The 55,910-nt window shown below is 71.9% G+C and carries 55 protein-coding genes and 1 pseudogene (2 of these 56 cut by a window edge); 23 read left to right on the top strand and 33 right to left on the bottom strand.

Annotated features, from left to right (window positions below; translation table 11 throughout):
• Positions 1-376: the 3' portion of a CARDB domain-containing protein gene (locus ACIBST_RS46905; RefSeq protein WP_397179940.1), read on the top strand. It extends 1,295 nt beyond the left edge of the window; the window shows 376 of its 1,671 coding nt (coding positions 1,296-1,671); its start codon lies beyond the left edge, outside the window; its stop codon occupies positions 374-376.
• Here ACIBST_RS46905 and ACIBST_RS46900 read toward each other — a convergent pair.
• Positions 373-495 carry a hypothetical protein gene (locus ACIBST_RS46900; protein WP_397179939.1) on the bottom strand — a complete coding sequence of 41 codons (123 nt, stop codon included), beginning with the start codon at positions 493-495 and terminating at the stop codon, positions 373-375. The two genes, ACIBST_RS46905 and ACIBST_RS46900, sit on opposite strands and share 4 nt — an antisense overlap.
• Before the next feature lie 192 nt (positions 496-687).
• Here ACIBST_RS46900 and ACIBST_RS46895 point away from each other — a divergent pair, with 192 nt between their 5' ends.
• The gene (locus ACIBST_RS46895) at positions 688-912 is read left to right on the top strand and encodes a hypothetical protein (RefSeq protein ID WP_397179944.1); all 225 of its coding nucleotides are present in this window, start codon (positions 688-690) and stop codon (positions 910-912) included.
• Here the strand turns inward: ACIBST_RS46895 and ACIBST_RS46890 are convergent.
• The 5 genes from ACIBST_RS46890 to ACIBST_RS46870 all read right to left on the bottom strand — a co-directional run bounded on the left by ACIBST_RS46890 (position 863) and on the right by ACIBST_RS46870 (position 4,822).
• Entirely contained in the window at positions 863-994 is a 132-nt protein-coding gene (locus ACIBST_RS46890; RefSeq protein WP_397179938.1) for a hypothetical protein, read from the bottom strand. The genes ACIBST_RS46895 and ACIBST_RS46890 overlap by 50 nt on opposite strands.
• Positions 995-1,235: 241 nt before the next feature.
• A complete protein-coding gene (locus ACIBST_RS46885; RefSeq protein WP_397179937.1) occupies positions 1,236-2,138 on the bottom strand; it encodes an aminoglycoside phosphotransferase family protein in 903 nt (300 codons plus the stop codon).
• A gap of 91 nt (positions 2,139-2,229) precedes the next feature.
• The gene (locus ACIBST_RS46880) at positions 2,230-2,676 is read right to left on the bottom strand and encodes a hypothetical protein (RefSeq protein ID WP_397179936.1); all 447 of its coding nucleotides are present in this window, start codon (positions 2,674-2,676) and stop codon (positions 2,230-2,232) included.
• A gap of 161 nt (positions 2,677-2,837) precedes the next feature.
• A complete protein-coding gene (locus tag ACIBST_RS46875; RefSeq protein WP_397179935.1) occupies positions 2,838-3,332 on the bottom strand; it encodes an NUDIX hydrolase in 495 nt (164 codons plus the stop codon).
• 86 nt (positions 3,333-3,418) lie between these two features.
• Entirely contained in the window at positions 3,419-4,822 is a 1,404-nt protein-coding gene (locus ACIBST_RS46870) for an MFS transporter (protein ID WP_397179934.1), read from the bottom strand.
• A gap of 89 nt (positions 4,823-4,911) precedes the next feature.
• Here ACIBST_RS46870 and ACIBST_RS46865 point away from each other — a divergent pair, with 89 nt between their 5' ends.
• From ACIBST_RS46865 to ACIBST_RS46855, 3 genes are all read left to right on the top strand, one after another.
• Entirely contained in the window at positions 4,912-5,529 is a 618-nt protein-coding gene (locus ACIBST_RS46865; protein WP_397179933.1) for a TetR/AcrR family transcriptional regulator, read from the top strand.
• A 138-nt stretch (positions 5,530-5,667) separates the two neighbouring features.
• Complete coding sequence (locus ACIBST_RS46860) at positions 5,668-5,802, top strand: hypothetical protein (protein WP_397179932.1); 135 nt, start codon at positions 5,668-5,670, stop codon at positions 5,800-5,802.
• Positions 5,803-5,910: 108 nt separating this feature from the next.
• Entirely contained in the window at positions 5,911-6,852 is a 942-nt protein-coding gene (locus ACIBST_RS46855) for a zinc-binding alcohol dehydrogenase family protein (RefSeq protein ID WP_397179931.1), read from the top strand.
• Between the two features lie 28 nt (positions 6,853-6,880).
• Here ACIBST_RS46855 and ACIBST_RS46850 read toward each other — a convergent pair whose 3' ends face one another.
• Entirely contained in the window at positions 6,881-7,447 is a 567-nt protein-coding gene (locus ACIBST_RS46850; protein WP_397179930.1) for a TetR/AcrR family transcriptional regulator, read from the bottom strand.
• Between the two features lie 26 nt (positions 7,448-7,473).
• Positions 7,474-9,000: an MFS transporter gene (locus ACIBST_RS46845; RefSeq protein ID WP_397179929.1), complete on the bottom strand. Its 1,527-nt coding sequence runs from the start codon at positions 8,998-9,000 to the stop codon at positions 7,474-7,476.
• A 154-nt stretch (positions 9,001-9,154) separates the two neighbouring features.
• On the opposite strand from ACIBST_RS46845, the gene ACIBST_RS46840 reads away from it, so the two are divergent.
• Positions 9,155-10,588: an alpha/beta hydrolase gene (locus ACIBST_RS46840; protein ID WP_397179928.1), complete on the top strand. Its 1,434-nt coding sequence runs from the start codon at positions 9,155-9,157 to the stop codon at positions 10,586-10,588.
• Positions 10,589-10,687: 99 nt separating this feature from the next.
• Here ACIBST_RS46840 and ACIBST_RS46835 read toward each other — a convergent pair whose 3' ends face one another.
• Positions 10,688-11,515: an alpha/beta fold hydrolase gene (locus tag ACIBST_RS46835; protein ID WP_397179927.1), complete on the bottom strand. Its 828-nt coding sequence runs from the start codon at positions 11,513-11,515 to the stop codon at positions 10,688-10,690.
• 85 nt (positions 11,516-11,600) lie between these two features.
• Between ACIBST_RS46835 and ACIBST_RS46830 the strand changes: the two genes are divergently transcribed.
• A complete protein-coding gene (locus ACIBST_RS46830; protein ID WP_397179926.1) occupies positions 11,601-12,323 on the top strand; it encodes a TetR/AcrR family transcriptional regulator C-terminal domain-containing protein in 723 nt (240 codons plus the stop codon).
• A gap of 14 nt (positions 12,324-12,337) precedes the next feature.
• On the opposite strand, the gene ACIBST_RS46825 is transcribed toward ACIBST_RS46830, so the two are convergent.
• A complete protein-coding gene (locus ACIBST_RS46825; protein ID WP_397179925.1) occupies positions 12,338-12,820 on the bottom strand; it encodes a MarR family winged helix-turn-helix transcriptional regulator in 483 nt (160 codons plus the stop codon).
• 57 nt (positions 12,821-12,877) lie between these two features.
• On the opposite strand from ACIBST_RS46825, the gene ACIBST_RS46820 reads away from it, so the two are divergent.
• Positions 12,878-13,705: an SDR family oxidoreductase gene (locus ACIBST_RS46820; protein WP_397179924.1), complete on the top strand. Its 828-nt coding sequence runs from the start codon at positions 12,878-12,880 to the stop codon at positions 13,703-13,705.
• Positions 13,706-13,751: 46 nt separating this feature from the next.
• Here the strand turns inward: ACIBST_RS46820 and ACIBST_RS46815 are convergent, their stop codons facing one another.
• On the bottom strand, positions 13,752-14,477 hold the full coding sequence (locus tag ACIBST_RS46815) for an SDR family oxidoreductase (protein ID WP_397179923.1): 726 nt from the start codon (positions 14,475-14,477) through the stop codon (positions 13,752-13,754).
• 105 nt (positions 14,478-14,582) lie between these two features.
• Between ACIBST_RS46815 and ACIBST_RS46810 the strand changes: the two genes are divergently transcribed.
• On the top strand, positions 14,583-15,434 hold the full coding sequence (locus ACIBST_RS46810) for a LysR family transcriptional regulator (RefSeq protein ID WP_397179922.1): 852 nt from the start codon (positions 14,583-14,585) through the stop codon (positions 15,432-15,434).
• 69 nt (positions 15,435-15,503) lie between these two features.
• The gene (locus ACIBST_RS46805; protein ID WP_397179921.1) at positions 15,504-15,914 is read left to right on the top strand and encodes a RidA family protein; all 411 of its coding nucleotides are present in this window, start codon (positions 15,504-15,506) and stop codon (positions 15,912-15,914) included.
• Between the two features lie 61 nt (positions 15,915-15,975).
• Here ACIBST_RS46805 and ACIBST_RS46800 read toward each other — a convergent pair whose 3' ends face one another.
• A complete protein-coding gene (locus ACIBST_RS46800; RefSeq protein WP_397179920.1) occupies positions 15,976-17,148 on the bottom strand; it encodes a pyridoxal phosphate-dependent aminotransferase in 1,173 nt (390 codons plus the stop codon).
• A gap of 107 nt (positions 17,149-17,255) precedes the next feature.
• Here ACIBST_RS46800 and ACIBST_RS46795 point away from each other — a divergent pair, with 107 nt between their 5' ends.
• Positions 17,256-18,026 carry a GntR family transcriptional regulator gene (locus ACIBST_RS46795; RefSeq protein ID WP_397179919.1) on the top strand — a complete coding sequence of 257 codons (771 nt, stop codon included), beginning with the start codon at positions 17,256-17,258 and terminating at the stop codon, positions 18,024-18,026.
• A 61-nt stretch (positions 18,027-18,087) separates the two neighbouring features.
• Here the strand turns inward: ACIBST_RS46795 and ACIBST_RS46790 are convergent, their stop codons facing one another.
• The 9 genes from ACIBST_RS46790 to ACIBST_RS46750 all read right to left on the bottom strand — a co-directional run bounded on the left by ACIBST_RS46790 (position 18,088) and on the right by ACIBST_RS46750 (position 30,049).
• On the bottom strand, positions 18,088-19,581 hold the full coding sequence (locus tag ACIBST_RS46790) for a CoA-acylating methylmalonate-semialdehyde dehydrogenase (protein ID WP_397179943.1): 1,494 nt from the start codon (positions 19,579-19,581) through the stop codon (positions 18,088-18,090).
• Between the two features lie 65 nt (positions 19,582-19,646).
• Positions 19,647-20,438: an SDR family NAD(P)-dependent oxidoreductase gene (locus ACIBST_RS46785; protein ID WP_397179918.1), complete on the bottom strand. Its 792-nt coding sequence runs from the start codon at positions 20,436-20,438 to the stop codon at positions 19,647-19,649.
• Entirely contained in the window at positions 20,435-21,619 is a 1,185-nt protein-coding gene (locus ACIBST_RS46780; protein ID WP_397179917.1) for a glycine C-acetyltransferase, read from the bottom strand. Before ACIBST_RS46780 ends, ACIBST_RS46785 begins: the two co-directional genes overlap by 4 nt.
• A 28-nt stretch (positions 21,620-21,647) precedes the next feature.
• Positions 21,648-22,976: an MFS transporter gene (locus ACIBST_RS46775; RefSeq protein ID WP_397179916.1), complete on the bottom strand. Its 1,329-nt coding sequence runs from the start codon at positions 22,974-22,976 to the stop codon at positions 21,648-21,650.
• Between the two features lie 97 nt (positions 22,977-23,073).
• Entirely contained in the window at positions 23,074-24,789 is a 1,716-nt protein-coding gene (locus tag ACIBST_RS46770; protein ID WP_397179915.1) for a hydantoinase B/oxoprolinase family protein, read from the bottom strand.
• Positions 24,786-26,864, bottom strand: a complete 2,079-nt coding sequence (locus tag ACIBST_RS46765; protein WP_397179914.1) for a hydantoinase/oxoprolinase family protein — start codon at positions 26,862-26,864, stop codon at positions 24,786-24,788. Before ACIBST_RS46765 ends, ACIBST_RS46770 begins: the two co-directional genes overlap by 4 nt.
• Before the next feature lie 287 nt (positions 26,865-27,151).
• Positions 27,152-28,312 carry a hypothetical protein gene (locus ACIBST_RS46760; RefSeq protein ID WP_397179913.1) on the bottom strand — a complete coding sequence of 387 codons (1,161 nt, stop codon included), beginning with the start codon at positions 28,310-28,312 and terminating at the stop codon, positions 27,152-27,154.
• Positions 28,313-28,647: 335 nt separating this feature from the next.
• On the bottom strand, positions 28,648-29,397 hold the full coding sequence (locus ACIBST_RS46755; protein ID WP_397179912.1) for a carbon-nitrogen hydrolase family protein: 750 nt from the start codon (positions 29,395-29,397) through the stop codon (positions 28,648-28,650).
• 412 nt (positions 29,398-29,809) lie between these two features.
• Positions 29,810-30,049 (bottom strand): hypothetical protein, encoded by a 240-nt coding sequence (locus tag ACIBST_RS46750; protein ID WP_397179911.1) that lies wholly within the window; start codon positions 30,047-30,049, stop codon positions 29,810-29,812.
• A 244-nt stretch (positions 30,050-30,293) separates the two neighbouring features.
• On the opposite strand from ACIBST_RS46750, the pseudogene ACIBST_RS46745 reads away from it, so the two are divergent.
• Positions 30,294-30,485: pseudogene (locus tag ACIBST_RS46745) on the top strand (aldehyde dehydrogenase family protein); the annotation flags it as partial.
• A 270-nt stretch (positions 30,486-30,755) separates the two neighbouring features.
• Here ACIBST_RS46745 and ACIBST_RS46740 read toward each other — a convergent pair.
• On the bottom strand, positions 30,756-31,841 hold the full coding sequence (locus ACIBST_RS46740) for a tyrosine-type recombinase/integrase (protein WP_397179910.1): 1,086 nt from the start codon (positions 31,839-31,841) through the stop codon (positions 30,756-30,758).
• 122 nt (positions 31,842-31,963) lie between these two features.
• Here ACIBST_RS46740 and ACIBST_RS46735 point away from each other — a divergent pair, with 122 nt between their 5' ends.
• Positions 31,964-33,391 carry a hypothetical protein gene (locus ACIBST_RS46735; RefSeq protein ID WP_397179909.1) on the top strand — a complete coding sequence of 476 codons (1,428 nt, stop codon included), beginning with the start codon at positions 31,964-31,966 and terminating at the stop codon, positions 33,389-33,391.
• 493 nt (positions 33,392-33,884) lie between these two features.
• On the opposite strand, the gene ACIBST_RS46730 is transcribed toward ACIBST_RS46735, so the two are convergent.
• The 3 genes from ACIBST_RS46730 to ACIBST_RS46720 all read right to left on the bottom strand — a co-directional run bounded on the left by ACIBST_RS46730 (position 33,885) and on the right by ACIBST_RS46720 (position 35,183).
• Positions 33,885-34,178 carry a YybH family protein gene (locus tag ACIBST_RS46730; protein WP_397179908.1) on the bottom strand — a complete coding sequence of 98 codons (294 nt, stop codon included), beginning with the start codon at positions 34,176-34,178 and terminating at the stop codon, positions 33,885-33,887.
• Entirely contained in the window at positions 34,175-34,759 is a 585-nt protein-coding gene (wrbA, locus tag ACIBST_RS46725; protein WP_397179942.1) for an NAD(P)H:quinone oxidoreductase, read from the bottom strand. Before wrbA ends, ACIBST_RS46730 begins: the two co-directional genes overlap by 4 nt.
• A gap of 91 nt (positions 34,760-34,850) precedes the next feature.
• Positions 34,851-35,183, bottom strand: a complete 333-nt coding sequence (locus ACIBST_RS46720) for a LuxR C-terminal-related transcriptional regulator (protein ID WP_397179907.1) — start codon at positions 35,181-35,183, stop codon at positions 34,851-34,853.
• A 364-nt stretch (positions 35,184-35,547) separates the two neighbouring features.
• Here ACIBST_RS46720 and ACIBST_RS46715 point away from each other — a divergent pair, with 364 nt between their 5' ends.
• The 3 genes from ACIBST_RS46715 (at position 35,548) to ACIBST_RS46705 (ending at position 36,745) form a co-directional block, all read left to right on the top strand.
• Positions 35,548-35,976: a hypothetical protein gene (locus ACIBST_RS46715; protein WP_397179906.1), complete on the top strand. Its 429-nt coding sequence runs from the start codon at positions 35,548-35,550 to the stop codon at positions 35,974-35,976.
• Positions 35,977-36,016: 40 nt separating this feature from the next.
• Positions 36,017-36,295: a hypothetical protein gene (locus tag ACIBST_RS46710; protein ID WP_397179905.1), complete on the top strand. Its 279-nt coding sequence runs from the start codon at positions 36,017-36,019 to the stop codon at positions 36,293-36,295.
• Positions 36,296-36,493: 198 nt separating this feature from the next.
• Entirely contained in the window at positions 36,494-36,745 is a 252-nt protein-coding gene (locus ACIBST_RS46705) for a hypothetical protein (protein ID WP_397179904.1), read from the top strand.
• Here ACIBST_RS46705 and ACIBST_RS46700 read toward each other — a convergent pair.
• Both ACIBST_RS46700 and ACIBST_RS46695 read right to left on the bottom strand, forming a co-directional pair.
• Entirely contained in the window at positions 36,742-37,281 is a 540-nt protein-coding gene (locus ACIBST_RS46700; protein ID WP_397179903.1) for a hypothetical protein, read from the bottom strand. The genes ACIBST_RS46705 and ACIBST_RS46700 overlap by 4 nt on opposite strands.
• Positions 37,282-37,317: 36 nt before the next feature.
• Positions 37,318-37,590 (bottom strand): hypothetical protein, encoded by a 273-nt coding sequence (locus ACIBST_RS46695; protein WP_397179902.1) that lies wholly within the window; start codon positions 37,588-37,590, stop codon positions 37,318-37,320.
• 15 nt (positions 37,591-37,605) lie between these two features.
• Between ACIBST_RS46695 and ACIBST_RS46690 the strand changes: the two genes are divergently transcribed.
• Together ACIBST_RS46690 and ACIBST_RS46685 are read left to right on the top strand one after the other, a co-directional pair.
• Positions 37,606-37,752: a hypothetical protein gene (locus ACIBST_RS46690; protein ID WP_397179901.1), complete on the top strand. Its 147-nt coding sequence runs from the start codon at positions 37,606-37,608 to the stop codon at positions 37,750-37,752.
• Positions 37,753-38,721: 969 nt separating this feature from the next.
• Positions 38,722-39,036 (top strand): DUF6355 family natural product biosynthesis protein, encoded by a 315-nt coding sequence (locus tag ACIBST_RS46685; RefSeq protein ID WP_397179900.1) that lies wholly within the window; start codon positions 38,722-38,724, stop codon positions 39,034-39,036.
• 2,005 nt (positions 39,037-41,041) lie between these two features.
• Here the strand turns inward: ACIBST_RS46685 and ACIBST_RS46680 are convergent.
• On the bottom strand, positions 41,042-41,344 hold the full coding sequence (locus tag ACIBST_RS46680) for a hypothetical protein (protein WP_397179899.1): 303 nt from the start codon (positions 41,342-41,344) through the stop codon (positions 41,042-41,044).
• A 175-nt stretch (positions 41,345-41,519) separates the two neighbouring features.
• Here ACIBST_RS46680 and ACIBST_RS46675 point away from each other — a divergent pair, with 175 nt between their 5' ends.
• Both ACIBST_RS46675 and ACIBST_RS46670 read left to right on the top strand, forming a co-directional pair.
• Entirely contained in the window at positions 41,520-41,885 is a 366-nt protein-coding gene (locus tag ACIBST_RS46675) for a hypothetical protein (RefSeq protein ID WP_397179898.1), read from the top strand.
• 62 nt (positions 41,886-41,947) lie between these two features.
• Positions 41,948-42,262, top strand: a complete 315-nt coding sequence (locus ACIBST_RS46670) for a hypothetical protein (protein ID WP_397179897.1) — start codon at positions 41,948-41,950, stop codon at positions 42,260-42,262.
• Between the two features lie 308 nt (positions 42,263-42,570).
• Here ACIBST_RS46670 and ACIBST_RS46665 read toward each other — a convergent pair whose 3' ends face one another.
• The 3 genes from ACIBST_RS46665 to lanL form a co-directional block, all read right to left on the bottom strand.
• Positions 42,571-42,894, bottom strand: coding sequence for a hypothetical protein (locus ACIBST_RS46665; RefSeq protein ID WP_397179896.1), 324 nt, complete (start codon positions 42,892-42,894; stop codon positions 42,571-42,573).
• A gap of 615 nt (positions 42,895-43,509) precedes the next feature.
• The gene (locus ACIBST_RS46660; RefSeq protein ID WP_397179895.1) at positions 43,510-45,291 is read right to left on the bottom strand and encodes an ABC transporter ATP-binding protein; all 1,782 of its coding nucleotides are present in this window, start codon (positions 45,289-45,291) and stop codon (positions 43,510-43,512) included.
• Between the two features lie 249 nt (positions 45,292-45,540).
• Positions 45,541-48,165, bottom strand: a complete 2,625-nt coding sequence (lanL, locus tag ACIBST_RS46655; protein WP_397179894.1) for a class IV lanthionine synthetase LanL — start codon at positions 48,163-48,165, stop codon at positions 45,541-45,543.
• A 410-nt stretch (positions 48,166-48,575) separates the two neighbouring features.
• On the opposite strand from lanL, the gene ACIBST_RS46650 reads away from it, so the two are divergent.
• From ACIBST_RS46650 to ACIBST_RS46640, 3 genes are all read left to right on the top strand, one after another.
• Complete coding sequence (locus ACIBST_RS46650; RefSeq protein ID WP_397179893.1) at positions 48,576-49,055, top strand: hypothetical protein; 480 nt, start codon at positions 48,576-48,578, stop codon at positions 49,053-49,055.
• Between the two features lie 902 nt (positions 49,056-49,957).
• Positions 49,958-50,611 carry a hypothetical protein gene (locus ACIBST_RS46645; RefSeq protein WP_397179892.1) on the top strand — a complete coding sequence of 218 codons (654 nt, stop codon included), beginning with the start codon at positions 49,958-49,960 and terminating at the stop codon, positions 50,609-50,611.
• 589 nt (positions 50,612-51,200) lie between these two features.
• Positions 51,201-51,725, top strand: coding sequence for a hypothetical protein (locus tag ACIBST_RS46640; RefSeq protein ID WP_397179891.1), 525 nt, complete (start codon positions 51,201-51,203; stop codon positions 51,723-51,725).
• Between the two features lie 54 nt (positions 51,726-51,779).
• Here ACIBST_RS46640 and ACIBST_RS46635 read toward each other — a convergent pair whose 3' ends face one another.
• Positions 51,780-55,700 (bottom strand): helix-turn-helix domain-containing protein, encoded by a 3,921-nt coding sequence (locus tag ACIBST_RS46635; RefSeq protein ID WP_397179890.1) that lies wholly within the window; start codon positions 55,698-55,700, stop codon positions 51,780-51,782.
• 153 nt (positions 55,701-55,853) lie between these two features.
• A protein-coding gene (locus tag ACIBST_RS46630; RefSeq protein ID WP_397179889.1) for a hypothetical protein crosses the window boundary here: on the bottom strand, positions 55,854-55,910 show its 3' portion. It continues 420 nt past the right edge of the window; the window shows 57 of its 477 coding nt (coding positions 421-477); its start codon lies beyond the right edge, outside the window; its stop codon occupies positions 55,854-55,856.

Genomic DNA, 55,910 nt, shown 5'->3' with positions numbered 1-55,910 from the left:
CGTGAACCTGGGCGCTCAGCCCCACCTCGGCATCCTGGTCCCCTACCTGCAATACACCCTGACCGCAGACAACACCGGCCCCAGCCCGCTCGCCTCCGCCACCTTGACCGCGACCCTGCCGACCGGCGCGTCGGCGAGCGACCTGTCGACCGGCTGCACCAGCGCTGGAACCACCGTCACCTGCGCCTACGGCGCCATCGCCAGCGGAGCGTCGGTGGACAAGACCTTCCGGATCCCGCTGTCGCTGCTGTCGCTGGGCCAGGTCACCGTCACCGGAGTGCGCACCACCAGCACCCCCGCCGACCCCAACCCGGCCAATGACAGCGCCTCGGCCACCTGCACCGTCATATCCATCGTCCTGGTCACCTGCTCCTAACGGGAGCTACCGGCCAGGGCCCAGGCCATCCAGAACGTGCTGCGCTCGGAGCAACTGGGCCAGGCCGGCCTGGTCGCCACCGCCCACGCCTCGAAGGTCCGGGCCCTGGTCGTGGTCATCACTACCCTCAACACCGAGATCAAGACCCTCGAAGACGAGGTCAAGGCGCATTTTGGCCGGCACCCGGACGCTGAGGTCATCCTCAGCCAGCCCGGTCTTGGGGTCGTTCTCGGCGCCCGGGTGCTCGCCGAGTTCGGGGACGCCCCGGCCGCAACGCCAGTGCCAAAGCACGCAAGAACTACGCCGGAACCATCCCGATCACCCGCCGATCCGGCAAGATGCGCACCGTCCACGCCCGGTTCGTGCACAACGACCGTCTCGTCGACGCCCTCCACCTCCAAGCCGGCTGCGCCATCCTGCATGACCCCGAAGTCCGCGCCTACCACGACGACCTGCGCGCCCGTGACATCGGGCACAACGCCGCGCTCAGACAGGTCGGCAGCGGTGCTGCCCCTCCCAGTGCAGCAGGCGGATGAACTGCGGATGCTCACGGTGGTAGTCGTACACCCGGCCGGCGTACTCCGGCAGGTCGCCGGCCAGGGCCTCGTCCAGCGGCACTGCCTCGGCGAGCTTGCAGCGCCCAGGTCAGCACGGCGGCGAACGGTTGCTCCTTGTTGCCGCCCGCGGCGGCGGCCACCCGACACCGCGACCGCTTCCGCTGCGCCCCCGCTGACGCCTGAAGACCAGGTGCCAGTCGTCGAAGTCGTCTTCACGCGTGTCCTGGGCTGCGCGACGAGGGCGGTTGTGGCATGGACGGCGAGCAAGTGCACGAATCGAGAGCGCGGGCGGGAAGTGCGCGTCAGACGCCCTTCAGCACACGATCAAGTGCCGCGCGGCCCGCGGGCCCCCAGTGCGGCTTGCCGCCGGGATGACCCCGATCGCCGCTCTGCCCCATGAGCAGCAGGAAGAGGCTCTTCATGGCGGCCAGCCCGCGGGCGCGCCGGATCGCCGCCTGGTCCGCACGTCCGTACGCGTCGAAGAAGCGCGCGGCCGTGCCTTCGGGAAGCAGGACCCATGCGGCGGCCAGGTCCCACGCCGGATCGCCGGCGAACAGGCAACCGAAGTCGACGACGCCCGAGAGCGTTCCGTCCGAGACGACGACGTTCGCGGGATGGAGGTCGCCGTGCACCCACACCGGCGGGCCCGCCCACTCGGGGGCGGCGACCGCATCGGCCCACACGGCACGGACGGCGCCGACGTCACCGAGGGCGTCGGGGTCGATGGCCTGCAGGAACTGCTCGAAGCCGCTCGTGCACCTCTTGGGGTGAGCGCCGAGGTCCGCGCTGACGGGGGCGTCGGCGGGCGCCTCCCGGTGAAGCGCCCTGAGGAAGCCCGCCAGCGTGTCGGCCGCGTGGTCGCCCCTGCTGATCGAGCCGTGGTCCAGCGGCTCGCCGGCCACCCACGTCATCACGGTCCAGTGCTTGGGGAAGCGTGCGGACGGTTCGCCGAACCGCACCGGGGTCGGCACCGGCAGCGGCAGGCGCGGGGCCAGCACGGGTAGCCACTGCCGCTCCTTGAGCTGGAGCTCCGGGGTGGGGTCCATGCGCTGCATGCGCACGGCCAGCTCGTCCCCGAGGCGCCACATCTGGTTGCCCCAGCCGCCCGCCACCTCGCGGACGGCCAGCCCGGCGAGGTCCGGATGTTGCTCCCGCAGCAAGTCACGGACCAGGTCAGCGGTGACCACGATCTCGGTGTCGGTCATGCGACGTCACAGTACCGGAGCGGCCCTCGCGCCCCGATCGTCAGTCAAGCCGCAGAGATGTGCCGTTCAGCGACCTGGCGGATCTCCTCCGTCAGTCGATGCGCTGGCAGATCGTCACCGGCAGGCGCGGCGACCAGGTGCGGGTGGCCTCGTCGTAGGCCTGCGCGTAGCCGTTCTTGCTTCCCGAGCAGGGCGCGGCGATGGTCGTCTCCACGTAGACGGCGCCGCCGGGGGTGACGGGGTGGGTGCGGGCGATCACCCACCGGGAGAACTTGGTGACGCCGTTGTTGAACTTGACGGCGACGAAGACGCGGCGGTCGACGGTGAAATTGCCGCCGGCGACCTTGAGATGGTTGTTGAAGGTGTAGGTGAACAGGAAGGAGCGCGCCTGTGCGAGATCGTGGGCGTGACTGGTGTCGTTGAGGCCGGACGGCGAGGCCGGCGACGCGTTCGCGGCGCCGCTCATGGCCGGGACGGTCAGGGCGATGGCCGCGGCGGTGGCGGTCAGGCCGAACAGGGTGCGCAAGCTGCGGTTCATCGGAACCTCCTGTTGTATGCGGACTTGAGCACTATTGAGCGGCAGACCGCCTGCAACGCGCTTTCAACCGCCAGACACGGCGAACCCGGCCGCGTGCGGCGGTGCGCGGGTAACGCTGAAAGGTGGGATGACGGCCGGCGGGCAGGCTTTTCGTCTCCCGGTCACCGAGCCGAGCGGCCGAGACACCGGCGCAGGGCTTGTTGTCCGGCTGGGACGAAAGGCCCTCGATCGACCACCGTCCGCAGTTCGGGCTCCGTGACCCAGGCATGCCAGGCGATCTCGGACGGGTCCGGAGTCAACGGCTCGGCGATCAAAGCTTCGTGCACCCCGAACCAGACGGGGCCCATCCCGCCCTGGAACAGGAACTTGACCAGGAATCGGACCGGGACGCCGACACCCAGTTCCTCGACCAGTTCGCGGGCCGCCGCCTCCTCGTACGACTCGCCGACGCCCACGGCGCCGCCCACCATCACGTCATAGTGGCCGGGAAAGCGAACATGCCCGTCGGCTCGGCGCAGCACGAGGATCCGCCCCGCCGGATCGCGGCAGATCGTCGTCGCGATCCGATGCATCCATCGCCGGCGCACCGCCTCCGCGCGCTCCACGACCTCCAGCACGCGGTCCTGTTCGTCCACCCGCTCGACCAGCTCACCCATGCGCACACGGTCGCAGACCCCACTGACACTCCGGAGCCCGGCAGCCTCACGCCGAGCGGCTCAACCAAGCCGACCGGGACGAGCCGTCACCGGACGCTCGCCGACTGCTCGGCCTCCCGGCTCTTCGCCTGGACGCCGCCCGGCGTCCGGGCCGCGGTCAGCCACAGGCCGGTGAGGACGGCGCAGGCCAGCGTCACGGCGCCCGCCACGAGGAAGGCGCTGTCGAGGCCGGACTCGAACGAGGCGCCGCCGGACTCCCGCGTGTGCACGATCGCCCCGAGCACCGCCACGCCGAGCACCGCGCCGATCTGCCGGGTGGTGCTGCTGACGCCCGAGGCGAGGCCGCCCTCCTGCGGGCTGACCGCCTGGATGGCGGCCCCGGTCAGCGGCGACATGGTGAGAGCGAACCCGGCGCCGACGACCGCCAGCCGCCACCACACGTTCCCGTAGCCGGTGTCGGCGTGGACGAAGCCCAGCGCCAGCAGCCCCAGCCCGGCCAGCGCCAGGCCGACGCCGGCGACGACACGGAAGCCGTACCTGGCCGCGAGCCGGCCCGCGTACGGGCTGACGATCACCATGGCCAGCGAGACGGGCAAGGTCTGCAACCCGGCGACCAGGATCGAGCTGCCCTGGACGTAGACGAAGAACTGGGAGAAGAAGAACGACGACCCCATCAGCGCGAACCCGACCACGACCATCGCCGTGTTCGACACCGTGAACAGCCGCTGACGGAACAGCCGCAGCGGCAGCATCGGCGTCGGCACCCGGCCCTCGACCACGACGAACGCCACCAGGAGCACCAGTCCGGCGGCGAAGCCGCCCAGGATCACCGGCGAGGTCCAGCCGCGGGAACCGCCCTCGATCAGGCCGTAGGTCACGGCGCCCACGCCCGCGGCGGACAGGATCGTGCCGGGGACGTCGATCGGCGGCGCGCCCGGATTGCGGGACTCCCCCAGCACGCGCCACCCGGCCAGCAGCAGGGCCGCCCCGATGGGCACGTTCACCAGGAAGATGGCGGGCCAGCCGAAGGACTCCACCAGGATGCCGCCCGCCAGCGGCCCGGCGGCCAGGCCGATGCCGCTGAACCCGGCCCACAACCCGATCGCTCTGACGCGCTCCTTCGGGCCGGGATACGCGGCGGTGAGCAGTGCCAGCGAGGCGGGGCTCAGCGCCGCGGCGCCGACGCCCTGCAGCACCCGTCCGGCGATCAGCCAGCCGAGCGAGGGCGCGAGCGCGCACACCACCGAGGCGGCCGTGAACACCACCACCCCGGCCAGGAACACCCGCCGCCGTCCGAACCGGTCGGCGAAGACGCCGCCCGACAGCAGCAGCATGGCCACCAGCAGGACGTAGGCGTCGACGATCCACTGCAGCCCGGTCAGCCCGGTGTGCAGCCGCTGCTGCATGTCGGGCAGGGCGGCGCCGACGATCGTGTTGTCGAGCAGCACCATGAACTGACCTGCGCAGGTCAGGGTGAGCAACGCTCTCACGTACATCTCTCCTAAAAGCAGTTGGTGACTGCGTTAAGGTAGACCTTCCAAGGCTCTAACGCAAGTCCCAACTGCGTTAAGGTGGACGCATGGATGAGCAGGGACGGGCCAAGCGGCCCGGCGGGCGCAGCGCCCGGGTCCGCGCGGCAGTGCATCAAGCCGTCACCGAGCTGGTGAGGGAGCGCGGCTACGGGCATTTCACGATCGGCGACATCGCGGCCCGCGCGGGCGTGGCCGACACCAGCCTCTACCGCCGGTGGGGCAACCTCCAGGCCCTGCTCAGCGATGTGCTGCTGACCCGGCTCAACACGCAGTCGCCGATGCCCGACACCGGCAGCCTGGCCGGCGACCTGCGCACCCACGCCGCCAACGTGGCCCGCGAGGTCACCGGCCCCGACGGCCTGGCGCTGGTGCGGCTGACCCTCGCGCTGTCAGGCGAGGGTCAGCAGGGCCTCAAGGCGCGCGACGAGCTCCTGGCCGACCGGACCAGCCAGTTGCAGGCCGTCCTCGACCGCGCCCGCGGCCGCGGCGAGGAGCCGCCCGACGTACTGCAGGTGCTGGACCATCTCCTCGCGCCGATCTACATGCGCGTCCTGTTCGGCGCGGGCCCGCTCACCCCCGACTACCTCGACGGGCTGGTCGACCGGCTGCTCGCCCCAACCGGTCCGTCCCGCCGCGGCGCCGGCGAGCGAAGGAGCGATGCGTGAACCCCGGGCAGCCCCGACAGCGGACAGGCACTGCCTCTGGACCAGCTCGCCGTCCGGCTCGGCGGGGGCGCGCCGTACCAGCTCCATGAGCCGGCGTCGCCCAGAGCCGTCCTGATCCCCTACGACACCGACAATCCTGTGTCCGTCGACTGGCGCGGATCGGCCGCCATGCTCGCGGTCATCGACCGGACCACGGGAGCACGGCTGACCGGCGAGTGGCTGGAACAGCCGCACCCGTACCTGACGGTCCGCATGCCCGACGCGGCGCGCTGACCCCCTGCCGGGCCGCCGCGGCATGCATGAAGACTCTTCATGCATGCCGCCTCATCCACAAGTCCCGCCCGCTACCTGCGCAACCGTGCGGCTCCTAGCGTTGACGGCATGAGAGCGATGGTTGCAGAACGCCTTGGCGGACCCGAGGTCCTGACCCCCGCCGACCTGCCCGACCCGACGCCCGGCCCCGGCCAGATCCTCCTTGACGTCGAGGCCGCCGGTCTCAACTTCGCCGACGCCGAACGCCTGCGCGGCACCTACCTGCCGCCGCGACTGCCGTTCGTCCCGGGCAGCGAGGTCGTCGGCCGCGCCCCGGACGGTCGCCGCATGCTCGCCTTCGCCGGCGGCGCCTTCGCCACCAGGGCGCTGGCGCAGGATCCGGTCGAGATCCCCGAGGACGTTCCCGCGGGCGCCGCGCTCGCCCTCCTGGTCCAGGGCCTGACCGCCTGGCACCTGCTGCGTACGGCTGCGCGGGTCCGTCCCGGCGAGACCGTCGTCGTCAACGCCGCAGCAGGAGGCGTCGGCCACCTGGCGATCCAGCTGGCCAAGGAGTTCGGCGCCGGACGGGTCATCGGCACCGCCTCCACCGCCGACAAGCGCGCCCTGGTCCTGCGGCTCGGCGCCGACGCCGCCGTCCCGGGCGACGCCGACGGCTACGCCGAACGCGTCCGCGAAGCCAACTACGGCGCCCTGGCCGACGTGATCCTCGACGCCGTCGGCGGCCCCGTCTTCGAGGCGGCCCCCCATGCGCTGGCCCCCTTCGGCCGTCTGGTCACCTACGGCACCTCCGGCGGGATCGACCCCGGCCCCGTCGACCCCGGGATCCTGAGCGAGCGCAACATCAGCGTCGGCGGCTACTGGCTGGGCGCCCACCTGCGCCTCCCCGGCAGCGCCGCCGCCGCGCCGCTGCACGACCTGCTCGCCCTGGCCGCCTCGGGACGCGTCCACCCGATGGTAGGCGGCGAATACCCGCTCGACCAGGCCGCCGCCGCCCTCACCGCCCTGACTTCCCGCCGCACCACCGGCAAGGTCATCCTCCGCATGACGTGAAGCCGCCCGCAGCGGCGTCCCTGGACGCTCAGTTGCGGACGGCTCGTTGCAGGACGGCCTGGATGTGGTCGGGGTCGGCGGGCACGTTGTCCAGGAGGATCGCGGTGCACAGCCCGTCGGAGGCCGCGACGAGGGCGGCGACGGCGGCGGGGTCGTCGGTGAGCGTGGTGGCGAGTTCGGCGATGTTCTGCCGCCAGCGCCGTGCCACCGGGCGCAGCGCGGGGCGGCGGGCGGCCAGGGTCGCCAGCTCGCGTTCGGCCAGGGCGCGTTCCCGTCCGGGGCCGGCGGACTCGGCGATGAGGTGGGCCAGGCCGCTGAGCTTGTCGCCGGGGGTGTCGATGATGTCGCGGATGCGGGCGGTGTAGGCGTCGGCGACGGTCGTGAGGGCGGCGACGAGCAGGTCGTCGAGGGTGGCGAAGTAGTAGGTGCTCAGGGACGTCGTGGTGCCGGCCTGCTTGGCGACCGTGCGATGGGTGACGCCGGCCGCGCCGTCGCGGGTGACCACGGCGAGGGTGGCCTCGATGATCTCCGCGCGCCGCTTCTCGCCCCGTGCGCGACGTCCGTCGACGGGGTCGTCCTTGCTGCTCCTCGGCACGAGGCCCAGGATAGTCGGACCATCGTTCAGCCGTCGGTGTCGCCGTGCTGCGCCGCCCCGAGCGGGGGCACGTGGCGCAGCATCGCCAGGCACAGCGCCGTGGCGGCGGCGATGGCGACCCCCGCGACCAGGGAAGCGACGTTGAGCCCGCTGGTGAAGGCGTGCCGGGCCGCCTCGACGGTTCCGGGCGGCAGGCTGCCGGTGATCGCCGCGGTCGCGTTCAGGCTGTCGGCGAGGGGGCCGGAGCTCTCCGGCGTCAGCCCTTCGGGCACCGTCACCCGGGCGCGGTAGACGGCGGTGGTGAGGCTGCCGAGCAGGGCGACGCCGATGGCGATGCCGAGCTCCTGGACCGTCTCGGAGATCGACGCCGCCGACCCGGACCGCGCGGCCGGCACCGCGCCCACCACCATGTCGGTGCCCAGCGCGGCGAGGGCGCCCAGCCCCAGGTAGACGAACGTGAAACCGGCCGACACCGGGACCTCGTCGTCGAGCCCCGCGGTGGCGAGCAGCGCGTAACCGGCGAGGGACGCCCCCAGGGCGGCGCCCATGACCGAGCCGGGACGGAGGCGCCGGGCGACCAGAGGAGCGCCGATGGCGGCGGCGAACATCGCCAGCGCCGGCGGTCCCATCCAGAGCCCCGCGACGAAGGGCGTGAGCCCTTCGACGAGCTGGAGGTACTGCGTGACCAGGTACATCGAGCCCCCGACCCCGGCCAGCCCGATGAGCAGCACGCCCAGGGCCACGACGAAGGCCCGGTTGCCGAACAGCGTCACGTCCAGCAGCGGATCGGGCAGGCGGCGCTGGCGGCGTACGAACACGACCGCGGCCAGGACGCCCGCCCCGGCGCAGACGAGGGCCGGGCCGCCCGAGCCCTCGGAGGCGATGTGCTTGACGGCGTAGATGACCGGCAGGATCGCCGCCAGGGACAGACCGACGCTGATCAGGTCCACCCGGCCGCCGGACGGGGCCGCGTACTCGGGAAGCAGGGCGCGCGCCCCCGCCAGGACGACGACGGCGACGGGCACCGCCACCAGGAACGGCGCTCCCCACCAGAAGGAGTCCACCAGGGCCCCGCCCACGATCGGCCCGGCGGCCATGCCGAGCGCGAACATCGTGGCCCAGACGCCGACCGCGACGGCACGCTGGCGCGCGTCGGGGAACATGTTCGAGATCAGCGACAGCGTGGAGGGCATGAGCGTCGCCCCGGCCACGCCGAGCAGGGCTCGCGCGAGGATCAGCAGCTCGGCCGTGGGGGCGAACGCGGCGAGCACCGAGACCGCCGCGAAGGCGACCATCCCGGCCTGCAGCAACCGGCGCCGGCCGATCCGGTCGCCCAGCGTGCCCATGGTGATGAGGAACCCGGCGACGAGGAACCCGTAGGCGTCCATGATCCACAGCAGTTGGGTGGCGGACGGTGACAGGTCGGCCGCCATGCTCGGCGCCACCAGGTACAGGACGGTCACGTCCAGCCCCAGCAGCACCGTCGGCATGGCCAGCAGGCCCAGGCCCGCCCACTGACGCGCCCCCGCCCGCGTGAACTCTCGCTGCGTCATCGGCTCCCCTTCGCTCTCATCATGTTGAACGTTAGTACAACTTGTACGTACGTTCAACATGATGACGGACCGCCCGGGATCGTCGGCCGTTCGGCCGATGCGGTCGCCCGAAAGGCCGATGGCGGAGGCCGGTCGGCGAGGGACGATCCAGATCATGAAATGGACCCCCCTCATCACGGGCTTGGCGCTGATCGCGGCAGCGGTCCCGGCGGCCCCCGCGGCCGCGACCCGGGCAGGTGCGATCACCGCAGAAGCCATCGACTGGCGAGCCTGCGGAACGGAGCCAGGGGCCGAGTGCGGCAGCCTCGCCGTGCCGGTGGACTGGGCCAAGCCGGACGGCCCGCAGATCTCGCTGAACATGACGCGACGCAAGGCCACCGGACAACGGATCGGGACGCTGTTCTACAACCCGGGCGGGCCAGGGACGGGCGCGGCCGACCTGGTACGGGACTGGGCGCCGTACTACTTCTCCGAGGAGTTGCGCGAGCGGTTCGACCTCGTCGGGATCGACCCGCGCGGGGTCGGCGGCAGCGAGCAGCTCCAATGCGGAAAGGCGGTGCACGATCCGGCCGTCACACAGTTCCCTGGGACGCGGCGGGAGTACGACCGGCTCGTCGCGCACAACCGGGCCGTGGGCGACAGTTGCGGGCCGTTGATCCGGCACATGGACACCGGCAGCGTGGCCCGGGACTTCGACGCGGTGCGCGCCGCGCTGGGCGAGGAGCGGATCAGCTACCTGGGACGCTCCTACGGGAGCCTGCTCGGCGCCGAGTACGCCCGGCGGTTCCCCGCCCGGGTGCGGGCGATGGCCCTGGACGGGATCGTCGATCACGGCATGAGCTCGCGCCGGATGGTGCGCGATGCCGCGGCGGCGGTGGAGGACGGGTTCGCCAGGTTCGCCGGGTGGTGCGAGCGGACGCAGGAATGCGAGCTGCACGGCCGGTCCGTGCCGCAGGTGTGGGATGCGCTGGTGCGCAAGGCGGCGCAAAGCCCGATCCCGGTGACCGGCGGGCGTCCGCTGACGGCGGACGAACTGCGCTACGTCGCGTACGCGATGCTCACGATGGCCCCCGACTTCAACGGCGGTCTGGCCCGGGGCATCGTCCAGGCGGAGCAGGGCGATGCGGTGATCTTCGGGCAGATGCGGGCCGAGGCGCTGGACAACCCTGCGACGACCTCGGCCTACCGGGCGGTCCTCTGCCAGGACATCGACCCGGAGATCAACGCGTTCCCGCAGCTCAGGACGCGGGCTCGGGACGTCATCCGGAGGGCCCCGCACATGCGCGGGACGTCGGAGTTCTGGGACATGACGGCCGGATGCCTGGGCTGGCCCGTCCCGCCGGCCAATCCGCAGCGGCCGGTGCACATCACCCAGGCGCCGCCCGTTCTGCTGGTCGGGAACACGCATGACCCCGCGACGCCGCTCGCCTGGGCCAAGAGCCTGGCCAGGGGCATCAAGGGGGCGCAGGTGCTGACCTACGACGGCGACGGGCACACCTCATACCTGCGCAACCCCTGCGCGACGGGGAGCATCGACCGCTACTTGATCTCCGGGACGCTTCCCGCGCCCGGCACGGTCTGCCGCTGATCCCTGCACGCCGGGATGACCCTGCGGCCCGCCGGCCGCGCTCTTCCCGGCTTGCCGGCGCTCGCCCGTCCGGCGCGGCCATGACGCTTCCGGGGGCGGTCAGGCGCCGGACCAGAGGGCGGTGAGCAGCGCGTTCAGCCGCTCCGGCGCCTCGACGTGCGGATAGTGGGCGCTGCCCGGCACCTGCTCGTGCCGGGCGCCGATGCGCTCGGCCGTGACCCGCGCGCAGGCCATGAGAGGGACGCCGCCGCGCTCCCGATACGGCCCCGGGGCGTCCTCCCAGGTGCCCGAGACGACCAGCTTGGGGAAGGACGCCGCCCGCAGCGCCGGCAGCGGGAGGCCGGCCTCCCAGCAGACGCGTTCGCGCAGTGCCGTGGCGGCGGCGCGCAGCCGCCGATCGCCCGTGCCTGGCTCCAGCATGCCGGTCGAGCCGGCGGCGGCCCGCAGCCACTCCTCGGGCGTCAGGTCGGGCAGCTCGGCGTAGGCGGCACGGTTGACGCGCAGCGCCTCGGCCACGGCGGGGTGGTCGGCGGCGGCCTGGTAGCCGCCCGGCTCGATCAGAGTGAGCGAGCGCACCGCCTCCGGCCGCCGCGCCGCCGCGATCATGGCTCCGACGGCGCCGTAGGAGTGGGCGACCAGGTGCGCGCCCGCGCCGAGGAGTTCGGCGACGTCGTCGGCGTCGGCCAGGTAGTCGCCGGGGAACCTGTCCCCGGCGTCCGGGCTGCCGCCGTAGCCGCGGCGGTCCATCAGCAGCAAGCGGAACCGGCCGGCCAGCGGGCCTTGCGCCGCGAACCCGTACACCGGGTCGTCGCCCCAGCACGTGGAGCCGTGCACGAAGAGCGCCGGCGGCCCGGACTCGGGGCCGAGCGCGGTCACGTGCACCTCGCCCGGCAGCGGGCCGTTCGGGCGGAACATCAGGGCGGGCATCCGACTCCTCCTTGAACAGCGTTCAACACTCTTGAACGTTGTATAGGGAGAGGGAAGGCGACGTCAAGCCGGGTAAGGTGATCGCGTGCCGTCGTCAGAGTCTCCCGGCGGGTCCGTGTGGCTGCGTCCCGAACGGCCGCCGCGCGACCGCCAGCTCACCCGCGAGCGGATCGTCGAGGTGGCGGTCGCCGTCCTCGACGCCGAGGGTCACCGCGGGCTGTCGATGCGCCGCGTCGCCACCGAGCTGGGGGTGACCGCCGGGTCGCTGTACTGGTACGTCCACACCAAGGACGACCTGCTGGAACTGGCCCTCGACCGCGTGCTGGGCGAGGTGCGCGCCGGCCCCGGCACGTCCGGCTGGCGGGACGGCCTGGCGGCGCTGGCCCGCAGCAACCGCGCCATGCTGCTGCGCCACCGGTGGGCCCTGTCCGAGCTGACCGTCAGGCCCAACCTCGGCCCGAACGCGCTCGCCCTGGCCGAGACCGGGCTGCGCCTGCTGGAGCACGCCGGGTTCGCCGGCCCCGACCTCGACGCCGCCATGGCCGCCGTCAACGACCACGTGGTCGGCGCGGTCATCGCGGAGGTCGCCTGGCGCGACACGCTGGCCCGCATGAGCGGGACCGGCTCCGGCTGGGACGAGCAGGCGGCCGACTACCTGCGCCAGGTCGCCGAACGCCACCCGACGCTGGCCGGCCGGATGGCCGCCACGGGCGAGATCGACGTCGAACGCGAGAGCGAGCGGCGCTTCACCTTCGGCCTCGACTGCCTCCTGGACGGCCTCGCCACCCGCTGCGCGACCCCTTCATAGCGCCGGACCGCACGTCACCAGTTGCGCACCTCGTGTGCCCACGCGATCAGCCCCGCCACGAACCCCTGCCGGTCCGACGGCGAGAGGCTGTCCAGAACGCGCAGCAGCGGCGCGGCGCGCAGGGCGACGAACCCCTCGACCATGGCCCGATGATCAGGGGCCAGCGACACCAGGGTACGGCGGCGGTCGTCCGGATCCTCCCGGCGTTCGACCAGGCCGGCCCGGCTGAGGTCGCCCACCAGCTCGCTCGCGGTCGGCAGCGACATGCCCATCCGGTCGGCCAGCTCGCTCACGCTGAGCGACGGCTCGACGGTGAGCTGCGGGATGACCGCGCCGTGCCTGCCGGTGAGCCCGTGGCTGCGGAAGATCTCCCGCATCCGGTCCGGCATCTCGGCCTGGGCCCGCCGGAAGTACGCCTCCACCAGGGGTACGAAGCCAAGGGCTTCCCTGACCTCCTCGGGCCGCGGCAGTCGCGGGGGCGAAACGGGGTCCGTCACGGTCAAAGGATACAGTGCCCATATCCAAACAGTTCGGATATCCGAAGTGAGGTAGACGTGATTCTGGTGACAGGCGCCACGGGTAACGTCGGGCGTCATCTGGTGGAGCTGCTGCTCGGGGCGGGCGAGCAGGTCCGGGCGATCAGCCGCGCTCCCGAGCGGGCCGGCCTGCCCGACGGCGTGGAAGTGGTCAAAGCCGACATGTCGCGGGCGGAGGATCTGCGGGTCGCGTTGCGGGGTGCGGACCGCGCGTTCCTGCTCCCGGCCGCCGGCCAGGTGGACGGCTTCCTGCGCGAGGCCGCGAGGGCCGGCCTCGGGCACGTGGTGCTGCTGTCCGCGCTGGCGGTGACCATGGAGCAGGCCGGCGTGCTGGGCAGCGCCCACGCCGAACACGAGCGGGCCGTGGCTGGGTCGGGGCTGCCGTGGACGTTCCTGCGTCCCGGCGCGTTCATGGCGAACGACCTGCGGTGGGCGCCCGGCGTCAGGAACGGCGGCGTGGTGCGCGCTCCGTTCGCCGAGGCCGCCACCGCGCCGATCGACGAACGCGACATCGCGGCGGTGGCCGCGCGGACGCTGCTCGACGACGGGCACGCGGGCAAGGCGTACGAGCTGAGCGGGCCCGCCTCGCTGACGACGGCCGACCGGGTCCGGATCCTCGGCGAGGTCCTGGGCCGCGACCTGCGTCTGGAGGAACTGTCTCCCGAGCAGGCGCGCGAGCAGATGATCGCGCACACCCCGGCGGCGGTCGTGGACTCGGTCCTCACCCTGTTCGCCTCGTTCGTCGGCAGGGCCGCGGACGTGTCACCGGCCGTGCGGGAACTGACCGGCGACGAGCCCCGCGCCTACGCCGACTGGGCGGCCCGCAACGCCGCGGCCTTCAGCTGAGCCCGCTCCCGGGCACCGGCCGGACGACCTCGTCGAGGTGCGGCTGTCACCAGGGCACGTTTCCGGCGTCGTCGAAGAATCCGCCGGTCGGGCCGTCGTCGGGCAGGGTGGCGAGGCGAATGGCGATGGCCGCACCCTGTTGCGGCGTGCGGACGCCCTGGAAGCCGTTCAGGTCGGTGGCGGTGAAGCCCGGACACCCGGAGTTGATCAGGATGCCGGTGTCGCTCAGTTCCTTGACGTACTGGACGGTGACGGCGTTGAGGAAGGTCTTCGAGGCCAGGTAGGCGACGGGAACGGGGCCCATGTCGATGCCGGGGGTGGTCTGCAGGCCGAGCGAGCCGACGCTGCTGGACATGTTGACGATCCGCGGCGACGGCGAGTCGCGCAACATCGGCAGCATCGCGTTGGTGACCCGGATGACGCCGATCACGTTGGTCTCCACGACGGCTCGCACGGTCGCGGGCTCGACCGTGGTCGGCGTCTGCGGCATGCGTCCGGTGATCGCGGCATTGTTGACCAGGACGTCGAGCCCTCCGGCCTGGCCGGCGATCAGCTCGGCCGCGGCGGCGACACTCTCGTCGTCGGTGACGTCGAGCGGCACGCCGAACGCGTCGACCCCGGCCGCGCGCAGCTTCTCGACCGCGGTGTCACGACGATGCCGATCCCTCGCGCCCACGCCGATCCGCCAGCCGAGCGCGCCCAACCCTGCCGCGATCTCGTATCCGATTCCCTTGTTCGCGCCGGTCACCAGCGCGATCGTCTGTTCACTCATGCCGTCGATCATGTTGCGGACTCGGGCGGGGCGTCCAAGACCGGTCAGGTGGACGGCGATACCGCACGGGTATCGGCCGTGGTCAGCGCTGGATACGATGAGCTCGTGGAGACGCGGGAGCTGCGGTACTTCGTCGCCGTGGCCGAGGAGTTGCACTTCGGGCGGGCGGCGCAACGGCTCTCGATGGCGCAGCCACCGCTGTCGCGGGCGATCCAGCGACTGGAACGGCGGCTCGGGGTCGTTCTCCTGCACCGCGACGCCCGCGCGGTCGCCTTGACCGAGGCCGGGTCGGTGCTGCTGCGGGAGGCCCGGCTCGCGCTCGACGCGGTCGAAGCCGCCGAGCGCCGCACCCGCCGCGCCGCGGCCGACCGGCCCGGTGTGGTCCTGGCGACCAAGGCCGGAGCGTCCAGGGAACTGCTGTCGAAGCTGCTGCACGCCTACGCCGCCGAACCGGGCTCGGTGCCGGTCGAGGTGATGTTGTGCGGGCCGGGCGAGCCGGAGGGTCTGCTGCGCACCGGGCGTACCGACGTGGCGCTGCTCCACCGGCCCTACGACACGACGGCCGGACTCGACACCGAGGAACTGCACACCGAACGGCAGGTGGTGGTCCTGCCCAAGGGCCATCCACTCGCCGGCCGGGCGCACCTGTCGTCGGCCGAGGTCAACGCCCTGACGGACCTGCCCCTGCCGCGCTGGCCCGGACGCGATGGCGGCCATCCGGACGGCCCCGGCCCGCAGGTGCGCGACCATACCCAGCTGTTCCAGCTGATCGCGCTCGGACTGGCCTGCGCCGTCGTCCCCGAGTCGCTCCGGGAACAGCTACGCGACGACTACGCCATCGTGCCGGTGCCGGACGCCCCGGCCGTCACGACCGTCATCGCCTGGCCGCCGCACAGCAGGTCCAAGGCCGTCGCCGACCTCGTCCGCACCGCGACCCGCCTGGCGCAGGCCGGATAAACCTGTGGCGCATCGAAAGATCCTTTGGCAGGGTGGCCGCATTCTTGCTTGAGTCGAGGGGAAACGCCCATGGGCCGTGCCGTTACGTTGATCCGTTCGTCCTCTTTGTCCGACGTCGCCCAGTACGCCTACGCGGCCACGGCGCCCGCCGGATCTCGCCTGATCTTCCTCGCCGGAGCCTGCCCCCTGAACCAGGACGGATCCACGGCCGCGGTCGGAGACTACGCAGGCCAGGCAGCGAAGGCTCTTGAGAACATGCAGACCGCCCTGACGGACTCCGGCGCAACCCTGCAGGACGTCATCAGCACCAGGGTTCTCGTGGCGTCCAGCAGGCAGCAGGACCTGGGAGCCGCCTGGGCGGTGGTCCGGGCCTTCTTCGGCGATCACGACGTTCCCAGCACATTGGTGGGCGTCACGGTGCTGGGCTATGAGAATCAACTGGTGGAGATCGAGGCCGTCGCCGCCGTGCTCGACTCCTGAGACGGCGATCGACCGAACCTGCCGGTGGTAGCGGCGTCGGCAACGAGCGCTCCCGGTCGGGTCAGGACTGACGGCATGCCTGTTCGAGGCCGCGGATCAGCTCGCCGAGCGTGCGCTCGTCGGAGCCGAAGGTGATGCGGACATGGGTGTCCGGAGCGTGCATGTCGGCGCCGCGGACCGTCGCGATGCCGTTGCGCAGGAGTGCGCGGTCGATGGCGGCCGGGGTGTCGCCGAGGCGCGAGCAGTCGGCGAGCAGGAAGGCGCCGCCCATCGGCGGCACGGGCCGGCCGAGGCCGCTCGCGGCGATGCCGTCGCAGACCAGGTCGCGCTTGGCCTGGTAGCCGGCGAGCGCCTGGTCGAGCCAGTCGCGCGGGCCGGTGAGGGCGGCGACCGCGGCCCGCTGCGGGACCGCTCCGCAGCACACCGCCTCCCACTCGAAGCGGCGGTTGAGCGCGTCGATGACCGGCGGCGGCGCCAGGACGTAGCCCAGCCGCCAGCTCGCCAGCGCGTAGTACTTGCTGAGGCTGGTGACGGTGACCAGATGCGGCCAGCGGTCGGCGAACGCCTCCACCGGGTGGTACCGGTGGCCGTCGTAGGTGAAGTGCTGCCAGGAGTCGTCGGAGATGACGAGCAGCCCGTGGCGTGCGGCGAGGTCGACCACGGCGGCGAGGGTCGCGGCGTCGGGGAGGTAGCCGGTCGGGTTGGTCGGGTTGCACAGCAGCACGGCCCGGCTGCGGCTGGTGACGGCGGCCTCCAGGCCGTCCAGGTCGATCGCCCAGCCGTCGCTCTCGCGGGACGGCACCCGCACGGACGTCGCGCCGGCCTCGCGGACGGCGCCGTCGAAGAAGTAGGTGGGGGTCGGCACGATCACCTCGTCGCCCGGGGCGAGCACCGTGCGCAGCACGAGGGACAGCCCCTGCATCGCGCCGTGGGTGATCAGCAGGCGACGCTCGGGATCGACCCGCAGGCCGTGCTCGCTCCGCAGTTCGGCGGCGATCGCGGCGCGCAGTTCCGGCAGGCCGCGGGTGTCGCGCGGGTCGGGCTCGTCCATGGCCGCCGCGACCGCCCGGCGTACGTGCTCGGGCATGGGCAGGACCGGGGCGCCGACCAGGGAGAGCATCCGCACGCCGTCGCGTGCGCCGCGCTCGGCGCGGGCGCGGGTGCTCATCGCCCCCAGCGCCGGGAAGTCGCTCGCGGCGGGCAGGACCCAGGGATTCGAGGTGCGTCGCTGCATGGACGAAGCATGGCACACTGAGATATCAGCGACAAGAATAAATATCTCTATTCTCCGGACGCGAGCGGAGCTGCTGTATCAACGCCAGAAGTTGATATTCTTAACGGATGTCCGACATCCATGGCGTGATCAGCGGAACGCCGCACATCCCCGCGCTGCTGCTGGTCGGCAGGGACGAGAGCAGCCTCGATCGTACGAGTCAGGCATATCGGGCGATCAGGCGGCAGATCATCGATCTGACGCTACCGCCCGGCAGCAGTTTCACCGAGTCGTCGCTCGCCGAGCAGTGGCGCATCAGCAAGACGCCGGTGCGCGAGGCGCTCGCGCGGTTGAGGCGCGACGGGCTCGTGACCGCGCTGCCGCGCGCGGGCTACGTCGTCAGCCCGATCACGCTCCAGGACACCGACGCCCTGTGCGGCCTTCGTACGCTGCTGTCGGGCGAGGCCGCCGCGGCGGCGGCGCGCCTCGGCGTCACCGCGCCGGCCCTCGAACGGCTCGAAGCGCTGTCCAAGGTCCCCCTCGCGCTCGCCGCCGGCGAGGTCGAGCAGGAGGAGTCGCTGCAGGCGGGCATCGAGTTCGAGGGGATCATCGCGAATTTCAGCGGCAACCCCCGCCTCGGCAAGTCGATCGTCGACGTGCTCGACGAGCTGGAACGGGTGCTGCGGATGGCCGCGCTGATCGATCCCGGCATCGCGAGCCCGCCCGGCGAGCTGGGCGCCGTCTTCGAGGCGCTGCGCGACCGGGACGCCGCCGCCGCCCGGGAGGCGATGCGCGCGCGGTGCGAGCGCGTGCGCCGGGACCTGCTCCAGGTGCTGGCCAAGAGCACGTCCGTGAGCAGGGCGCACATCGAGCTGCCCGCCGCGCGCCCGCCGGCCTAGCCGGTACGCGCCGAGGCGTGGCGGCCGGGCCCCGGATGCGGTGCCGGGGCCAGGCCGCCGGTCAGACCGCCGTCGGGAAGGACAGGTCGCCGCGCGGTCGCGGGCCGTCCCCGGTCTCCTCGGGCCACCGGACGGTGACGGCCTTCGCGCGGGTGTAGAACGCGACGCCCTCGGGACCGTGCATGTGATGGCCGCCGAACAGCGACTGCTTCCAGCCGCCGAACGAGTGGAACGCCATGGGCACCGGGACCGGCACGTTGACGCCGACCATCCCGGCCTGCACCGAACGCTGGAAGCGGCGGGCCGCGTGGCCGCCGGCGGTGAAGATCGCCGTGCCGTTGGCCAGGCTGTTGCGGTTGATCAGGTCGATCGCCTCATCGAGCGAGCCGACGCGCACGACGACGAGCACGGGGCCGAAGATCTCCTCCCGGTAGACGTCCATGTCGGGAGTGACGTGGTCGAACAGGGTCGGGCCGACGAAGAAGCCGTCCCCTGGGAGGTCGAGCTCGCGGCCGTCCAGCACGAGGTCGGCGCCCGCGGCGACGCCGGAGCCGATGGCGGCCCTGATCCGGTCGAGTGCCTCCGGTGACACGACCGGGCCCATCTCCGCCCCGGCCTCCAGCCCCGGGCCGACCTTGATCGCCTGCGCCTTCTCGCGCATGAGCTTGACCAGCGGCTCGGCCACGTCGCCCACCGCGACGGCGACCGAGATCGCCATGCAGCGCTGGCCCGCCGAGCCGTACCCGGCCGCGATCAGATGGTCGGCGGCGTGGTCGAGGTCGGCGTCCGGCAGCACGACGGCGTGGTTCTTGGCGCCGCCGAGCGCCTGCACCCGCTTGCCCGCGGCGGTCGCCCGCTCGTACACGTACCGCGCGATCGGCGTCGATCCGACGAACGACACCGCGGCGATGTCCGGGTGGTCGAGGATCGCGTCGACCGCGACCTTGTCGCCGTGGACGACGTTGAAGACGCCGTCGGGCAGACCGGCCTCGGCGTAGAGCTCGGCGATGAGGTTGGACGCCGACGGGTCGCGTTCGGAGGGCTTGAGGACGAACGTGTTGCCGGTCGCGATCGCGATCGGATGCATCCACAGCGGCACCATCGCCGGGAAGTTGAACGGCGTGATCCCCGCGCAGACGCCGACCGGCTGCCGGAAGGAGAACAGGTCGACGTCGGTCGAGACCTGGTCGGAGTACTCCCCCTTGAGCAGCTGCGGGATCCCGCAGGCGAAGTCGATCACCTCCAGGCCGCGGACGAGCTCGCCCCGGGCGTCGTCCAGGACCTTGCCGTGCTCGGCGGAGACCAGCCGGGCGAGCTCGTCGAGATGTCCGGCGACCAGATTGCGGAAGGCGAACATCAGCCGCGACCGCCGCGTGACGGACGTGTCGGCCCAGTCCGGCAGCGCGGCGCGCGCCGCCCGCACCGCGGCCTCGACGTCGGCGGGCTCGGCCAGCAGCACGTCCGCCTGGTGCTCGCCGGTCGCGGGGTTCCACACCGGGGCGGTCCGGATCGACTGGCCCGCGGTCTCGTGGCCGCCGATCCGGTGCTGGATCATCCTGACTGTTCGTGTGCTCACAGAGGTTTCGTCCTTTTCATGGGGATGCTGGGTGCGGCGCCGCGTCAGACGATCAGGTCGCCGCCGTTGATGTCGATGGCCGCCCCGGTGATGTACGCCGCGCGGTCCGAGGCGAGAAACGCCACTAGCTCGGCGACCTCCCAGGGCTGCCCGGCGCGGGGCACCGGGAAGGGGCGGGTGGCCTGTTCGAGGGCCCGGCCAGGCAGCAGGGCGCGGGCCATCGGGGTGTCGATGAGCCCAGGGCAGACGGCGTTCACCGTGATCCCGTCGGGCCCGTAGTCCTTGGCCAGGTGCCGGGTCAGCCCGAGGACGCCGTGCTTGGCCGCCGTGTAGTGGGCGCCCGCGGCGGTGCTGACGGTCTTGCCGGCGGTGGAGGAGAAGTTGACGATGCGCCCCCAGCCGCCGCCGCGCATCGCGGGCAGCGCCTGCCGGCAGCACAGGGCCGTCCCGAGCACGTTGACCGCGAGCACCCGTTCCCACTCGGCCGGGGTGATGTCCTCGAACGCGGTCGGCGGCGCGATGCCCGCGGCGTTGACCAGGATGTCCAGCCGCGCCCGCTCCCCCAGCAGCTCGGCGAACGCGCGCTGGACCCGGTCGCCGTCCGTGACGTCCACCGCGACCGAATGGACGCGGTCCGCCGTCACCTCCAGCATCGCCGCCAGCTCCCCCGGGTCCGGCGCGGCGGGGTCGAACACCGCGACGGTCGCGCCGCGGCGGGCCAGCGCGTGCGCCGCGGCCAGGCCCATGCCGCCGGCCCCGCCGGTCACGATCGCGACCCGGCCCGCCAGCTCGCCGCCGTCGGCGCTGGTGGGCGCCCGCAGCCCCCCGGCGCTCATGAGTCCACCAGGACGGAACGCGCCCGGCCGAAGGCGGCGGCCGCCTGTTCGAGCTGGCCGGGCGTGTGCGAGGCCGAGACCTGCACCCGGATGCGCTCCTCGCCCGCCGGGACGACGGGATGGGAGAGCGCGAAGACCAGGACGCCCTCGCGGCGCAGCGCCGCCGCCACGTCGGCGGCCCGCGTGCCGCCGCGCAGCATCACGGGGATGATCGGATGCTCCCCGGGCGGCACCTCGTAGCCGAGGTCGCGCAGCGCCCCGCGCAGCCAGTCGGCGTTGGCCGTCAGGCGTTCGCGCAGCTCGGGACGTTCCCGCGCGATGCGGATCGCCGCCAGCGCGGCCGCGGCCAGCGCCGGGGCCATGGCGTTGGTGAAGATGTAGGGCCGCGAGCGCTGGCGCAGCGTCTCGACGACCGCGCGGGGGCCGGCCACGAAACCTCCTGATCCGGCGCCGAGCGCCTTGCCGAGCGTCCCCGTCAGCACGTCCACGCGGCCCGCCAGCCCGAAGTGCTCGGCGGTGCCCGCCCCTGTCGCGCCCAGCACGCCCGTGGCGTGCGAGTCGTCCACCACGAGCACGGCGTCGTGGCGCTCGGCCAGCTCGCAGAGCCGGGGCAGCGCGGCGAGGTCGCCGTCCATGCTGAAGACGCCGTCGGTGACGATGAGCCGGTGGCGCGCGCCGGCGTGCTCGGCGAGCAGGCGGTCCAGCTCGTCGAGGTCGGCGTGGGCGAAGACGCGCCGGCCGGCCCGCGCGAGGCGGATGCCGTCGATCAGGCTGGCGTGGTTGAGCGCGTCGCTGAGCACGACGTCCTGCGGGCCGAGCAGGGCGTCGAACAGGCCGAGGTTGGCGTCGAAGCACGAGGTGTGCAGCACGGCGTCCTCGGCGCCGACCAGCTCGGCGACGGCCGCCTCCAGCTCGCCGTGGATCGCCCGGGTGCCGCAGAGCACCCGTCCGGCCGTGACCCCGAGCCCCATGTCGCGCAGCGCCCGCCGTGCCGTGCCGAGGACCTCCGGGTCGCCGGCGAGCCCGAGGTAGTCGTTGGAGGCCAGGTTCACCAGCCGCTCGCCGTCCACGCCGAGCGTCGGCCCCTGGGCGCCCGAGACCACGAGGTCGCGCCGGAGGCCGGTGGTCGCGCGGCGGTCGTCCAGCTCGGTCCGGAGCCGGTCCAGCAGCGCGGCGTTCACGTCGTCCCTCCCGGGCGGTGGGCGGCGGTCATGACAGGCTCCCGTCCAGCCGCTCCATCCGGCGTCCCGCGGTGAGCAGGACGACCAGGCCGGCGGCCATGATGATCGCGATGGCCAGCAGCGCGTAGGTGAAGCTGCCGGTCGCGGACGCGATGGTCCCGGTGAAGTAGGGACCGATGAATCCGCTGACGTTGCTGACGGAGTTGATCAGGGCGATGCCGGAGGCGGCGGCGGCCTCGGTCAGGCCGATCGCCGGGATCCGCCAGAACTGCGGCATGGCGGTGATGATCCCGGCGACGCTCAGGCAGACCGCGAGCACGAACAGGGTGCCGCTGCTGGTGAAGGTCGCCAGGAGCAGGCCCACCGCGCCGAGGGCCATCGGCACGGCCGTGGCCGTCACCGCCGTCCGGCGCGCGGCGAAACGGGCCCAGAGCAGGAGCGCGACCGCGGCCACCACGTAGGGGATCGCGGACAGCAGCACGCTGCTGACGTCGGCGGAGTCGCCGACGCTCTGCGTGATGGACCTGATCATCGTGGGCAGGAAGAACTGCAGCGGGTAGAGCCCGAACGCGATCGAGAACCACGTCACGGCCATCGCCCAGACCCGGCCGCTGGTCAGCGCCTGGCGCAGCCCGGTGAGCGCGCCGTGGGCGCGTTGCTCGGCGGCCTCGTCGGCCAGGATCTTCTCGATGGCGGCCTTCTCCTCGTCGTCGAGCCACCGGGCGTCCGCCGGGCGGTCGGGCAGGAAGAGGAAGATCAGGACGCTGACGACGACCGTCAGGACGCCCTCGACCAGGAACAGCGCCCGCCAGCCCGCGATGCCGAACAGGTTCTGGCCCCACTCCAGCAGCGCGGCGGCCAGCGGAGAGCCGATGATCGAGGACAGCGGGATCATCACGATGAAGGCCGACAGCGCCCAGGAACGCTGGCGCCGCGGGAACCAGAACGTCAGGTAGAGCAGGATGCCGGCGGCCAGGCCGGCCTCGGCGAACCCGAGCAGGAGCCGCGCGACGAACAGCGTGGCGGCGGAGTTCACGGCGGCGGTCGCGGCCGTGACCAGCCCCCACGTGATCATGATCCGGGCGATCCACTTCCGCGCGCCGAACCGGCTCAGCATCATGTTGCTCGGCACTTCGAACAGGACGTAGCCGATGAAGAACAGGCCGGCGGCCAGGCCGATCTGGCTGCTGCCGAGGCCCAGGTCCCGTGACATGGGGGCGGCGATGTAGCCGACGTTGGCGCGGTCGATGTAGCTCGCCACGTAGGCGAGGCCGACCAGGGGCATGATCCGGACGCCCACCTTGCGCCACGTTTGGGGCGAGACGGTGCTCCGGGGGGTCGCGACGTTCGAACTCATGGGGGGTTCCAATCGGTCAGGGGGGTGGGGGGTGCCGCGCGGGCCCGAGCTCGACCAGGTGCCGGGCGCGCGTGTTCGTCGGGGCCGGGAGCGCCCTTCAGCGCGCCCGGCCGCGCAGCCCGGCGGTGGCGTCGGCGTCGATCGCGCCGTCCGGGGTGATCACGACGCCGTAGTCCCGTTCGGCTCCCTCGCGGGTCACCTTGCCGTCGAGGACGTCTTCGAGGACGAGTTCGGGGACGCGCTCGAACGGGACGCCGTGGCCGCCGCCGCCGGCGGTCACGTGCCGGTGGCGGGTTCCCGCCGTCATCACGAAGTGCGGTTTGGACTCCAGCAGGCGTTCACCGGGCCCGCCGGGGTCGAGCACGTTGAGCGACGGGCTGCCCTGGGCGCCGCCGGCCAGCCCGTACGGCAAGAAGGTGCGCCGGTCCGACCGGATCTGCACCCTGGCCTCGGGCGCCAGCAGCGTCATGTCCCGGAAGGTGGCCAGGCCGCCGCGCCAGCGGCCCGCTCCGCCGCTGTCGGGCAGGTAGCCGTAACCGTCGATGCGGATGTGGCCGGAGCGTTCCAGCTCCTCGACCGGCGTGTTCGTCAGGTTGGCGCCCAGGGAGCTGATCCCGTCCACGCCGTCGCGGTCGGGACGGGCGCCCCAGGCTCCGGCCAGCGGATCCCACAGCACCATGGACTCCCCGTCCGGGCCGACGAGGCCGATCGCGATCCCGTCGGGCCCGCCCTCCCCCGCGGCCGGCACCCGGTCCGGGAAGACCGGGGCGAGCGCCCCGAGCACCGCGTCGATGATCCGGAAGCCGACGAGCCCGCGGGCGCCGCGCGCGGACGGACGCCGCCCGTTGAGGATGGACGCCTCCGGGATGACGAAGCTGAACGGCCGGTAGAAGCCGCTGTTGGCCGGGATGTCGGAGGCCAGGACGCCCTGCAGGGCGGCGTAGGCGGCCGACCGGGTGAACGAGGCCGTCGCGTTGAGCGCTGAGTCCACCTGCGGCGAGGAGCCGGTGAAATCGAGCTCGATCCCGGCCGCGGACAGCGTGACCCGCACCCGGATCGGGATCGGCCCGGACCCGAGGCCGTCGTCGTCGATGTGGTCGAGGAACTCGTAGGAGCCGGGGACGGCCTCGGCCAGCGCGGCGCGCAGCAGGGTCTCGGAGTAGTCGAGCAGCTCGTCGACGAGGCCGGCGAGACCTTCGACGCCGTGCCGCGCGGCCAGGGCGCGCAGCCCCTCGGCCCCGGTGTGGCAGGCCGCGAGCTGGGATTCCAGGTCGCCGCGCAGCAGCTCGGGCTCGCGGACGTTGCGCAGGATCAGCCGCAGGAACGTCTCGTTCACCGTGCCGGCCTCGACCAGGCACGACGGCGGGATCTGCAGCCCCTCGGCGAAGATGCTGGTCGACTGCACGGCCATCGAACCGGCCGCCCAGCCGCCGACGTCGGTGTGGTTGACGACCGTGACCGCGAAGCCCAGCAGGTCCCGCCCGGCGAAGACCGGGGCGACCGCGAAGATGTCGGGCAGGTGCATGCCGCCCAGGGACGGGTCGTTGAGCAGGTAGACGTCCCCCGGCCGGAGCCGGTCGCCGAACTCGCCGAGGATCGCCTCCATCGCGTCCGGGATGGACCCGAGGTGCACCGGCAGGGTGTTGGCCTGGGCGATCACGCGGCCGCGGGCGTCGCACAGAGCTGCGGAGAAGTCCATGCTGGACGCCACGAGCTGGGAGTGCGCCGTGCGCAGGATCGTGATCGCCATCTCGTCGGCGAGCCCGGTGACGGCGTTGCGGAAGACCTCGAAGGTCACGGCGTCGCGGATCATGAGGCGCTCCAGGTGATGACGATGTTGTTGAAGCGGTCGCGGTGCACCCGCGCGCCGGGCGGGACCAGGGTGGTGGCGTCCATGTCCTCCACGACCATCGGTCCTTCGACGGGCTCCGGGCCGAGGGCGGAGCGGGCGACGACGGGCGTGGACACGGTCTCGGCGAACCGGCATTCGCGGGTGGTGGGCTCGCCGGCGTCGGCGAGGGGAAGGCTCAGCACGTCCGCGATCGACACCGGGGTGGGCAGCCGGCCTCGTACGCGGAGGTTGACCAGCTCCACCAGCTCGTCGGCGCCGGCCCGGCCGTAGGTGCGCCGGTGCTCGGCGTGGAAGCGCGCCCGCGTCTCGGCGAGCAGGTCCTCGGTGAGGTCGCCGTCGGGCACCCGGATCCGCAGCTCGAACCGCTGGCCGCGGTAGCGCATGTCCAGGAGGCGGTCCACGACGGCCTCGGCCCCGAGCTCCTCGCGCACCTGGGCGGACAGCCGCGCGAACTCCGCCGCGAGCGCGCCCACGTCGGCGAACCCGGACCGGTACGGGGTGAGCTCCTGGCGTTCGGTGTCGGCCACGAGCAGGCCCAGGCTGCTGAACAGCCCCGGATAGACGGGCACGATCACGGTGGAGATCCCCAGCTCGCGGGCCAGGGCGGCGGCGTAGAGCGGGCCGGCCCCGCCGAAGGCGACCATGGTGGCCTCGCGGGGGTCCCGGCCCCGTTCGCTGGTCACCGCCTTGACCGCGGTCGTCATGCTGGACACCGCCACCTGGTACGCGCCGCGCGCGGCGCCCGCCACGTCGTCGCCGAGCCGTTCGGCGACCGGCGACAGCGCCTTCACGGCAAGCTGGGGGTGGATCGCCACCCGGCCGCCGGCGAGGGCGTCCGGGCTGAGGTATCCGAGCGTGACGTTGGCGTCGGTCAGGGTCGGCAGCTCGCCGCCCTGGCCGTAACAGGCCGGGCCGGGACGCGAGCCGGCGCTGACCGGCCCCACGTGCAGCGCGCCCGCGGCGTCGACGGAGATGACGCTGCCGCCTCCGGAGCCGACCTCGGCGATGTCGATGGACGGCGCCCGCACCGGGTACCCGGCGCCGGAGCTGAGGCCGCGCGCGCCGTTCATCCCCCCGCCGACCTCGTAGTCGGCCGAGACGAACGGCTCGCCGTGCTCGATCAGGGACGCCTTCGCGGTGGTCCCGCCCATGTCGAACGCGACCACCGTGGACAGGCCGATCAGCTGGGCCAGCTTCTGCACGGCGGTGACGCCGGCCGCGGGCCCGGATTCGATGATCTGCACCGGCCGCCGCGCGACGGAGGCCGCGTCGAGCAGCCCGCCGCTGGACTGCATGACCAGCAGGGGCGCGCGCACCTTCGCCGCCCGCAGCCCCGCCTCCAGACGGGTGAGGTAACCGTGCACGGTGGGGCCGACGTAGGCGTTGACCGTCGCGGTGCTCATGCGCTCGAACTCGTGCGGCTGGGGCGAGACGTCGACCGACGCCGTGACGTACACGCCGGGCAGCGCGGCCCGCAGCAGCTCGGCGACCCGCCGCTCCTCGTCGGGGCGGACGTAGGAGTTGAGCAGGCACACGGCCACGGCCTCGATCCCGTCGGCGCGCAGGCGCTCGGCCAGGGCGTCGATCTCGTCCTCGGCGGCCGGCGGGTCGAGGCGTCCGTCGGCGGTGATGCGCTGGTCGAGCTCGTGCCGGTGCCGCCGCCGGGCCAGGGGCTCGGGCTTGGACCACGACAGGTCGTACAGCACCGGGCGGCGCAGCCGCCCGATCTCCAGCACGTCGCGGAAACCGCGGGTGGTGACCACCGCCGTGCGGACGCCGTTCATCGACAGGATCGCGTTGGTGGCGACCGTCGTGCCGTGCAGCATCGCGACCACCGCCTCCGGGTGCGCCCCGGCCAGCGAGAGCACTCCGGTGGTCGCCGCCACCACGCCGGCGCCGTAGTCGGGCGGGGTGGACAGGACCTTCATCGGGACGAGCTCGCCGCCCGGACCCAGCGCGATGACATCGGTGAACGTGCCGCCGATGTCGGCGCCGACTCGCCAGCCGGCCGGTCGAGGATCGTGACTGGGGGGCACTGGATCTCCTTCGCTCAACGTGCGACTGGGATCACAGTACGAGCGAGCTGAGATATCAGCAATGCCCTGTTGCTATTTTTATCCGCACAAGTGATATGCGCAGGACCCGATCGGTCGAGTGGCCCGAGGATGACGCCTTGGCCGCGGCCGACCAGGCGCGCGCAACGCCTTGGCCAGGCGTTGTGCCCGGCCAAGGCGTGACGGGGGTTCCGTGGCGCCTGTGCCCAGGATGGATCAACCGGCGCAGGCAGCTCGGAGGCGTGAACGGCCGGACGCAGGTCCGCCGCTCAGGGCACCAGCGCCGACATCACGTCGGGCGGCAGGGCCGGATTGGCGGCCGCGGCCTCCACCACCTGCCAGTCGTCATCGGTGAGCAGCTCGACGACGGCCTGAGGCGGCAGGGCCGGGTGACCGGCAGCCAGGTGCCTGGCCTGCCGGTCCGCCAAGCAGACGAGGAGCGCCGCAGCCGTCGCATTGGAGTGTCGGGCGATCTCCCGCAGTGCCTTGCGAACCGGCGGCTCGTGCCGAGCCAGGTCTTCCAGCAGCGCCGGTGCAGCCTCCGGGTTCTTCGCCACCCTGGCCACGACTCGTACCCCATGCCGGTCCACCATGGCACGCAGCGACGCGTCGGACAGGCCCGGATGCGGCGCGATGGATTTGACCACCTTGGCGTCGAGATCAACGGCCAGCGCATCGCGGATCTCGGGCGCCAGGTCCCGTCGTTCGGCCACCAGCATCCGCACGACCGGATCCGGCGAGGCGGCCAGCTCCTCGATCTCGGCACGCGAGGCGGTGGCGATCCGCGGCAGCAGGGTGGAACCGATCTTGCCGGTGCCCGCCAGGCGGGTGAGCACCTTCAGCGGCAACCGCGGGTTGAAGGCGAGGCCGCGCCGCACGTCAGGGTCGGGGTCGGCGGCCAGCGCGCGCATCAGGTCGTCGCCGATCGCCGGGTTGGCGGCCAGGGCGGCCCGGACACCGGGCTCCGGGTCGGCTGCGAGGCGTTCGTAGACCATCGCAGGCAGGTCGGGGCGGACGGCCAGGGGCCGGCGCAGCAGCATCGACGGGTGGCCGGCGAAGCCGATGACGGCCGCGGTGGGCGTGGCCGGGTTCCACAGGGCACTGACGTGTGTCTGGTGAACGGTGGACTCATGCGAGCCGTCGCAGGCGGCGCCGGGCGGCAGGTCGCAGTCGAGCTTCGGGCATTCAGGATCGTGGGTGAACGGCGTCTCCTCCCGGTCGCAGACCAGACACCGCCGTGCCGGCGGTAGCCCCTCGCCGGTGACCAGCGCGGCCAGCACCGCCGGCGGTGCCGCCTCGTTGCCGGCCACGGCGCAGCGGACCTCGGCATGGGGATGCGCCGCGAGCCGGGCCGCCATCTCCGCGGTCGCCTGCGAGGCCAGCTCCGTCACGACCCGCATCTCCGGATCGGCGGCGAGGATTTCCTGCACCTCAGGCGGGAGGCCGGGAGAGGCGGCCAACCGTTCCCGGCGTTCGGTGATCGGATCGGCCGCCAGCAGCCGCGCCCAGGGCCATTCTGCCCGGACCGTGATCGCGTGGCTCGTGAGTGTTTCCGTTATGGCGAGGCGCTTTGCTGTGAACAGGTGGCGGACGGTCCGAGACGCGGTGGCTGCTGGGGCGCTCAGCCGGAGCCGGATAGGTAGTCGCGAACAGGACGGTCGAGATCCGGCACGCCTACGTCGACCAGGTCAGTGGACGGTTGACCGTGGCCCGCTACGGTGCTCGGCCCCGAAGGCGGCGGCGTACGAACCCGGCAAAGCGCCCACTACCTGAACCCTCGGTGCGCGCGATCCTGCCGGAAGGCGTCGAGGCGGTCGAGGTCGAGCAGGCAGGAGGACAGCGGCGCGTCCGGGCAGGCGGTGAAGAAGCCGTCGGCGGCGTCGGGGCAGGGGTTGGCGAACCCGGTCACGCCCGCACACCGCCGGCCCTGGTAGGCGGCCTCGTGATGCCAGTCACTGACCGCGACGTACGTCATGAACTCGTACGCCCGCGCCACGCTCATGTGCCGCCACAGCGCACGGGCGGGGCCGGGGCCGTCCCAGCGGGTGACGGAGAAGGCGGAGACCAGGACGACGTCGAGGTCGTCCTGCCCGGCCAGGGTCGCCGAGTACCACAGGTCGGCGCAGAGCAGCACACGCAGGCGGCGCCCGGCCAGCTCGAACGCGCCCCCGGCCCTGCCCGGCACCACACCCGAGCGGCGTTCGACGTCATACGGGTGGACCTTGTCGTACTCGGCCACCAGCGTGCCGGACGGATCGATCACAGCACCCCGGTTGACCAGGCCCGCCTCCGTGCGGTCATAGTGGGAGCCGCCGGCGACCGTCGCGCCGGTGCCCACGGCGAGCGCGGCGACCCGGGCCAGATAGTCGGCGCGCGACAACGAGGACCCGGCCAGCTCGGGCAGGAGCAGCACGTCACTGCGCACGGGCTCGCGCGCGGCCAGCTCCTCGATGGCGTCGAAGTTGGCGTGGCCGTCCGGGGACCAGGTGGGAGGTTGAACCAGAAGGACCTTCACTCCCCCACTGTGGCTTATCCAGGCGAATGACGGTCATGTCCTGCGGGCCCAGCGGTTCCCGGCAGCTCCGCGGCCGATCGCCGCAGCCGGCGGACGGTGCGGCACTCCCACCGCGACCACCACAGCCAGCCTTGGATCCCGCCCTGGCACGTTGGCTCAGGATGGCACGCGCGGTTATCGGGAGCGGTATGAGCTGGTGCATCGCCGGGAGGCGGGCCGGCCCACCGGATCTGGCTGGCCGACCACACGCAATGTGACCTGTGGGAGATCGCCCCGGCCGGCAACCGGCCCGGTCCTGGCTGACCGTCATCGAGGACGATCATTCCCGTGCGATCGAGGGGTACGCAGTCCACCTGGGCGCTCCTGGTCGGCCTCGAAGCCGACGTCGGCGCAGGGTTCGGGTCTGTCGGCCCTACCGCAGCGGGACGATCGCACCCAGCGCCTCGACCAGGGCGGGAGGCAGCGGAATGGCGGCTGAGCCGCCGGCTCCCACCGTGACGTAGACGACGCAGCCGGTACACGTCGGTCTCCCGTCCCGCCGGAAGGCGAAGTCCAAGGTGAAACTCTTGCCTCCGATGCGGGAGGTGCTGATCAGCACCTCAGGTCGTCCAGCACCGTCGATGCCCTCCTTCCCGTCGAGTTCGGCGTGCACGACACGTACGTCGAACCCCAATGTCGGGCCACTGGCCGTACGGCAGGCCACGATGGACGAAGAAGCCGGTCACCGCCTCGTCGACATAGGCCAGGTACCACATGTTGAACATGACGCCCTGACCGTCGATCTCGTAGAAGCGGGGCGTGAACGCCTGGGCGAAGACGCCGTCGAAGTCGGCCGAGAACTCTGTGTCGTCCATGGCAGAGCCTTTCTCAGGGGCGGCGAGCGGCCTGGCGCCAGGCGGGACCTCGACCGCGCCTTCCGGCTCGGCGAGGCGCTGGACGTCGGCATGGTGGGCGTCAACACCGGCCCGGTCTCCAACCCTGCGGCGCCCTTCGGCGGCGTCAAGCACTCCGGCCTGGGCAGAGAAGGCGGACGAGCCGGGATCGAGGAGTATCTGGAGAGCCAGTATCTGGCCATTCCCCGTTCCTGATGACACCGTCAGACCGCTGCGAAGGAACCCTCGGTCCGGCTGGTGCGTCCCGAGAGCCTGCCTTGCGGTCAGCGCCTGCTGTGCAAGCGGCCATGTCCCCCGCACAGCGTGGATGGGTCCGGTGCGGAAGACGCCGCAGGAGCATCGGGCCGCTCGGCCATGATCCCCTGGGCCGCAGCGTTCAGGCGGGGAGCCGGACCATCCAGTGAGGCTGCCCTGTTTTCCTCTGCCTTCCATGTCTACGGACGAGAAGGCTGCCTCTGCTTCTTCTCACGTCGTGGCATCAGGTCGCTGCTCCGCGGGCGTGGTGGACAGCAGGGGCGTGACCGTGGGGACGCGGAGGCGTTCGACGGCGTCACGGGCCTCTTCGTCCGGGCGCACGTCGTAGCGGAGGGTGGTGCTGGGGCTGGCGTGGCCGGCCAGCCGGGCGGTCATGATCGCGTCAGCCTGTGGCAGGAGGTTGGAGATGAAGGTGCGGCGCAGGTCGTGCGGCCGGACCGGCGTGGTGGCGGCCTGGTCGGTGCGCTTGGCGAGGATGTCGCGTACCGCTTGGGGGTTCATCTGCCAGGGACGGCCGTCGGGGGCGGTACGTATCGCGCCACTGCGGGTGAGACGGGGGAACAGCGGGCCACGGTGGGTGCCCCGGCAGGCGAGCCAGGCCTCCAGGCGGCGGGCGGCGAAGGTGTTGACGGGGATGCGGCGCTGTTTGTCGCCCTTGCCGATGACGGTGAGCATGCGCCGGGCCCGGTCGTAGTCGGCGTACTGCAGGCTGACCAGCTCGGCACGACGCAGACCGCAGGCGTCCAGCACGGCGATGATGGCCGCGTCGCGGAGCCCGGCGCTGGTGAGGGCGCCGGTGGGAGACCGGTCGGCGTCGCAGGCGGCGATGAGCGCGCCGATGACGGTGTCGGGCACGTGCTGACCGGCCGGCTCCCGGTGGCCGGCGAACGGGGCCAGGGCGACGGCGCGCTGATGGTCGTCGGTGCTGAGCAGGCCCAGTTTCCAGGCTTCCTTGAGCACCCCGCGCAGTGCGGCCAAGTGCTTGTTCCGGTAGGCGGGTGACCAGTCCATCTGGTCGATCTGCTCGCGGATCCAGGCGGTGTGCTCGTAGCGCAGGTGGTGCCAGGGCTGCCCCTGGCCGGAGACCGTGGCGTTGTCGAGCGGGTCGCCGGTGAGCATGCGCGTGATGTGGTCCAGGCAGATCTGCATCCCGCGCCGGGAGTCGGCACTGCCCAGGCGTCCCAGATAGAGCAGGTACGGGTCCCTCGCGGGGGCGGCCGGCGTCAGCCCGGCAGGGAACGCAGCGGTGGGGAGCGGGCGGGAAGCCGGCCTGAGCGACGCGTCGGACTCGATCACGCCTCCTACCCTAGCAGAGATGATCTTTGAGAAGTTCACTTCCCAGTGATCATAGACATATCGCACATGCCTTATGCGAAATGCAGTCGAAAAGCGCACGTGCTGATGCTAAATTCATGGTCGTGACGGAGACCAGCTTCAACCCCGGCGATCCGAGCCGCGCCGACGCCCACGCCGGCGCACCGCCCGCCCCAGCGGCACCGTTGACGCCCTCGACAATGGGGACATCCGCGGCCTCGCCCGAAGGCCTGCTCGCCGCAGCCGACAACGAGCCGGCACCCGCGGACCACGAAGCAGGGCAGGAGTCGCCCCGAGGCGGCCGCGGTCACAGCCGCGACTGCCCGGCCCTCAAAACCGACGACGTGCTGCGGCAGTGCGCCCGGCCCGGCTGCGGCCGAGCCAAGCCCGACCGTGCACCCGGCAAGGGCGGCCGCCCCAGCAAGTACTGCTGCAAGCTGTGCGGCAACGAGGCCAGCCGCACCGCCGACAGCGCCCCCGCCGCGCTGGCCACGCACACGGCGGTCAGTCTCTTCACGTCCGAGGCCGGCCAGATCCGCGCCGCTCTGCACGAGCGCGACGCCCAGTTGGCCGCCGAACGCGAGGACCTGCGCCGTCTCGCCGAGCGGCTGGAACAGGTCGGGCAGGCCATCGACACCCAGCTGGCCCAGGCCGAAGCACGCGTGCAGCAGGCCGAAGCCGACGCCGAGCAGGCCCGCGACGCGACGCGCGCCGCCCACGCCGACCGCCAGACGGCCGAACAGGCACGCGACGCGGCCCTGCACGCCCAGCAGGAAGCGCTCGACGCCCAACACGCCGCCGAGGAGCATCGCGACCGCATCCACGCCGAAGCCCGCGCCGACGCCGAACGCCTCGGCGTCCAGATCGGCAACCTCACCACCCGCCTGAACGACGAGCAACTCGTGACTGCCCGCCAGGCTGAGCAGCTCAGCGGCCTGGCCGCAGACCTGTCGCGCGCCCAGGCCCTGGCCGAAGAGCGCGCCGTGGCCCTGGCCGAACGCGACCGTCAGCTGGACCAGGCCGGCGCCGAGGTTCGTCGGCTGGCAGACAATCTCGAGCAGACCGGCGCCCACCTGGCCACCACTCAGGCACAGCTCCACCAGGCCGGCGTCGCGGCCGAGCAGGCCCGAGCCGAAACCCGCGCAGTCCGCGACACCCTGGCCGGCAGCACCCGCCGGTTCGAGGAGGAACGCGACCAGCTACGTGCTCAGTACGATCAGGCCCGCCTGGCCCAGGCCACCGCCGAAACCCGCCTGGAGATGGCCGAACGCGAACTGCACACACTGCGCCGCCAGCTCGCCGCCGCTCAGGCGGCCACCGGCCTCGTCGTGCCACCGCTGGCCGACGTCAACGGATACCCTGGCGTGCGGCTGCCCAGCGGCGCCTTCGACGCCGTCACCCTCCAGGACGGCGTAGTGATGTTGCATCACGACGACGTAGTCATCGGTCTCGGCGACGCCCGGCAGTCGCCGGCGCACGCCCGGGCGTTGAGCGCCGCCCTCCAGGCCGTCACGGCCTCACCACCAGCCTGATGGTTCGTTCTTTGCAGACACGTCAGATGTCGGGTGAGTGCGGCGCGGCGTCGGCGGATGGAGCGTCGGGCGGGTTCGGGTTGCTTGCCTTTGAGCTTGCCGTTCTTCTTGGCCAGGCTGTAGCCGCTGTGATCTGGGGTCCATGGCATCGATCAGGAAGGGGCTCCGGCGTGAGCGCCTCAGCGCCTGGACACTGGTCGAGGGCGATTGGGACCTGATCGGGGAAAGGATGGGAACCGGCAGGCTCAGCTTGCCCGTCTCCTCCAGAAGTTCGCGGGGTCTGTGGCACTTGCCGGGATCGATCCGGGCGAGGCATCCGACAACCGCGCCGGCAGCAGCCGATCCTCCTTTACGGCGATCACGTACGCCGAGACGCGGGTTCTCACTTGAGAGTCCACAGCTCCCATCCTCCCCGCGCCACCTCAGCCTTCCGGCGGGAGCCACGCCTGCAGGGTCCGCGGGTCGATCGGCACCGAGACGTGCTCATGGGTGATCAGTTCCTGCGTTTCCCGCTGTCCAGGTGGAGCATGTGCGCGAACGCTACGTCCACGCCCGCCGCGACGACCAACTCGCGGGTCTCCAGTGCGATGGGCCCGTCGTACTCCCCGAACCAGCGGACGAAGTTGCGGCGGGCCTCATCGAGCCCGGCGAACCTCATCGGGGGAACGACGTCGTAGTACACGACGTCGGGAGCGTAGAGCGCCATCAACCGATCGACGTCCTTGACCCGGCAGGCGTCGGCGCGCATCTCCAGCAGTGCGCTGATCGCGGACTCCTCCGACATCATCGCCGTCCGGCCTTGAGCGCGGCCGCGATCTCGGTGACGCGGAAAGCCTGGTAGGCGGCGGCCTGCAGGGCCAGCTCCGTGGGCGGGCCGTCGCCGGCCACGTGGGAGGCGCCGTAGGGGTTTCCGGACCGGAACTGGACGGGGTCGGTGTAGCCCGGCGGCACGATGACGCCACCCCGGTGGTAGAAGGCGTTGCTCAGCGCCAGGATGGTGGATTCCTGCCCGCCGTACGCGGTGTTGGAGGCGGTGAAGGCCGAGTACACCCTGTCCGACAGCCTGCCCTGCATCCACAGCGGGCCGGTGGTGTCGATGAAGGCCCGCAACTGGGCGGCCGGGTTGCCGAAGCGGGTGGGGGTGCCGAACAGCACCGCGTCGGCCCATTGCAGGTCGTCGTGGCCGGCTTCGGCGACGTCGGCGGCGTCGCGCAGGTGCTGGGCCCAGGTCGGCTTGGAGTCGATCGCCGCGGCCGGCGCCGTTTCCGCGGCCTTGCGGAGCCGTACGCGCGCGCCCGCGTTCTCCGCACCTCCGGCGGCGGCCTGAGCCAGCGCGTGCACGGTGCCGGTGGCGCTGTAGTAGATGATCGCGCGTTCACGTGGTCCATGGCCGCAACGCTAGGAGGCGGCCCCACCGGCCCGAATCCGTGGCGCCACGGTAGTCACCACCGGGGTCGGTTCACACCAGGCCCGCCAGCTCCTGCCGGGAGCCGATGCCGAGCTTGGGATAGGCCTTGTAGAGGTGGTACTCGACGGTCCGGTGGCTGAGGAACAGCTGCGCGGCGATGTCGCGGTTGCTCACCCCCGCCGCGGCCAGCCGTACGACCTGGAGCTCTTGAGGGGTGAGCGCCGCGAGCGCGTCGGCGGGACGGGCGGCCGGCGCGCTGTCCCCGGTGGCGCGCAGCTCGGCACGGGCACGCTCGGCCCACGGCGCGGCGCCGAGCCGGTCGAAGATCTCCAGCGCCGACCGCAGCGGCGGACGCGCCTCGGCCCTGCGCCGCGCGCGGCGCAACCACGCGCCGTACAGCAGCTCCGTGCGGGCGCGTTCGAACGGCCGGCCGCCCTGCCGGTGCAGGTCGACGGCGTGCGCGTAGTGCTCGCCCGCCTCCTGGGCCGGGCTCAGCAGGCCACGGCAGCGCAGCGCGACCGCGCGGGCCCATGGCCGGTCGGCCGCCCGGGCCCAGGCCGCGAACCGGGCGTAGGCGTCCGCCGCGCGGTCGGGCGCCTCGGCGCGGACGGCCGCCTCGATCAGGTCGGGGGCGGCGAAGACGACGGTGACCGCGGCGAGATCGCGCAGCGCCTGCTCGTAGTGGCCCAGGGTGAGGTGGAGCAGGCCCGTGTGCGCGCGGTCGCGGCAGCGTTCGGCGTCGCCCTCGATGGCCGCGATCCTCGCGGTGATCGTGCAGCTGCGCGATCCGGTGGCTCTGGCCGGTGTCCCTGGCCAGGTCGAGCGCCTCGGCCACGGTGGCCTTGGCGTCGTGGTGCCGTCCCGCCATCAGGTGGGCGTGCGCGAGCGCGTGCAGGGTGACCGGGAGCGCCCCGGCCAGGCCCTGGTCTCTGCAGCGGACCACGTCGGCGGCGGCCAGCTCGCCCACGGTCCCGTCGTCGCCAAGGTGGAGCGCGGCAGTGGTGACGAAGATGCGGGTGAGGGCGTTGTCCGGCGGTTCGGCGCGGGCCTCCTCCACCAGGGCCGCCAGGGCGGGCAGCGCGGCGGCGTAGTCCTCCTCGAGCAACCGTGCCAGGGCGCCCATGGCCTTGGCCGTACGGCCGGGGAAGGAGCCCGCGAGCCGGGCGACGCGCCGTAGGGCATCGGCCTCGCCCAGCGTCCAGGCATTGGTCGCGGCCATGGTCAGCATGTCGAAGGCCAGGCCGGGGTCGTCGCGCAGGATGCGTTCGGCGCTGTCGGCGAGCAGGTGCGCGGCGCCGTGCGGCCTGCCGCGCTCGAAGGCGACGCTCGCGCGGACCATCGCCAGGCCCGCGCTGTCGCTCCCGAGGTCGGCGGCGCGTTCCGCCAGCGCCGCGGCCTGCTCGGTGCGTCCGCTGGCGATCGCGGCCCTGGCGGCCAGGGTCGTCCGCCGCGCCCGCTCGGCCCGGTCCGGACTGAGCAGCGCGGCCTGCTCGTAGATCGACGCGGACGTGGCCATGCCGCCCCGGCCGCGCGCCGCCCCGGCCGCTTCCTCCAGCCGGGCGGCGATGGGTGCGGTGGCGGCCTCGGCCTGGTGCCAGACCCGCCGCTCGGCGTCCACGACCCCGGCCAGCGCCTCGTGCACGGCCACGCGCAGGCTCAGCGGGGCGCTGGTAGGCGGCCGACCGGATCAGCGGGTGGCGGAACCCGACCTGGACGCTCGTGATCCGCAGCAGCCCCGCCTTCTCGGCGACGTCCAGGTCCGCGATGTCGGCGCCGAGGGCCCGCGCCGCCCGCAGGACGGTCCCGAGGTCACCGCTCCCCTCGGCGGCGGTGACCAGCACGGCCAGCCGGGCCTGGTCCGGCAGGGCGTCGATCCGGGTGCCGAAACCGGCGACGACGCGGCCGGTGACGGCCATAGCGCAGGCGAAACTCCGTACAGGCCTTAGCAGGCGTCGACCCACTTGTGCGAGGCGACGTTGTCGTTGAGGGACTGCCCGTAACCGGACAGGCCGGCGCCGCCGTTGAAGGTCTCGCGTCCCAGCGAGAGGTTGTCCCAGTGGTTGCCGGGCGCCAGGCAGCGCCAGGCGCCGGTGTAGCTGCGGCCCCAGAAGAGCTTGACGACGTCGTAGTTGCCCGGGAACCCGTTGTTGAACATCTGGGACGCCTGGTTCTCCATGCTGATGGTCTGGTTCTCGCCGTTCAGGCAGTCGGCCCAGGAGGCGTCGTAGATGAGCCACCTGCAGTACTTGCCCTGCCCGTACGGGTGCTCGGCCGCGTAGAAGAACCCGTCGGCGATCATGAGATTCTCGGGCGTGACCGCCTTCTCCGCCGTTCCGTCGGCGGGAGCGGCGGACGAGGTGGACGAGGTGGACGCGGTGGGAGCGGCGGGAGCGGTGTCGTCGGCCATGGCCTGGCCGACCGGCAGGACGGCGGCCAGGCCGGCGATGGCCAGTGCCACGGCCACGGAGGTGATGGTGCGCATGGTGATCCTTTCTCGGGTTTGACAGAAGACGGGCAGTCAGGGGGACACGGTGGCGGTTCGGGCTCGCGGAAGCGCGGAGAGCGCCAGGCGGCGCCAGGTCGCCAGCTCCTGGCGGTATCGGGCGCGGATGCGCTGCTCGTAGTGTCGGTCCAGGCGGTGCGCCGTGGCGGCGAAGCCCGTCCGCAGGGCGCAGGTGGCCTCGGCGACGGCGGTCCGGCGCCACCGGGCCTCCGTCCCGTTCTGGCGGCTGTTGTCGAGGGCGACCCGGATCTCCCCAGGTGATCCGAACGCCTGCCCCTGCCCGCGCATGCAACCCGCCCGGCCATGGCCGTGGCGAAGGCCGGATCGCCGCTGACGGCCTCGTACCGGACCGCCCGCAGGCTCGTCCTGATCTCCTTGACGCGGAACCACGTCCGGGCGTCGCCGTACAGCTGCTGCTGGGCCTGGGACGTGCAGCCCCGCGAGCTGTGACGCACGCGTCCGCCCGACGGCAGACTCGCCTCGAACTGCTCGTCCGTCAGGCTGCCGTGGATGGCGAGGAGCCAGGCGTGCCGCCGCTCCGGCGGGAGGCTCATCCCGTGGACCTGGTTGGGATGGGGTGAGCGGCCGCGCGCTCCGCCGGTGTCGTAGCCGTGGGCGCCGGCCGCGTTCACGTCCTCCAGGACGTAGGGGAACGCGGGGGGCGGCGCGTACTCGACGACCCAGTAGGCGAAACCGCCTTGCCGCATGCATCGCTGGATGAGGAGCTCTTCCGCGTCGTGCAACAGCGCTTCTTCCCGCGGGGTGGGATCGCGAGGAGCGGTGAGGGCCGGCGTCGGGACGGCGGCCCCCGAGCAGACGGCGACCGTGGCCAGCACCCCCGCTGAGGCCAGCCACCGCCGCCATCGCGACGACGGACTCATCGGCCCGGCCGCGGCGCGGAGCGCGGGGGTCTTGGAGGCATGGCGGCGGCCTTTCTGGAGGAAGGGGATGCGCGAGAAGCCGCCCGGACGCGGGCCGCGCAGCGAGCGCCGCGCCACGGGCCGGCGCTCTCACGACCCCCAGTCTCGGCCGCCGAAGAATTGTCCGGCACCCCCATCCGCCACCCGGACAAACCTGCTCGCCCTCCCCCGCTGCCCTCCTGCCGATCCGCCCCGCACGCCTGACGAAGAACACCCCCGAACGGCCGACGAAGAACAGCCCGCGGGCCCCTCGTCCGCGGGCAGGCCGCGTCATCGGCCTCGCCCCGCAGGCCACTGCAAGCCATGCACGAAGTCGTCAAGCCTTCGCCAGCAGCTCTCAGGTGCCACCCATGCCCGGCGATCTTCGCTGATTCGCATTTGGCTGCGAATCGAGCAAACATGGCAGAATATCTCCTTTTCTGTATCCATCCGGCATGTGACAGTTGTTAAAACACCAAATCAAGCGTTAGGGGATCCAGTGCGCGTAATAATGCGTGCCTTGGGCACGCTGGCTCTTGCAGGCGGAATGCTTGCCGGAACGCTCGCTCCCGCCGTAGCCGAATCAGCCGCCGCGCCATCCGGCGATGTCGGCACTCTCTCGGCTCCTGTAGGTAAGCAGTGTGGCGCATATCTGACCGGCACCCAGTGGGGATCGCAGCTGCGTTACTATCACTGCGGGAACAGCGTGATCGAGGTAGAAATCGATATGCGCGGACAGCCTAACCGGCTCGCGTGCGTCGGTCCGTGGCAGGACGTCTACCTCGACAACTGGGAGTACGCGGACAATGCCTGGTATGACGGCAATACGTGCTAGTAAGGCCTAGCAATAAGTAACGGGCGCCCGGCGATGCGGGGGCGCCCGTTACTTATGTTAAGCGGTACTGACTCAGCACTGGGCACTTCATCGCGATCTCATCGTTGACCGGTACAGGATGCCCATTTTCACCTCGTAGGCTGCCGGGACCGGCCGGATAACCGCATGCCCGGCCGATCGATCCGCCAGACAAGAACGCCCGACGCGGATCGCGTCGGGCGCTCTTGAAGCCTCGGATGAGCGATTCGGCAACTCGTGGTTTGTTGAGGCGCGTCTGGACCGCCCTCGCGGCGTCCACGTCGCAGGAGAAGGTCGAAAGGGCGCTCGACGCTCTGGCCGCGCCGGCTGACGATCTCGGCGAGAAGGAGCAACCAGAAGATTCCGATCACGGCTTGATCGTCGCCGGGTCGGGGAGGCCAACGGCTACGCACAAGGGACAGCTGGTCTCCCCGGCTCGAACGACACAGACTTGAACTCGGTCACTCTGAGGAGGGTGGCCTTGAGCGTTCGGCGGTGGTTGAACACCGCCCCACGACGGTCACCGTCTCACCCCCTGACCGTCGAGCACCACCGCGAACCGCTCAGCATCGGCGAGCCCGCCCGCGGATTTCCTGGAAGGGATGACTAGGGCCCCACCCACAGTTCCCAGTGGGACGTACCGGGCGGCATGTGCCACGTTTCGGGGTACCACTTGCATTCGTAGCCGGTGGAGCCGTCTGCGTAGTATTGGCCCTCCGTGTGGCATGCGATTTCGTTCGCCGCGTCGCCAGGAATATAGGATCGAACCCATTCCCAGCCCTGCTCCTTGACGGACGCAGATGCTGCAGAAGGAATCGCCGTCCCGGCCATCAATCCCGCAAGGGCGGCAAGTAGAACAAGGCTGTTTTTCGCCGTGGTCACAGAGAGTCGCCTTTCGTTGGCTTGATCTATCTACGAGTCTATTTGGACAACGCGCTGCGGAAAGCGGTATAGGTGCCACTTTTCGGTGAGATACTGCCAAAGGCGATCCCCGCAATGCCTTCGTCCTTGGCCATGTTCCTTCTGGCCTGCCCGTCCCGCACCGGCGTCGTCCATCAGCCGCCTCATCCTCGACACTCGCGGCATTCGTCCGCACCGTAACCACCAATCGCCGCCCACCGGCAGCCAAACCCCCATCTAGGGCCTGAGATCATCAGAGGGATCGTCTGCGGTATGGCCGGTGCCCCAAGTAGGCCATCGAACATGGCACGTGGAGACCTCACCGACGAAGAATGGTCCTTGATCGAGCCCCATTACCGCTGGGCGCGAGCGGGGTCCGATACCGGATCTGCGGCGGCTGTTCAACGCAGTGATGTGGCGGTTTCGTACCGGCAGCCCGTGCCGTGACCTGCCGCTCGAGCACGGGCCCATGGTCCACCGCCTATGACCGGTTCCGCACCTGGGCGCGAGACGGCGTGTTCGAGCAACCGCTACAGGCCATGATCACTGAGGCCGTAGCCCGGGAACAGGCCGACCTGGGCCTGGTCGGCGTCGTCTCCACCGCTGTCTGCGCCCACCATCATGCTGCAGGGATGGCGTTGGACGGCGAGCTGAGCGCAGCACTGGAAGAAGCCGCCCGGCAGGAAAGGGGGCTATGCCAGAGGGGCAAACGCCCCCGACGACGATCCCGGCTACCCCGTTGACCAGCAAGGTGCATCTGGCTGCTGATGGCCGATGCCGTCCGTTGTCTTTCGTCATGACTGCCGGCCAGGCCGGGGACAGCCCTCAGTTCCGCCCGGGTCATCGCCGGGCACGGTGATCGACCAGCGGCTCTACCCCTTCCAGCACACGCCCCACGACGGCCCTCACAGCACGGCTTCCCGGCCATGAGCTCCCAAGGCAGAGCGTTGCCGTAGGCCAGAGCGGAGGACGGCTGCGGGCGGTCGCGGAAGTAGCGCTGTACACGTAACGGTCCGAGCGAGATCGCGTGGCGCTCGCTCGGACCGTCCGTCATGCCTTCGGACACCTTCTCGGGGTCCGGTCCTCCCTAGACCGTCGCGGCGATCCAGCCGACGGTCTCGGTGCTGTGGTAGCCGTCGCTCTTGACGGTGCTGCTCACGAGGACCTCGTTGAAACGGATCTTGAAGCCCTGGGGATTGACCTCCGCGATCCTGATGCCGGGGGTGTAGGGGCCGTTGAAGGTCTGCACGAACGGAATGACGACGACCTGCGCGCCTGACGGAAAGGGGGTGGGAAAGGTGACCTGGGTGAAGGTAGTGGTGTTGCCGCCGTTCTCCTCGACGGGATGCTTGGAGTCGAGCTGCAAGCTACCGGTCTGGATCATGCTCATGAGAGATCTCCCTCACCGTGCGGGACTGACTGTCACATAAAGTATTTGCGTAACTACAGTCCGCGCTATCGGTGAATGTGTGTCCTCACCTGTCACAGAAGCTCACCCTGGTGACGCTGGACAACATCTGCGCATCAGCACTCAAGTTCTTGATCCAGGGAAGGCGGTCCTCCCCGTGGCGCTCGTCGGCCCGGTCCGGGCCAGCACCGACAAGCAGGAGAAACAACGCCAGCGCGACGCCCTCGACCCGATCTGCCTGAAGGTCTCAAGGAGAAGATCGGCGGCAAGCTCGCCACCGACGACCGGCCCGCACTGCGACGTCGTCCGCAAGACCAAGAACGGCCTGGAAGTGGCCCGCCGCCAAGGCCGGGTCGGCGGTCGCCGGGCCGCGGGCGACGACGACAAGCGCGCCGCCACCCTCCCCCGCCGGGAGCGCGGGGAATCCATCCGCACCATCGGCGTCGGCGTCTCGGTCGGTGTCGTCCACAAAACCCTCGCAGCCGCTGAGGGGACCCCCACTGACCAGTTCCCGGCTCCCTGAGCAGGCTGTGACCCTACTGAAGAGTAGGATGCTCGGGTCATCCTGCAGAGCTGTATTCGTCCATGAGCCGGAGGAAGATCATCGACGCGGCAGGCAGCTCCGGGTCCGCGCAGTGGTGGGAGAAGGTCGAACGGGAACGTGCAGATGCTCTGGCCGCTCTGGAGCAGGTACGCGCCGAGTCCGCTCAGCGGCTGAATGCCGCCCGCGCTGATGCTGAGCGCCGCATCGCCGCCGCCGAACAGGAGATGGCCGACGCGATCGCCGAGGTGGAGCGGATCCGCCATGAAGTGGCCGCACTGCTGGCCCAAGCCCACCGTCAGGCCGCCGAACGCCTCAATGCCGTGCAGGCGCGGTTGCACGATTTTCCTGATCCCTAGGACTGCCATCGCGGGTCTTAAGGCGTCCGGGACGGCGCCCTTCTCTCGAAGCTGTCCTCAGCAGCCAGGTAGCGGTGATCGGGGCAGGACAGCGGTTCTGTCCGCCCCATGGAGCTGCATAATCGCAGGTCAGCGTATCAACCTTGTTTCTGCACCGATTGTGGTCGCATGCTTGCTCAGCACCTGAGACCGCGGCGTAGCCGGGTGACGCTGTACCGGACGTTGGAGGGTGATGACCTGAGCAGCCCCAGAATTGATCTTGCATGGCTGAACCCCCCGGACCGTCCGGGGAGTTCCACCGGGTGTGGTCAGCAGGTGAAGGTGATCGGGTTGGCCTGGAAGCCGGAGTTGACGTAGTAGGTCTTTCCGGGCTGAGGGGTGTCATTGATCCACAGGACCAGGCGGTGGGTTCCAGCGGCCAGGCCCGGGAGGGTGAGGGCGGCGGTGCCACTGCCGTTGGCGTCCGTGGTCAGGTTCACGCCGGTCCAGACGAAGTCCGAGCCGTCCAGCCTGTAGACCAGGTGGAAGGTCTTGCCGGGCTGGCTGGTCTGGCGGAGGACGACCTGGAGGGTGAGGGTGCCGCCGACGCAGGCCGCGGTGGCGTAGCTGTTCTGGCCGAACCCGTTCTCCATGGGGGTGATCTGCTGGCCGGTGTAGGAGGGAGCACCGTCAGCACGACGCAGCCGGGCTGGCCGGATGTGCTGGCCACGACTGCGCCGGCGCCTTGGACGGGCCCGCCGCCGGAGCCGCCGGAGCCACCGGCGCCGTGGGTGCCCGACGGTGAGCCGACGCCTCCGCCGCGGGCGGCCACCACGATCACTCCGCCGGTGCTGACGGTGCTGTCCCCGCCGTTGGCACCCGGTTGCCCGGCCTGACCGGGGGTGTTGTTCGCGAAGTTGGGCGGAGCTGGGGCACCACCTGCGCCGGCTGAGATGTTCGCGCCCATGGCCCGCTCCGATCAGCGGGTCAAAGGGCGCGACGAACCTGCGTGGATCACCAGGCATGGTTGCAGCAGTTCGTGCCCACGTCATGGGATGACCATGCCTGTGATGCCGCCACCGGTCCGCAGGTGGCCGCGCGACGGGACCGCTGCGGGATCCCCGGACAGAAGCGGCATCGTCCGAAGTGGACGACCGCGGTGGAGAGGCTCGATGCGCCGATCGAGCAAGCCGCGTGGCCGCTTCGGAGAACATGCAGCTCAAGCCCTGTGTGAGGGGTTGGACGCGGCACAGGGCGAACGGCGGGGTCTACGCGACGCCGGTCTGAGCGCGGACCATCCGCGCGTACCACCCGTACCGGTCGCCGAGCAGGTCGAGGCGGTCTCCGTGTTCCGCCACCCGGCCCTCGTCCAGGGCCACGACGGTGTCGAAGGAGTCGAGGACGCCGAACCTGTGGGTGATCATCACCGTCGTCCGTCCCGCCCGCTCGGCCAGGATCGCCTCGACGACCTCCAGCTCGGTCATCGGGTCGAGCGCGGAGGTGGCCTCGTCGAGTACCAGCACTGACGCGCCGGCCAGAAGCGCGCGGGCCAGGGCGACGCGCTGTCGTTCGCCGCCGGACAGCAGCGCCCCCCGTTCTCCCACCAGCGAGTCGTAACCGTCCGGGAGTGCCATGATCCGCTCGTGGACGCGGGTGAGCCGGCAGGCGCGCATGAGATCGTCCGCGGTGGCGTCGGGGGCGGCGTACCGGAGGTTGTCGGCGATCGACCCCTGGAAGAGGAAGGGCTCCTGCGTGGCGATGCAGACCCGTCCGGGCGACGGACGGGTGATCTTCGCCCCGTCGATTCGGACCGACCCCTCGGCGGGCGTGTGCAGGCCGGCCAGCAGGTGGCCGAGTGTCGTCTTGCCCGAGCCGCTCGGGCCGACGACCAGCGTGGTGGATCCGGCCGGGAGGGTGAGACTCACGCCGTCCAGCGCCGGACGGCCCCCCTCCCCTGCGGCGTACCGGAACGTGGCCTCATGGACGGCGAGCGCGCCGGGCCCGGGAGCGGGGTCCGGCCGTTGATCAGGCCCGGGCTCCAGCTCGGGCTCGGGCTCCATGTCGAGGTAGTCGAAGACCCGCTCGAAGGCTCCCTGGGCGGAGCGGAACTCGGTGGAGATGTGCAGGAGTTGCCAAAGGGGCTGGTAGAGCCTGGCCTGCAGCACGGTGAAGGCGACCAGTGTGCCTGCGGTGATCCCGTCGGACAGGCCCGCCGCCACGAACACCAGATAGGGAGTCAGCACGAAGAAGACGTGTCCCGCGCTCAGCACCCCCTGGGCCACCAGTCCGGAGCGCACCCCGAGCCGGATCAGCCGCCGGCTCTCCGCGGCGAATCCGCCGGCCTCGTCCGCGCTTCTGCCGTGGACCCTGGCCAGGGTGACGGCGCCAAGGCTCAGCCGCTCCGCCACGATGGCCGACAGTTGCGCGCGAGTGTGCTGGCTGACCTCCGACAGGTTCTTGAGCGCTCGCCCGGAGCGGGAGGCCACCCAGACGACGATGGGCGCGAGAATCAGAGCGGCGCCGGCGAGCCGGGGTGAGAGTGCCACCATCGCGCCGGCGGCGGCCACGAATCCGACGACGCCGGACAGCGTGCTGGGCAGGGTGTCCTTGACGGCGTTCTCGATCTGCACGGTGTCGTTGGCCAGCCGCGACTGGATCTCGCCGCCTGGTGTCGCGGCGAAGAAGGCCAGCGGCATGCGCTGGAGACGGCCGAACAGCTCCACGCGCAGCGCATGCACCACTTGCTGCGCGACGCGGGCCGACACCCACGACTGGCCGAGGTCCACCACACCCACAGCGCAGGCGGTGGCCGCCGCCAGGCCGGCGATCAGCGCGAGCAGCGGCAGGTCGGGACCGCCCGCGCCGAACAGCGCCCGGTCGAAGACCAGCTGGGTCAGCAACGGGACGGCGGCGTTCAGTGCGGAGTAGGCCACGACGAGCAGGACGACGAAGCAGATGGCGAGCCGGTACGGCATGAACAGCCGCACGACCCTGCGCCAGGTCCCGGGGGCGGGAGGCCGCTCCGGAGCGAGGAGGGGACGATCGTGCACGGACCGGGCCTGTCCTTGTCTGGTGATCGAACGTCTACTGATCGAACAGGGCCCCGCCCGCCCGTGTCCGGACGGGCGGGTTCGGCTGTCAGTTGTCGGTGCAGCCGAAGTGCTTGATGCAGTTGGTCAGCCGGAGCGCCTCGTTGGCGCCGGGCTCTAGCTCCTGGAGCGCCTGCAGGTCCTCGACGTCGAAGGACATGGTCGTCACCTCCTTGTGAATGCCGGGGCCGCCTGTGGTGCGGCCGTCTGTCATCGCCGTCCCGCTGCGGGAGCGGCGAGTCTGGGGGCCTCTTGCGGCATCCACAACCGGGCGGACCGGTCGCGCAGTCGCAGGAGGAAGGCGACGATCCCCGCCGTACCGGCGAGAAAGGTCGGCGGGAAGTCTCCCTGGGGTCCGGGGACGAGCAGGCGGCCGCGATGGTCGGCCGCGCGGAGCTCCAGGCAGCCGGCCAGATCTCGCGCCCACTGCCGGTAGTGGTCGTCACCGGTGAAAGCGGCCATGTCGAGCAGGAATTCGCCGTCGCCGGGCAGTCCGTGGCACGGCACCGGCCCTGACTGCCATCGAGTACGGTGCACGGCCGCTGCGGCCTTGCGCGCCAGGTCCAACGCGGGCGGGTCGCCGGTGGCACGCCAATGCCTCACGAGGAAGGAGCCGATCCCGGAGGAGCCGCTGCACCAGTACGGCCGGCGCGGGCGCACCGTGGACAGGTCGCCGCGCTGCGTCGGCCACCAGGCGGTGTCGCCGTCCACCTCGGCGTGTTCGTAGAGGGCGCGGGCGATCTCGTGGACGGTCGCCGTCCAGTCCGGCCGGTGGAGAGCCTGGCCCGCGTGGAGCAGCGCGGTCCCGATGCCGGCGATGCCGTGCGCGAAACCGAAGTGGTTGGCCCCGGCCAGGCCCGAGTCGAACGTCTGCGGCGTCGGCCACTGCGGGTGGCCGTTGCCGTACGACCGCGCCTGATGCAGGTTCTGGAAGACCTCGGCGGCCCGGTCCCGGAGCGCGAGATCTCCCGAGGCCAGGGCGATGTGCAGGAGCGCCATGCCGCATCCGGCCAGTCCGTGCGTCACGTCGGAGCTGGGGTGGTCGGTCGGCAGTCGCCGCGCTGTCCGTACCGCGAACCGTGCCAGCTCGGCGTCGCCCATGGCCGTCGCCGCGTCGTACAGCGCCCACACGGCGCCGGAGCGCCCGAAGTGCAGGCCGGGCGGCCAGACGTCCTCGGCCGCCAGCCGCCGCCTCAGCCAGCGGGCGAGTTCGGCAGCCGCCCTCGCGTGCGGTTCGGCCCGCGTCAGGACGCCGAGGATTCCCGCCGCGCCGCCGTTGATCGAACAGGGATCGGCTTCGAGGCCGTCGGCGGCGTCGGGCCACGGCGAGGAGGCGTCCTCGCTCGTGTCCGTCGTCTCCACCAGGTGCGCGATGCCGTCGTCGATCAGGCGGCCGATCCGCTGCGGCGGCCGGGACCGGTGGTTGGGGGCGGCCCGCTCCGGGGCGAGCGCGGTGAGGAAGCGGAGGCAGCTGTCCAGCGACCAGCGCCGCTCCGGTTCTGTCGCCAGCAGGCTCTCCACAAGCGGTCGCAGCAGGGCGAGCGTGGGGTTTGTCGCGGCAACCGCTGCCACCCTGGCCGCCTGGCCGGGGCCCGGCGGGTCCAGGTGGGCGCCGACCGCCAGGAAGTACGCCATCGCGCCGAGACTGTAGAGGTCGGCGCCTGCGTGCGGGGCGGCCCGGAACTCCCCCGCGTGGCCCGCCAGCTCCGGGGCGAGGTAGCCCGGAGTCCCGCCCACCATGACGGTGGTGCCCGGCACGGCCGCGTGTTCCAGGTCGATGAGCCGTAGTTCACCGACGGGCGAGAGCATCACGTTGTTCGGCGACAGGTCGCCGAACACGTAGCCTCGGCCGTGCAGAACCTTCAGCGACGCGATCAGGCGGCTGATGATGGGCAGGACCTGCGCCGGGGCGCTGCCGAAGCCGTCCTCGCCCAGTGGCCCGGCATTCTCGTCCGACCAGCGCTGCAGCGTGATCCCCGGCACGAACTCCTCGACGAGGAAGGTGTGGCCGCCCTGCTCGAAGAAGTCCACCACGGCCGGTGTGACCCCGGTCGTGGCGAGGGCTACCAGGCAGGCACGTTCGGCCGCGACCCGATCCCGCGCGTCGCGGCCGCTCAGATCGGCGCACGCGTGCGGACGCCCCTCCTTGACGACGACGTCGTGGCCGGTGGTGGTGTCCTCGGCGAGGTAGACGCCGCCGCGGTTGGCATGCCGTACGGCTTTGCGGACGATGAACCGGTCATTGAGCATCACCGCGGCGGCCCGCGGGCGCCGGCTCGCCTCTGGAACCTCGAACGGGCAGGTCGCGAACGGTGGCGGGGAGAAGCTCGGCCGCCGTTCGTCGGGAACGAGCCGGCCCTGCGGTGAACGCAGCCGAATCTCGTAGAACCCGTCGTTGCCGAGCACACGGTGCCCGCTGAAGGCGCCGTAGCGGTAGTGGACGATCCCGCCTGCCCGGTACGGACGATCGGAAAGGATCACCGGGCCGGGAAGTCCCCGGGTGGCGTCATCGAGCAGGGCGGCCAGGCGTACCGACTCTGCGTCGTCGAGGGGATAGACGGTGATGAACTTCCCGGCCTGCGCCCGGCTGCAGTGCGGTTCAAGGAGTTTCCAGTAGTCGCTCAGCCGGGCGGGGAACTTGAAGGCGCAACGGGCCTCGGTGAGTACTCGCGAGGCGCGGGCGAGCGCCAGCGGGGCGGAGAGCATCGTCGCGGAGACGTGCAGCTTCCATCCCTGGTCGGGCATCGGGTAGGCGTCGGGGGTGACCTTGCACCAGAGGTTGTCCTCGAAGATCGACCAGTCCTGTGCGCCCGCGCGCCCGAGTTCGGCGGTCACGATGTCGCGCAGAATGGCCGGGTCTTCTGAATGGATGCCCACGTGACCCGCTTCCACTGTCGCCGCTTCCTGCGGAACCGAGAGTCGCGAAGTGCTCTTGCAGATGAATGGGAAATGAATTGAATGCGAGGTGAGAGCATTCGGGTGAGATGCAGGAGGTGAGGCACAGCGCGAAGCAGCCCGGACCCTTTCCGGGCGAAGTTCGACGGCTGGGTTGCGCCTTCGCGTTCGACCCCTATCCCGTTTTTCCGAATTTGCGGTTTCGGGGCGTCCGATTTAAACGCTCAAACCTTTTCCCGTGGGTTCTCGGGCAGTTCTTCTGGAGCTCGATATTTCATCATGTCATGTGTGACATGCTACTGATCGCGTGTGGCGCGAGGCCGCATGCCCGATCATCAAAGGGGAAACCGTTGAAGCAGATCGTCAAGCGTGGAGCCGCAGTACTCGCCGCAGGGGCGGCGGCCGCGGGGGCGCTCGCGTCGAGCAGCCCGGCATCCGCCGCCACGACTACGACCACCTGCAGTGACAGCGTCCTGATCTCGGGTCTCTCCACCAAGGCTTGCGTGGATCTCACCGGCACTCAGGCGCGGTTCTACGGCACCGTCGGCGCGCCCGGCATCGCGGAGCCTGGCCCCGGCGGAGTCATCACCCCACAGCGCGCCGAGGTGGAGGTGTCCGGACAAGTCGTCGGTGGCCTGTTCCTCGGCTTCCGGCGGCAGTCGGTGAGCATCTGGAACAACACCGTGACCGTTGAGGGCGCCACCGCGACCGCCCCTTGCGGATCGACGATCCGCGCCGAGGTCAAGCTTTCCCAGGGGCCCGTGGGTCCCGGCGGGTCCAGCTTCTACGGCCCTGCCTCCGTCACGGTGGATGCGCCGGTCGGCTGCTGAGACAGATGGATCGACGGTGGGCGCGGAACAGCCGTTCCGCGCCCACCTGCGCATGCCCGCGGCTCGCGCCGCATCAGAGCGATGAGGGATGCGCCGCGGTGCCTTGAGGATCAGAGTTCGGCGTGTAGGGTTTCGCGTCCCGTCCACGATGTACAGGCGAGACGCGAAACCTTACACGCCCGCGCCGGATCACCCGTTGCCGCGCCGCGCGTCCGACAGTTCATCGGAGGCCCAGGTGCCCTTCCAGCCGTCTTGCCTGGTCCCGGCCGTCGTCATCCTCCTCACTCTGGCGGCCTGCTCCTCGCCGGAGAACGCCCCTGTGACACCCGACGAGATATCCGCTTCCGCCGCGGGTACCCCTGGATCGGCGGGGACGCCGAGCGGCGCGACCCCGGGCTCGCGGCCCTCTCGCACCTCCAGTCCCTAGGGAAACCAGATCAGCTGGGTCCCTTTCGGCCCCGCCGATCCCGACAGCCCGCTGCGACGCTTCGGGGACGCCGGCATGAGCTGCCGCGTCGGTTGCGTGCCCCCGGGAAGGGCCCCTCCCTCCGGTCAGGGCCGTTCTTGAAACGGCTGGACTGAGGTTGACGGGATCCCGTCCGATCATCTGAATCGGACGGGATTTCGTGTTTTCCTGTCCCGTCGCAGCGAAGGCTGAGCATTGTCAGCGAAGGTTGATGACGACTACGGTGTCTCACCCAAGGTTGAGCGACTGCTGGGGCTTGATGTCCGTTGCACCTCACCGACGGCGCGTTCGAGGTCTGGTCTGTCGTCGCCGCAGAGGGCCGCGCATTGTGCGGTATCCCGTTAGGTGAGGCGGGTTGCCGGGCGCAGATCGGATTCACAGGTTGGCGGGAGGCCGTCCTTACGTGGAGCAGTGCTCACCAACCGGGTCTGGAGGCGTGATCGAGAAGCGATCGTATGCGTTGACCGCGACCATGGTGGCGAGCTGGCTCGTGGTGGTGACTGGACGGTATCTGCTGTGGCTGGAGTACTACGATCGGATCATCGAGCAGTCGATCCTCGGGATCGTGTTCGTCGTGGCCGTGCTTTCCACGTCGTGGTGGGCGCAGAGACTCGTACGCCGACATGGTGACATCCGCGGTTACGTCGCGGCCGGTGCGGCGGTCGTCCTGTGTGCCGCCGTTGTGCTGCTGCCCTGGAACGGGATCTTCGGGCGTACGTGGTTCGCGGTCCATCACGGCAAGTTCACCGCGCTGGCCCAGTTGGCCAAGGACAGGGAGCTGTCGGCAGACACGCCTTCGGGTGGCTGGGTGCATCTGCCTGACGAGTTCGATGTCCTGCATTTCGATCATCCCAATACGCAGGATGTGCCGATCGAGCTTTACCCCGGACGTGTTCTCATGATGGGCCTGTCGAACGAGGAAGTGTCGGAGAACATGTTCCTCTACATGTATGACCGGCCTGACGCCGCGCGGATAAGTCCCTGTGATCTCACCAAGACCACATTCGACGATTACTACAGGTGCAGCCGGCTGAGTGACGGCTGGTGGTGGCTGGCGCGCAAGTCACACTATCCGGACGTGGACGAATAGGCGCGCGAGGCTGAGCGGGACCGGCGCCCCGGAGCCGTGATGCCTCCGTGTCGTGGTCAGCGGAGACTCCTTCTCACCGGCAGGAAGACCTGAACGACTGCGTCAGGAACCTTCCGGGCCAAGGTGACGTGCCGCAAGCCAGTGCGCGTCCCTCCCGCCAACTTCCCTGGGAAGGGACACCACCACCCGAAACCGGGAGAGCGTCCGCGGTGTCGGCCGCGGCTGCTCCGCTGCCCGCTGTAGCGGTTGCCTGTGGTGGAGCTCCGGGATCGACCAGCTTCTGACCGGTGACGCCCTCGACGAAGCGGTGAGCCCGCCCTCAGCACCAACCGCGCCAGGCCGTCGACGAGCGGTTCACCCCATTGAGCGAGGTTTGCGGCGGTTTCCTTCTTATACAGACGGCGGCCCGAACCCTCGGCGCGGGGAGGGACGCGCCTGCGAGCGCGGCCCGGCCGACCCGGCGCCTGTACGGGCTTGTACGGATGATTCGGCCAGGGCTTCACCGGCCGGCGTGTTCTCGTCAGCGTGGTTCCGGCAACCACCCGTCGCGGAGCGCATGTGGCTTCGCGTGAGCAGAGAGGGGATCCCGTTGTCCAGACTCGTCAAGGTCGCGTCCGCCGCGGCGGCGCTGTCCGGAGTTCTCGCGCTGACGGTCACGGCGGCCCAGGCCGTGGCCAGCTCCCAGACAGGCACGCAGACCAGCGTGCAGTACTTCACCGGCGAGAGCGCCCCCTGGACCGCCCAGACCATCGGCGCCTGGGGGAACATCCCGACGGCCGCCGTCAACATCACCGTGCCCACGGGGACGACACGGTTCCTCGACGCCCGCTTCACCGCCGAGTCCGTCTGCGCCGGCACCGCCGGCGCATGGTGCTCCGCGCGCATCGTCGCGGTCAACTCCGCCGGGACGACCATCGAGCTGCAGCCGGTCGTGAGCACCGACTTCAAGTTCGACAGCCCCGACGGCGCCGAGGAGGCGCACGCCTTCGAGCGGTTCTCCCCCTCCCTGGGCCCCGGCACCTACACGGTCCGGGTGCAGGCCCTGCGCATGTCCGGCATCAGCCAGTTCACCCTGGACGACTACGCGTTCACGGTCGGTCTCGTCGAGCCCTGAGTCTGCCCTGCGTCGGGCCGCGAAGCTGCCGGGACATGACCCCGCCCGTCCCGGTCACGGGCAGGGGGGACGATAGGCCAGGCCCGGCATGCGGCGGGCCCATTCCGCCGGGCTGATCACCGGGTAGGCGAGCGCGCAGGCCAGCAGGGCGGCGCGGCCGGTGTCGGTCTCCCAGAGCCGGACGGTCGCGTCGACGCCGCCGGTGACCAGCGTGCGGCCGTCCGGGCTGAATGCGGCGGCGTACACCCGGTCGGTGTGGCCGTTCAGCGTGACCGTGGCGTCCGGCCGGCCGGCGCGCGTGAGGTCCCACAGGTGGACGGTGCCGTCGAAGCCGGCGGAGGCCAGCAGCCGGCCCCCCGGCTGGAAGGTCACGGCGGCGACCGCGCTGGTGTGGCCGGTCAACGGCACGGGCGGCCGCCGGTCGGGCCGGGCGGCGACGTCGTGGAGCAGGACCACGCCGTCGGCGCCCGCCGAGGCCAGGCGGCGGCCGTCCGGGCTGAACGCCACGTCGTTGACGGCGTTGCGGTGGCCGGTCAGGGTGGCGGTGACGGCCGGGTGCCGGGTGTCGGTGACGTCCCACAGTCGTACGGTGCGGTCGGCGGCGCCGGTGGCCAGAGTGCGGCCGTCGGGCGAGAAGGCCACCGACAGGACCGTGTCGCCGTGCCCGGTGACCGTCGCCAGCGGCCGAGGGTGGCGTGGATCGGCCACGTCCCACATGCGCACGGTACGGTCGGCGCCCACGGTGGCCAGGGTCCGCCCGGACGGATCGAAGGCGGCCGAGTACACGTTGTCGGTGTGGGCCCTGATGGTGGCGAGCGGGCCGGCGCGCCCGTCGTCGCCGGCCTGCCAGAGCCGGACGGTGAAGTCGAGGCCGGCGGTGGCGAGCACCTTGCCGTCCGGCCGCCACACCGCCCGGACGATGCCGTCGGTGTGGCCGGTCAGGACGGCCCTCGGCATGGGCGGGCGTCCGGGGGACAGACTCCACAGTCGCGCTGTCCGGTCGGCCCCCGTGACCAGGGTGCGGCCGTCGGGGCTGACGGCGACCGTGTAGACGGTGCCGTCCTGCCCGCCGATCAGCGGCGCCCGCAGGTCCCAGAGCCGGATGCTTCCGTCTCTGGAGGTGGTGGCGAGCGTTTCACCGCCGGGCTGGAACTCCGCGGCGAGGACCGTGTCGGCGTGCCCGGTCAGGGCCAGGGGGATGCTCGCGGGCCGCTGGAGGTCCCACAGCCGTACGGTCATGTCGTAGCCGCCGCTGGCGAGCCGCCGGCCGTCCGGGCTGAACGCCAGCGCCGCGACGCCGTTGGTGTGCCCGGTGAGGGTGCCGATCGGCTTCGGCTTCCGCGGGCGGGCGACGTCCCACAGCCGTACCGTCCTGTCGAAGCCGGCGGTGGCGAGCGTGCGGCCGTCCGGGCTGAACCGCGCGGCCAGGATCGCGGCGGTGTGGCCTTCGAGGTCGGCCAGGCGCCGGGGTCGGCGCGGGTCGGCGACGTCCCACAGCCGCGCGGTGCCGCCGGGCCCGGCGGTGACCAGGACGTCACCGGCGGGGGCGAAGACCGCCATGGTCATCGTGCCGGGCTCGACGGGCAGTGCGGCGGCCAGCTGCGGACGTGCGGGGGCGGACACGTCCCACAACCTCGGGACGCCGTCATAGCCCGCCGTCGCCAGGGTGCGGCCGCTCGGGCTGAACGACACGTGCCGGATGCCCTGGGTGTGGCCGGTCAGCACGGCCAGCGGGCGCGGTGCGTGCGGGTCTGACACGTCCCACAGCCGCGCCGTGCGATCGTCACCGGCGGTGGCCAGGACGCCGCCGCCCGGCGCGAACGCCACCGCCGCCACCGCCCCGAGGTGGCCGCGGAGGACCGCCAGAGCCTGCGGACGGCGTGGACGGCGCACGTCCCACAGTCGCGTGGTCCGGTCGGTGCTCGCCGTGGCCAGCAGGCTCCCGCCGGGCTGGAAGGCGGCTCCGTAGACGGCGTTCTCGTGGCCGGTCAGCAGGGTGGCCGGCATTCCGGCCACCGCGCTGAGCAGGGCGCCCCTGGCTTCGGCGGTGGGCGACAGCCGGTAGGCGGCCAGGGCGAGCTGCGCGGCCAGGCCCGGGTCGGTGACGCGCAACGCGCCGGTGTCCGTCGCCGTCTTCCGCGAGAGCGCCTGGTCGCGCTGGTACGTGGCGGTGCGCTCGGCGTCGGCGGCGGCCCGCTGGGCGCGTACCGCCATGCCGGACGCGACCAGGGCCAGCACCAGAAGGGCCGCGAGCGTGGCGACGGCCTGGTGCAACCGGCGGGTCCGCCGCCGGGACTGGCGAACGCTCGCCTCCAGGAACTCCCGCGCGTCGGCCGGGAGCCGCCCGTCATAGCCGGCGGCCCACTCCTGCGCCGCGACCAGGCCTGCGCCGCGATACAGCGCGTCGGGGTCGCGGTGGAGGCGTACCCAGGCCGCGGCGTCGGCGGTGAGCCGGCGCGCGACGACCAGCCCGGCACGGTCGGCGTCCACCCAGGACCGCAGCAGCGGCCAGGCGCGCAGCAGGGCCTCGTGGCTGATCTCGACGGTGTCCGCGCCCGCGGTGATGAGCCGGCGCGCGACGAACCGGTCGAGGACCTCCTCCATCTCGGCCGCCTCCTCGCCGTCGCAGCCGTCGAGCAGCTCGGCCATGGTCGCCCTGCGCCGGGTGTCGGCGGCGTCGGGCGCGACGTGCACCAGGTGAAGGAAGAGACGGCGGGCCAGTTCGCGGCGGCGGCCGGTGAGCCCGTCGTGGACGGCGTCCGCGCTGGCCGCCACCGCGCCCTCGATGCCGCCCACCGCGTGGTAGGCGGCCACGGTCAGGCTCCTGCCCTGCCCCTGGCGCCAGGTGGTGTACAGGGCGTGCGACAGCAGCGGGAGCACACCGGCCTCGTGCGCCCCGCCGTCCGCGGCGACGCCCCCGGACGGGGCGACCTGCCGCAGCAGCAGCTCCACCAGGCCGTCCTCGATCTCGACGCCGGCGCGCCTGGCCGGCTCCACGATGGCCTCGCGCAGTTCGGCCTCCTCCATCGGGCCGACGGCGAGCTGGCCGTCCTGCGCGAGCGCGACCAGCTCCGGATGCCGCAACGCCGCCGCGTAGAAGTCGGCACGCAGCCCCAGCAGCACGAGCGCGCCGCCGGGCGGCGCGGCCGCGGCACGCACGGCGGCGATGAAGTCGCGCCGCTCCGCCTCGTCCCCGCACTCGGTGAACACTTCCTCGAACTGGTCCACCACCAGCACCAGCGGCCGGTCGCCTGCCCGGCCGACGTACCTGGCGGCGGCCCCGGGGTCCTCGCGGACGTCCGCGCCGATCTCGCGCGCCGGCACGTGGGCCAGTGCCGCCAGCCGGGCGGCCAGCTCGGCCACCGGCCGCGCACCGGGGACCGTCACGACCACCAGCCAGTGCGCGGAGCCGGGCAGGGCGCCGTCGCGGAGGGCCGCGACCACGCCGGCCCGCAGCAGGGAGGACTTGCCCGACCCGGAGGGTCCCACCACCAGCCGTACGCCCCCGCCCGCTGCCCTCATCCCGGCCACCTGCTCAAGCAGCCGGGCGGTCAGCGCGCGCCGCCCGAAGAACCAGCCCGCGTCCTCCGGCTGGAAGGGGGCCAGTCCCCGGTACGGCTCGGGACCGGCGACGCGGCGGCCGGGAGCCCGCCGTACCCGCCGCCAGGCGTCCAGCCACGCGCCGGCCTGCGCCGGATCGGCCACGCCGCACACTTCCAGCACCCGTTCCAGCAGGTCACGCGAGGACGGGGACGGCAGCCCGCGGCCGGCGAACCAGTCGCCGAGGGTGCTGTGCGCGCCGTACGCGCCGGCCTTGGCCGCCACCTGCCGTACGGTCAGACCGGCCCGCTCGCGTAGCGCCGAGAGCTCGCGCGCGAACTCCTGCCGGGTGGCGATCCCACCCGGATCGGGACGGTCCGGATCGGGACGGTCCGGCTCGGGACGGTCCGGATCGGCGTCGGCGGACTCGGACACACGGCCTCCTCGGCAGTCGTGCGGCTACGCGCCCTCGACCGGCGCCACCTGTATGTCGCTGGCCGATCACAACTGGTTACAGCCGTCCCGTACGGTTTGTACGGAAGATTCGGTCTCCTCGCGCATCTCCCGTACCAGTGACTCGTACCTCCATCACCCGCGTGCGCGTAGCGAGCGCAGGTGGCGGTGGCCTGGCATGGGCAGCCAGGT

This window comes from Nonomuraea sp. NPDC049684 (genome assembly GCF_044465345.1).
GTDB lineage: Bacteria > Actinomycetota > Actinomycetes > Streptosporangiales > Streptosporangiaceae > Nonomuraea.
The sequence above is the reverse complement of the archived record's forward strand: the minus strand, read 5'-3'. Positions and strand labels throughout refer to the sequence as shown.

Excerpts from the sequence above, each read along its gene's own strand:
- ACIBST_RS46900 (WP_397179939.1), bottom strand. The coding sequence starts at position 495 with ATGACCACGACCAGGGCCCGGACCTTCGAGGCGTGGGCGGTGGCGACC.
- ACIBST_RS46885 (WP_397179937.1), bottom strand. The coding sequence starts at position 2,138 with ATGACCGACACCGAGATCGTGGTCACCGCTGACCTGGTCCGTGACTTG.
- ACIBST_RS46880 (WP_397179936.1), bottom strand. The coding sequence starts at position 2,676 with ATGAACCGCAGCTTGCGCACCCTGTTCGGCCTGACCGCCACCGCCGCG.
- ACIBST_RS46875 (WP_397179935.1), bottom strand. The coding sequence starts at position 3,332 with ATGGGTGAGCTGGTCGAGCGGGTGGACGAACAGGACCGCGTGCTGGAG.
- ACIBST_RS46865 (WP_397179933.1), top strand. The coding sequence starts at position 4,912 with ATGGATGAGCAGGGACGGGCCAAGCGGCCCGGCGGGCGCAGCGCCCGG.
- ACIBST_RS46855 (WP_397179931.1), top strand. The coding sequence starts at position 5,911 with ATGAGAGCGATGGTTGCAGAACGCCTTGGCGGACCCGAGGTCCTGACC.
- ACIBST_RS46845 (WP_397179929.1), bottom strand. The coding sequence starts at position 9,000 with ATGACGCAGCGAGAGTTCACGCGGGCGGGGGCGCGTCAGTGGGCGGGC.
- ACIBST_RS46840 (WP_397179928.1), top strand. The coding sequence starts at position 9,155 with ATGAAATGGACCCCCCTCATCACGGGCTTGGCGCTGATCGCGGCAGCG.
- ACIBST_RS46835 (WP_397179927.1), bottom strand. The coding sequence starts at position 11,515 with ATGCCCGCCCTGATGTTCCGCCCGAACGGCCCGCTGCCGGGCGAGGTG.
- ACIBST_RS46815 (WP_397179923.1), bottom strand. The coding sequence starts at position 14,477 with ATGAGTGAACAGACGATCGCGCTGGTGACCGGCGCGAACAAGGGAATC.
- ACIBST_RS46805 (WP_397179921.1), top strand. The coding sequence starts at position 15,504 with ATGGGCCGTGCCGTTACGTTGATCCGTTCGTCCTCTTTGTCCGACGTC.
- ACIBST_RS46800 (WP_397179920.1), bottom strand. The coding sequence starts at position 17,148 with ATGCAGCGACGCACCTCGAATCCCTGGGTCCTGCCCGCCGCGAGCGAC.
- ACIBST_RS46795 (WP_397179919.1), top strand. The coding sequence starts at position 17,256 with ATGTCCGACATCCATGGCGTGATCAGCGGAACGCCGCACATCCCCGCG.
- ACIBST_RS46790 (WP_397179943.1), bottom strand. The coding sequence starts at position 19,581 with ATGATCCAGCACCGGATCGGCGGCCACGAGACCGCGGGCCAGTCGATC.
- ACIBST_RS46785 (WP_397179918.1), bottom strand. The coding sequence starts at position 20,438 with ATGAGCGCCGGGGGGCTGCGGGCGCCCACCAGCGCCGACGGCGGCGAG.
- ACIBST_RS46775 (WP_397179916.1), bottom strand. The coding sequence starts at position 22,976 with ATGAGTTCGAACGTCGCGACCCCCCGGAGCACCGTCTCGCCCCAAACG.
- ACIBST_RS46770 (WP_397179915.1), bottom strand. The coding sequence starts at position 24,789 with ATGATCCGCGACGCCGTGACCTTCGAGGTCTTCCGCAACGCCGTCACC.
- ACIBST_RS46730 (WP_397179908.1), bottom strand. The coding sequence starts at position 34,178 with ATGATGTCGGAGGAGTCCGCGATCAGCGCACTGCTGGAGATGCGCGCC.
- ACIBST_RS46715 (WP_397179906.1), top strand. The coding sequence starts at position 35,548 with ATGGCCGCGATCCTCGCGGTGATCGTGCAGCTGCGCGATCCGGTGGCT.
- ACIBST_RS46710 (WP_397179905.1), top strand. The coding sequence starts at position 36,017 with ATGGTCAGCATGTCGAAGGCCAGGCCGGGGTCGTCGCGCAGGATGCGT.
- ACIBST_RS46700 (WP_397179903.1), bottom strand. The coding sequence starts at position 37,281 with ATGCGCACCATCACCTCCGTGGCCGTGGCACTGGCCATCGCCGGCCTG.
- ACIBST_RS46695 (WP_397179902.1), bottom strand. The coding sequence starts at position 37,590 with ATGCGCGGGCAGGGGCAGGCGTTCGGATCACCTGGGGAGATCCGGGTC.
- ACIBST_RS46690 (WP_397179901.1), top strand. The coding sequence starts at position 37,606 with ATGGCCGTGGCGAAGGCCGGATCGCCGCTGACGGCCTCGTACCGGACC.
- ACIBST_RS46680 (WP_397179899.1), bottom strand. The coding sequence starts at position 41,344 with ATGAGCATGATCCAGACCGGTAGCTTGCAGCTCGACTCCAAGCATCCC.
- ACIBST_RS46670 (WP_397179897.1), top strand. The coding sequence starts at position 41,948 with ATGAGCCGGAGGAAGATCATCGACGCGGCAGGCAGCTCCGGGTCCGCG.
- ACIBST_RS46665 (WP_397179896.1), bottom strand. The coding sequence starts at position 42,894 with ATGGAGAACGGGTTCGGCCAGAACAGCTACGCCACCGCGGCCTGCGTC.